We start from the raw sequence: 54,278 nt of genomic DNA on the forward strand, positions 1-54,278 counted from the left end.
CGTCGTACCCGGGTACGTGGGGCAGCGTGATCGGAATCGGCAGGAAACCGGCCCGCATGCCGCCGTCCGCCGCGCTGTACGCCGACGCCGCAACACGCAACCGCACCTCCCCCGCAGCCGGAACAGGCTGCTCGATCTCGAGGTACTGGAGGACCTCGGGTCCGCCGACTTCCTGGAACTGGATTGCCTTCATGGTCTTACCCTTCGACTGGTGATTCGACTAGTGCTTCGAGTTCGAAGCAGATACGAAGAGCCTACACCACTTCGACTTCGAAGCAACCCCTTATGATCGAGTGATGACTGAACAGCCAGCTGCCCTGACGCCGACGCAACTGAGCGCGTACTTCGCCTTCACGGAGGTCAGCAGCCTGCTGCGCCCCGCAGTCGAAAAGCAGCTCCGCGACGTCGGCGCCCTGAGCTACGTCCAGTTCCAGCTCCTGGCACGCCTGGGCGACGCCGCCGACGGCCACCTGCGCATGACCGACCTCGCCGATGGGGTGGTCTACAGCCGCAGCGGTCTGACCTATCAGGCCCAATCGCTCGAGGAACGTGGTCTGATCACCCGTTCTCCCTCACCCGACGATGAACGCAGCACCATCGTGACCATCACCGATGCCGGCAGGGACGTCCTCCAGGCGGTATTCCCCGGGCACATCGGCGCCGTCCGCAACCTCCTCTTCGCTCCTCTCAGCGACGACGACGCCGGCGATCTCGCGCGCATCCTCGGCCGCGTCAGCGCACACCTTCGAGCGGCCCCACCCCGCTCAGCCACCCGACGCCGAAAGGCATAGCTCCTTTGGAAGTAGGGCGGAGACATAACCAGGAGCAGCACAGCTGGCGTGCGTCGGAAACCTGAAGCCGACGCGACCTGACAGTAAGCCTGCTTGCTATCAGGTGTCGTTCGTGCCTAGGGTGGAGAGAAGCCCTCAGCGGCTTGGATAGTGAACGCCCGGCAACAGCGAAGGAGAGATCATGATCAGCAATGACAACCTCGACCAGCTCACCACGGGTAAGGGAACGGTTTACACCACCGACGGTGAGAAGCTCGGCTCCATCGGCGAACTCTACGTCGACGACACCACCGGTCAGCCCAGCTGGGTGACCGTGAACACCGGATTGTTCGGCACCAAGGAGACGTTCGTACCCCTTCAGGACGCCTCCATCGACGGTAACGACCTCCGCGTGCCGTACGACAAGGCCCTGGTGAAGGCAGCACCCTCCGTGGAGCGCGACGGCCACCTCAGTCCCACAGAGGAGGAAGAGCTGTACCGGCACTACAGCGTCCACGGCACCGCCACGGACACGGAGACGACCGGTCAGGCGACGACCGGCACAACTGCCGGTACTGCCGGCACTCGTGATGCTGTCGGTCATGACACCTCGGGCCCGACCACGGACGAGGCCATGACGCGGTCGAAGGAAGAACTGCGCGTCGGCACCGAGAAGCGTGAGGTCGGACGGGCGCGTCTGCGCAAGCATGTCGTGACGGAGAACGTGAGCACCACGGTTCCCGTCAGCCACGAGGAGGTCCGGGTGGAACGCGAACCCATCACGGACGCGAACCGCGACAACGCCTACGACGGTCCCGCGATCAGCGAGGAGGAACACGAAGTGGTCCTCACCGCAGAACGACCCGTCGTCGAGAAGGAAGCCGTCCCGGTCGAGCGTGTCCGCCTCGACAAGGAGACCGTCACCGAACAGCACACCGTCAACGAACAGGTCCGTGAGGAACGCATCGACACGGACACCGATGGAACCACCCGCTAACCGATTGGAACCTGGGGAGCGAACGCCCCAGCGTTAGCAGGAAGAGTAGAAGTAGCAGGCGCCCTGGACGGGGGCGCCTGCTACTTTTGCATCACGGCTCATATCCGCCCCGAGTGCACGAGGGCATGAGGGTGGCCGGTTTCGCCGACCCAGGGAATCGTAGAAGTGCTGCGTCGGCACCTTCTGTTCCCTGTCTGGCAGAGCGGCGGTGAGCGTCATTGATTCCGCTGGTTCAGCTGCTCCTGGATCGCAGGGAGCAGCACGGTCACAGCGGTGTCTATTACTTCGTCCACTTGATCTGGTGCGAGGCGGCCAGTGTGGGCCAGTGAGCTGATTCCCTCTAGCGTGCCGGCGAGGAGGAACGGGAGTGGGCCTGGCCTGCCACGGCCAGTCTCGCCGAGCATTTCGGCTCCCTGGATGAAGAATCTGCTGGCCGCCCGCGCTGCGGGCGAGTCTGCCAACCGCGGAGTGCCCGCGAACATCAGCTCCATCAGCGGCCCGTTTTCGAGGGCGAACCGAACATGAGCGTGCGCGTAGTCACTCAGCCGCTCCCGGAAATCCTCATGGTACTGCGCTGTACTGAGGGCAGTGGTGAGTTCATTGAACCCTTCGGCTGCAATGACGTCCAAGAGCGCATCCCGGTCTCTGAAATGGCGTAACGGTGCGCTGTGGCTGACCCCGGCCCGCTTGGCGAGCCCCCGTATCGTGATTGCTTGAGGCCCCTCCTCCATCAGCAGCTGCCGACCCTCAGCGATGAGGACCTCGCGGAGCGAACCATGGTGATAGGGAGTAGGCACCTCTCGAGCCTACCTAATGTAGACATTGACAACAATGTATACGGCGCCTACATTTGCGGTCATGACGAACCTACCTTCCGCCGGCGACCTGGCTGGCCGCACCATTCTCATCACTGGAGCGACGAGCGGCATCGGCAAGGCCACCGCGGTCGCAGTCGCTGCCCGAGGTGCCCGCGTAGTTCTTGCCGTCCGCAACACGGACAAGGGCCGCAGAGTAGCGGCGCATCTGCCCGGGGCAGCAGGCTTTCATGTCGTGCGGGAACTTGATCTGGCACATCTGGACTCGGTGCGCCGATTCGCTGACGAGTCGACGGAGCAGATCGATGTGCTGGTCAATAACGCCGGAGTGTCCGAGTCGGCGCTGCACCGCACGAGGGACGGGTTCGAAAGCCAGTTCGGCACCAACCACCTTGGACACTTCCTTTTGACAACTCTTCTTCTGCCCCAGATCACCTCGCGCGTGGTGACCGTGTCCTCGCAAGCGGAGCGGATGGGTCGCTTGAATCTGGAGGACCTCAACTGGCACAGCCGCGCGTACGCCGGTGGTCGCGCCTACGCGGACTCGAAGCTGGCGAACCTGATGTTCACCCTCGAGCTCGCGCGCCGTCTGTCGGAAGCAGGCTCGCCCGTCCGAGCTATCGCAGCGCACCCCGGGCTTGTGGTGACTCCGATCTACGACAGGCCCACCGGAGAGAAGCCAGGGCTGTGGGACCTTCTGCTCCCGGTCCTCGGCCAGAGCCCCGACCAGGGAGCCCTCCCGGTGCTCTACGCAATCACGGAGGACCTGCCGAGCGGCACGTTCACCGGACCGGAACACATGTTCCACATGCGCGGTGGTGCCCAGGTCATCAACAGCTCCGCTGCCGCGAAAGACACCACTCGCCTGGCCGACCTGTGGACGGCGTCCGAGAAATTGACCTGCATCGCGACCACACGGTGACTATGAATGCTCCCAGCGCCGGCACTGCTCCCGCCCGTATCCGCGTGTTGTTTCGAACCCCTACCGCGGAGGGACGTGCACTTCGGCATCCCCGTCGCGACCGCGTGCAAGGATGACGGCGGCCGGCCCCTGAAGAGTCGGGAACCGGCCGTCGTCGTACTACTCGTAGTGGGCGGGCTCAGGCTTCTGACACCTGCGCTGCAAGATTGGCCAGCGTCGACTCCAGGGCGTCCTGGGACACTTCGGGGAAACTCAGCTTCTTCAGGGTCTCCTTGTCGGTGACGCCGGACCAGTCGTACGTGACGGACACCTCGGTTGAACCGGGACCGGCCGTCTCGAACCGCCACACCCATTCCCAACCGGGAGGCTCCTCCCCCGCGGGCGCGGTCTTCCAGGCGATCAGCTTGTTCTCGTCATAACCCACTACGTGGTTGTCCGTCTGGTAGTCGCCGCCCATCTTGTCCCAGTTCTGGTTCATGGTGAACGTCTGGCCGACGCCGGTGATGCGGTCGGACTTGCTGTCCGACTGCACCATCCCGGAACCATCCAGGGCCGCGTGGTGGGCCGGGTTGGAAAGGAAGGTGAAGATGGCGTCGGCCGGTGCATCGATCGTGCGGCTGGCGGAAATGCTTGTGTCGTTCATCGAGCGTTCTCCTTCGGGTTATGGGCGACGGGTTTTACTTCGCGTCGTCCGGCGAAGATTCGTCAGGGACCGAGCCCGTACCCGACTCTAGGTCCTTGCCGTGTCGCGGGTGTACTGTTTCGCGCCCTGCCGTTGGTCCTGCCGGAAGCGGGCCTGTTCCACTCGACCCTGAACCCCGCCGATCACCGAGGCGTGGAAGGCTGGCCTGCTGGGATGTGAACAAGCAGGGTGCACACTGGGGGTACCTGGCTGTTATCGGACGCGGCACGTCAAATCTCACATGGGCACTGCAGCTACCCGGCATAGGAGTACCAGCATGAACACCACCAGCACCCCCGCAAAACCCATCATCGTAGGATACGACGGTTCGGAGGGATCCCAGCTGGCAGTGCGCTGGGCAGCCCGGCACGCATCAGTGACCGGACACCCCCTGATCGTCGTTCACTGCTCGGTGTGGCCGCTGCTCACGAACAACCTGGGCCCCGTAACAGGCGTCAAGGACAGCGGACTGCAACACCAGGCGGAAACAACTGCCACCGAAGGTCTCGAGCTCGCCCTCACCACAGCACCTGGCATCGAAGCCAGCAAACGCCTTCTCACCGGCTTCCCTGCAGAGACTCTGACCAGGCTTTCGGCAGACGCATCCCTGTTGGTCACCGGCACCCGCGGGCTCGGTGGTTTCGCAGGCCTCCTCGTAGGATCCGTCAGCCTGCACCTGGCGGCCAGCGCCTCCTGCGCCATCATGGTCGTCCGCAATGACCAGCCCACCCACGAGATCATCCTCGCCGCCGTGGATGGATCACCTGAAAGCGACCGCGCGGTCCTGGCAGCCGCACGCCTGGCTGCAACGCTTCACCAGCCCCTTCATCTCCTGCACGCACTCCCCCACCGACGACACATGCTCGACAGAGTCATCGAACCGGCAGTCCAGGACACTGACGACGCTGCCGCCTCGGCCGAGCGTGACCCCGTCATCCAACAGGCACTGAATCTGCTTCCAGCTGACACCGGCCTCACCATCGCCGACGCAACCATCACGGCCGTATCGGTACCAGGGGCGATCATCGATCATGCCCGTACCACGTCCTACGTCGTCCTCGGCGCCAAAGGCCGCAACACCATCGGTGCCCGCCTCGGATCCACCGTCCACGCCGTCCTTCACCACTCCCCAACAAACGTCCTCATCGTCCGCTGACACCTACCACCCCCAGTACCTGACCTACGCACGAGGATCTCGAGGACGTAAAGCTCGGGAACGATGGGCCCCCCAGAGTCGGGTAGATCCCACCGCACATCGATCAAGCCGGACCCTCACACACCGTTCATCGGACAGTCCCCGAGTAGACCTGAGAAGCCCCTTTTGAGGGCTGGCACTAGGGGCGGGGCCTTATGGGATGGGTGTGGCGGTACTTTGCGATGTGAAGAGAGAGTTTTCGTTCTGTCTCCTGGCGACGCTCACCCTGCCGCCACAGCCCCGTGCTTATGGGAACAATTCTTCCCTGACCGGGACCGTCCCGGCCGGTGCGCTCCTGTCGCGTCGCTGCTGATGCTGATGGAGGGTTAGTTGAACCGCGGAGGTGCGTTGCACTCATCATGATTCCTCTGGTTCAGAACACCGAGAAGCGGTGGCCTGTCTGCCCTCATACTCGCTGACATGACCGTCCTCGGCTAGGGTCTTCAGCCGTGACATCGTGAATGAAGCCAAGGGCGGACGCGCCGCCGACCGGATCCAGAGCTCTAACAGCGAAAGGGCCTCTCAACCCCTGCTCGGCCAAGATGCGGATATCCCAACCATCAAGCTTCTTGCAGACCGGTCCCTGCCCGGGACTATCGTTCATACCCTTTCGGCGATTGTCTTCACGCTCGCAACGAGAGCGTCCCACATGCCTTTCGCGTGCTGCGCTTCATCGGGGCTTGCGTTGTTGTCCTGCGATAGCGTCAGCTGCGTCATGCCTGTCGTGCCTTCCAGGGTCCACGTGAGCGTGTGGTAGTTCTCGGGCTTATCCTCCTGGCGGCTCAGCGGGCTGTAGTGGGTCATCACCAGCCGCCGTCCGTGTGCACACGCGAGAATCGTGCCTTTGTCCTCATATGGCGCGCCTTCCCACACGCCGCGCCAGAGGATCGGGCCTCCAACCTTCCACTCGGTGGCAACGTTCGTGCCGAACATGAACTCCTTGATAGCCTCAGGATCGGTCAACACCGCCCACACGCGGCTTGTCGACGCCTCGATCAAGACCGTCGACGTGGCGACATATCCTTCACTCATCCGTTTTCCCTCCTCCCGGTGATCAGCTTGCAATCGCAACACCTTCCACGAGGCTACGCCCCGAAAAAATGCACAGTGGAGACGCCCGTATCCGCACCCACCACTGGTGTGGTCAGCGTGACGCTGTCCTCATGCGGTTGGGGTGGCGCCCAGGAGACGACAAAGGTTGCCTGTAGCACTAAAGGAGCTGTCAGGTGTGGCGGCGTACCGTGGGCAGTGTCATTTCGCAGAGAGCGCTGAATTTCCCTTTTGACGGTCGCGTCCCGGGTTTTCCGAGCGTTGCTGGTTCTGCACGTTCGCACAGATCGGGGCTCTGATGAGCAACCCATCCCTGTCTTTCGCTGCATCCATCCACTCCCATGGGGCATCGGGACCAATCCTTCAGCTCATCGCGGCCAAGGAGTGGCATGGGGGAGAAAGTCGCATCTCCAAGCCCTCAACACTCGCGGCCCACTGCCTCCAACAATCCGTCCGACCGAGGGTCTCGCCAACTGCCCGCTGGAGAAGCCCCGGCTGAGGAACTGCCGCGTTCAGGGAGGTAGGCGGTGAGGTGCAGGCCAGGGGTGGAGTTGTTGGAGAAGACATCGTCAACACCCCGAGGAGAGGGATCCAGTACATCGTCTCCCTATGGAGGAGGCTCCAAGCGGGCATTCAAACTCATTGCAGCGCCAAAAAGGTCTGCGGCGCCCCACCATTCAACCGCCGCCCCGTCCCTGAACCGAACAAGGTGCATGGCGGTAAGGGCTACCGGCCTGCCGGTACCGGGTAGACCGAGGAACTCCCCTGTGTGCGTTCCGGTCCACAGCACCCGGCCGGCGATCTTGTCGCCTTCAACCACTGTGTCAGAGATGGTTCCCGTCATATCGGGAAAGGCAGCATGCATGCTGTGCATCCAGAAAATGAAGCCCTCACGCCCTTCGGGCTGACCGGGCACGGGCATGTGGTCGACCACATCAGCAGAGATCAAACCCTCCAGCGCAACGGCATCACCAGCGCCGACCGCAGAGATGATCCCTTCATATACTCCTCGCAAGCCTGAACCGTCTGGCATTGCGGCTCCTCATACTCTGCCCCGGGCTGCTTACCGGCCACCTCTTGCCAGTGTGAGGCGGTGACTATGGGTAGGCAAGTGTCCGCTTCCTCTCATCGAAGGATCCTTTAATGAGAGGAAGCTCGCGGCTGCAGCCGCACACACGAGGAAACCAACGCAGCCCGTATCCCACGCTGACGAGCCCGCGGGTGAGAGCGTGCCTGATGATGTCGATTGGCTCGTTCTCACTGATGGACAGGGCAACCGCAGGCTCGCTTTTCAGCAGGTTGATCATTTGAAGCGGACCACATGGCCCTTGCCTGATGTGCCGATGCAGATGCACCTCGATCTGACCGTTCCCGACCGGGAAACACTCGCGTATCACCATTCCCAGGCGCTGGCATTGGGGGCAGAGCTCCGCGTCGATCGTACGGATGACCCGAACGAGCCGTTATACGTCTACGCCGATCCGGCCGGTCATCCGTTCTGCATCTTCGTAGCCTGAAGCGACCATGACGTCCGCTCGTCCGTCGAAGGATCCTTCGGCGCGGCGCGGTGCGGCGCAATCGGCTTTCATCTACCGCCGCTTACCCCCTCTGCATCACCATCGCAATTGTCGTTGTTCGTCAGCGCCCAAGAGCAATGACTCTTGGCCTCGTCTGTTCGGGCTGTGCATGAAGCAACAGAGATACCGGACATGCGGGATGTATCGGGCGTGCTGGGGTCAGGTGGGATGCGGCCAGCGTCGAGGGTGATGATGTGGTCGGCTGCGGCGAGGGTTGTGTCGTCGTGTGACACGCAGACAACGGTTGCTCCTCGTGCCTGCTCCGCGATCAGAACGTCTGCCACGAGGGCCCGAGTGGTGGCATCCAGGCCGGTGGTGGGCTCATCGAGAAGGACGATGTCCGCGCGCTGCGCTAGTCCTTGAGCCAGGAAGGCACGTTGTCGCTGCCCTCCCGAGAGGGCATCAAGGGGCCGGCTCTGGTGACCGGCCAAACCGACGAGGTCGATGCACTCGTCGATGATGCGGCGATCCTCGGCGTGTAGGCGTCGAAGCATACCCGCTGTGGACCAGCGACCCATGGTCACGACGTCGCGAACGGTGAGCGGCATCCGGTCGGACACCTCGCTGCGCTGGACGACAAGAGCCCTGCGCGCGTTCCTGGGCGTCGATACCGCTCCACGGCGGGGTGCCAGCACCCCGGCCAGCACTGCCAGCAGCGTGGATTTCCCCGCCCCGTTAGGTCCGGCGATGACTGTGACGGCACCAGGTTGGATCGACACACTGACGCCGCACAGGACATCGACTCCATCGTGATCGAACCATACGTCCGTCAGCACCAGAGGCTCACTCCTACCTTCGCCCGAGTTGGATAGGGGCAGGCTGGATCTGCCGGAATGCTGCTGAGGCGGGAAGGAGACGCATCGAGCCGATAACATCCCTCGAAACTATCACGTTGAGAACGATACTCATTTAAGTTTAGGGTTGCCCGGTGCACCTGTTCCTGGATCCCTTCTCCACCGACTTCATGCTGCGAGCCCTCGTCGGCGGCTCGCTGTGTGCCGCTATCTGCGCCGTCGTCGGGACCTGGGTCGTGATCCGTGGGATGGCTTTCCTCGGGGAGGCGATGGCGCACGGCATGCTGCCCGGCGTCGCCCTCGCGACGCTTGCCGGCGTGCCCGTCATTGTGGGGGCAGCCTTCAGTGCCGTGCTGATGAGTCTCGGCGTCAGTTTCCTCGCTCGGCGGGGCCGCCTCTCCCATGACACGAGCATCGGTCTGTTCTTCGTCGGCATGCTCGCCGCGGGGGTCATCATCATCTCCCACTCCCGCAGCTTCGCCACGGACGCCACCGCCATCCTCTTCGGTGACGTCCTTTCCGTCGGGTCAGGTGAAGTCCAGCTCCTTGTGGGCGCACTGATCCTTACGGTGCTGATCGCCGCGGGTTTCCACCGTTCCTTCGTCGCCCTCGCCTTCGACCGCCGCGTCGCTCATGTCATGGGCCTGCGGCCACGCCTGGCCCAGGTGCTGCTTGTGGGCCTGGTGACCCTGGCCGTCGTCGCGTCCTATCAGGCGGTCGGTGCGCTGCTGGTCATCGGGCTGCTCCTGGCGCCCGCTGTTGCCGCCGCGGCATGGACCACCCGTATCCCGACGACCATGGGCCTCGCGACCCTCATCGGCGCCTTCTCGGTTCTCCTCGGGCTCCTGACCTCCTGGCACTACGGGACCGCGGCCGGCGCATCGATCGCCCTCGCCGCCATCACCTGCGCCGCCGTGTCGAACATCATCCGCGGCATGACCCGCCGTCGCACCACCTCAGCCAACAGATCCACTGTCAGCTCGTCCGACAGCCCCCTGGAGACCCTCGATCGTTCCGCCGGTCCGGAACCGGCACATCCACCACAGAAAGCCCTTCGTGCGAACGCCTAAAACCCTTCTGCTCTCCCTCCCCCTGCTTACCCTGACCCTCGCTTCCTGCTCCACGGCCAATCCGTCCGAGCCCGCCGCGGACACGGCGAGCGGCTCTTTCACCGCTTCCAGCTCTGCTCCGGCCGAGATCGGCGACGGTCACGGAAGACTCGAGGGCTCCACGGAAGTCGCCGAACCCCAGCTCCACCTGATGACCCTGGACATCGACGGACACATCGACCTCCTCAACCTGGCCGACGAGACGACCACCACTGTCGGCGACGTCCCGGACGTCAGTGCCACCTCGACCGACGGGAGGTACCTCTTCGCGTCCTCTGCGACCACGGGCACCATGACGATCGTCGACAGCGGCATGTGGACCTGGGACCACGAGGACCACTTCCACTACTACAACGGAGAACCCAGAATCATCGGCGCCGTCGAGGGCGAAGGCGAAGCCGTCGTCTCCTCCGGCTCCTCTGCCACGGCCGTCTACTTCCCGGACAGCGGCAAAGGCACCGTGCTGGACAACGACGCCCTCGCGAAGGGAGAGCTCGATGTCCGCGCTGAGCTGTCCGTCGAGCCTCACCCCGGGATGCTCGTCCCCCTCTCGGACCTCACTCTCCTGACCCGACCCGGCACCGAGGGAACGACGACGGCTTCGGTGCAGGCGTACGGCAGGGGCGGGGAACCGATCGACGGTGCGACCGCGGACTGCGTGGATGCCCGCGGCACGATCACCACATCCGTTGGCGCCGTGATCGGGTGCGATGACGGCGCCCTGCTCGCAACGCTCGACGGCGACACGGTCGTGTACGAGCGCATCCCCTACCCTGCAGCGGCGGACGCCCCGAAGGCTACGGAGTTCCGGGCCCGGGAGGGCCGCCCTACAGTCGCCGCCGTCGCGGGCGAGCAGGGCGCGTGGTTGCTGGACACCCGGGAACGCACCTGGCAGTTCATCCCGTCAGAGGTCCCGCTGCTCCAGGTTTCCGCGGTGGATGACCGGGAAGGACACGTCGTCGCCCTCGGTGCCGACGGCCGTGTGCTTGTCATGTCGGCCGAAACCGGCGGAACGATCACCGCCACCGAACCGCTCCTGCCGCAAACCCTCGCCGACCCCGGACTCCTGGCCGGGGTCGAGCTGACCCTCGACCAGCAACGGGCCTACCTCAACGCCCCTGCCGAGCAGACCCTGGTCGAGATCGACTTCGCCGACAATGCCCGGATCGCCCGCACCTTCGACACCGACACCATCCCCGCGCATCTGGCGGAGGTCGGTCGATGACCCGAACACGACGGCACGTCGCTTCGGCTCTGGCCGCGATGGCACTCATCAGTGCCCCCGGTTGCGCTGCAGCCGGGGGCGACGGACCGCTCATCGTCGTCACCACCAATATCCTCGGCGACGTCGTCGAGAACGTCGTCGGGGACGAGGCCGAGGTCCGCGTCCTCATGCAACCCGATGCCGACCCGCACTCCTTCGAGGTCTCCGCACAGGACGGCGCCATGATGCGCGAAGCCGACCTGATCGTCAGCAACGGCCTCGGCCTCGAGGAGGGACTTCAGCAGCACATCGACAGCGCCCAGTCAGAGGGTGTTCCCCTTCTCGTCGCCGGCGAGATCATCGAACCCCTCGCCTACACGGAAGGCGAATCCGAAGGCGCACTGGACCCGCACTTCTGGACCGACCCGGCACTGATGGCCGACGTCGTCGACGCTCTGCAGGAGCAGGTCTCAGGGATGGACGGTATCGACCCTGACGCCATCGAAGCCTCATCCTCCACCTTTGAGTCAGAGCTCACCGAGCTCGATGCGGCCATGACCGACGCCTTCGCGACGATCCCGGCGGACCGGCGGAACCTCGTCACCAACCACCATGTCTTCGGTTACCTCGCCGATCGATACGATTTCCGGATCATCGGAGCCGTCATCCCGGGCGGTACCACCCTAGCCTCCCCCAGCGCCTCAGACCTCCGCGACCTCGTCGCAGCCATCGAGGAGGCGCAGGTGACCACGATTTTCGCCGAGTCCTCCCAACCCGACCGGCTCGTCCAGGTCCTCGCCGACGGCGCGAACATCGACGTCGACGTCGTCGAACTGTTCACCGAATCCCTCACAGACCCCGGTGAAGGTGCAGACACGTACCTCACCATGATGCGCACCAACGCCGAACGCATCGCCACCGGGCTCTCGCCCTGAGACCCCGAACGAAGAAAAGGAAATCATGACAGCAAATCTGCCCACGAAACGCAGGCGCCACCTCGCTCTCGCGGCGACCGTGGCCACCTCCACCCTGCTGGTAACGGCGTGTGGCTCCGCTCCGGAGCCGGCGTCGAACGCCACAGCTGCACCGGAAACGACCACCTCGGCCGCAGCAGCTGCGTCCCCCACCCCCCGCGTCGCCCTCACCTACGACGGCGGCGTCATGGTCCTCGACGGCACCACGATGGAACTCGAGGGCGACATGCCCATCGACGGCTTCACGCGCCTGAACCCCGCGGGCGACGGACGCCACGCCCTCGTCACCGTCCCGGAGGGCTTCCAGGTCCTCGACCTCGGCACGTGGACGGATTCCTCGGGGTCCCACCAGGCGGCACCGAAGCTCACCAACCTCAGGTTCGAGGCCGACACGGCGGGCCACGTGGTGCAGCACGGCGACAAGACCATCCTCTATGCGGACGGCACGAGCGACACCACCATCTACACCACCGACGACCTCCTCGAGGACCCGGACAGCCTCCCGGTCACCGAGGTCATCGAAGGCGAGGAAGCCCACCACGGTGTCTCGATCGTCCTCGAGGACGGCACCTTCCTCACCACAGTCGGGAACTCCGAGAGCCGCTCCGGCATCAAGGTCCTCGACGCCGACGGCAACGAGGTCGCCACGAACGACCAGTGCCCCTCCGTCCACGGCGAGGGCACGGCCATGAACGAGGTTGTCGTGTTCGGCTGCAGCGACGGCGCACTCGTCTACGACAACGGCGAGATCACCAAGATCGACGCCCCGGACGAATTCGGCCGCATGGGCAACGCGTACGTCAGCGAAACCAGCCCCATCATCGCCGGCGACTACAAGGACGATCCCGACCTCGAGGGCTACCTCCTGCACCAGCTCACGCTCATCGACACCGAGACCAGAACCATGGAGGTCATCGACCTCCCGGATGGCGTCGAGTACACCTTCCGCGACGTGGCCCGCGGACCGGACGACGAGATCCTCATCATCGCTTCGGACGGGGCCCTGCACAGCATCGACCCCGAGACCGGCGAGATCACCGACTCCACCCCCGTGATCGATGCCTGGGAAGGCCCCGCCGAGTGGCAGGATCCCCACCCCGCCATCAAGGTCGTCGGAGGCACCGCGTACATCACCGACCCCGCGGCGAGGAAGCTCCACGCCGTCGACATCGCCACCGGCGAGATCACGTCCTCGGACGAACTCCCTGGCGTACCCAACGAGATCGCCGCGATCGAAGGCTGAACCTCGCACGACTGATGGTGGAGCTGGCACCTTGGGGATGCCAGCTCCACCATCAGTCAGGCAAGACCCCTAGCAGCCTTGGGCCTGCGGCTCACGGCCAACCGCTTCGCCCAAACAACAGTGCCCCTCATCCTCGGGGTGGCATCCGTTCCCTTGGGCATGCCCGGGATCTTCTGCCTCGGTTCCCTGCTCCTCCTGGGATCCGCCTGCGCCATCGACAGAACCACCGGAACCGGCGATGGGAGGAAACTCTGATGCGGCGAGTGAAACCGTACGCTCATCTCTACCCGATCAGTTCTTCCTACCGGGTAGGGCGGAAGAACTGGATGGAATTGCAGCCCCGAGATCCTGTCACAGTCCAGGACGGGAAGAACTTTTCATAGGAAGCCGTCGTCGACGTTCTAGCCGAGGACTGCACAGTTGTTTGGGTACTCCCGCTGGGACGAGGTGATCGTCGCGCTTTCCACTGCAGCGACAACGTCGACATCGTTCTTAAGCCTCGTGGATCAAGGAACCGCGAACCAGGGCGGACCAAACGCAATCGATGAGAAGTTAGGGTCCAGGTTCAAGGTCAGAGCCACACCATCGTGCACGGAAGACTACGCTCTCGAGCGCTTGTAGCAGCCCCGAAAACGAGAGCCGACGGCCCGCCATGCCAGACGGTCGTCCAGCCTCGTTCTCACTCATTGACCCACCTCTCGACTGGGTTTACGGTGATCGCATCCAGACACCGTCGTCCTTGCTACCGGGAGGCATCATGCGCAAGACGTTCGTGCTGTTACTCGCTCTTTGTGCGGTTGTTTTCGGGCCCGCGGCCCCTGCCTCCGCCATCACCGGCAATTACGTCGAGGACAACGAGCATCCCTTCGTTGGCCTCGTCGTGTTCTATGACGAGAGCGGTGAGTTCACTCATCGCTGTTCGGGATCACTGTTGACCCCGACCGTATTCCTGACCGCCGGGCACTGCACCGACGAAGACACCGGCGCCGTCACCGCACGCGTGTACTTCCAGCAGGACGCCGGCGTGAACTACGATCCGGCGAACGAGCTCGACCCAGTGAGCGGCTACCCGGAGTTCTGCGCCGAGGGCACCCTCGGTGAGCTGTGCGCCACCTCCGATGAGCTTTACGACTACGGCTTCGAGGACTTCGCCGGGTTCCCGAACACGCACGACGTCGGCATCGTGATTCTGGACCAGCCGATCGAACTCGAGGAGTACGGCGCACTTGCCGTTGCCGGTTCGCTCGACCACCTGGCAACGCAGCGCGGTCGCCAGGACATCACGTTCACGGCGAGTGGCTATGGCCTCAGCTACAGCAGCCCTGTGGAGGTCGTCTCGTTTCGCGAGCGGCTCATGGCCCAGTCGAAGCTGACCAACTTGAACAGCGCGCTTACGGGCGGATTCAACCTGCAGACCACCGGCAATGGACAAGGCAGGGGTGGCACCTGCTCGGGTGACTCCGGCGGCCCCGTCTTCTACGGCGGCTTCGAGTCCAACGTCATCGTTGCCGTCACGTCGTTCGGTCTGAACGCCTACTGCAGGGGCACTGACTTCGCGTACCGCACCGACCAGACCGAGGTGATTGCCTGGATCAAATCGGTCGTGGGCGAAGACGAGTTCTCGCAAATTCAGTTCGTGGAGCTGTGAGGCGTAGTCCCACCTCACCGACGACCATAGGGACGGCCGGCAAGCTGTATGGAGGGCGGCCTAGCGCTCACTAGATGCCACCTATCCGTGCAGCAGACCCCGGCTTAATGAAGTTCGGGCACCTACTCACCACGATCGTGAGTAGGTGCCCTCTTGTTGCGGGGACAGGATTTGAACCTGTGACCTCTGGGTTATGAGCCCAGCGAGCTACCGAACTGCTCCACCCCGCGGCGCATGGACGACATTACGCACCGCAGGGTAGATACGCCAATCGGGGGCACCCCAGGACCTGGAGTGTTCTGAACCGCATCACCCATCTCCCCCCGGCCGGACCCGGTTTCTGCCCGCACGAGGGTCAATCGCGAGTAATCCTCACGAGGGCTGGCGTAGCTAGCTATACGCTAGCGAGCTCCCAGGGGATGCGGCACACTGGCCGGAAGAGAGGAGACATCCATGTCGTTCCAGGCCTACCTCGATGCGGTCGAGAAGAAGACGGGGCTTACCCCGCGCCAGTTGATCGAGATCGCCCATCAGCGCGGTATCGGTCCTGAGACCAAGGCAGGACCCATTCTGACCTGGCTGTCGGAAGAATACGGCCTTGGGCGAGGGCACGGTATGGCCATGGTGCACGTCATCAGGAAGGGCGACAGCATCGGTGGCAGACACGTCGGCACGGGAAGCACCCACAGCGACCCGAAAGACCACCTGTGGCTGGACGGTATCGCCACCAAGCCAGAGGGCTACTGAGCTGCCGAACCACCCGCCGACGGGCACCGAGGTGTCCCCCAACATGGAAAAACCCCTTGGGTGAGGGGCTCTCAACGTGTAATCCAGTCATGAAATGGACTGGATCAGCAGTAGTTCGGAATCGGGCGCCAACGGGACATGCGCGGTCTAGGAAGCCGAAGGTGCCCAGTATCAGTAGTCGAAGTGTGTGTTCACAGGTGCTGGCTGTCCGACGGATGCCAGGATGCTCGCCGCGAGGTCCCGCAGCTTGATGTTCCGGGTCGAGGACGCTGAGCGGAGGATGTCCATAGCCCGTTCATGACTGCACCTGTTCTGCGCCATGATCGCACCGGCAGCCAGGTCAATCATGGTGCGCGAACTCATCGCCGCTTCGAGGTTCCTCGTGGTATCAGTTAACTTCGCGATTCGGACTGCCAGGCGCAGCGACCTCGAAGCGTCCCGGGCGATACGCTCCGCCACCAGAATGCCCTTCTCGTCGAACGCGTCCGGTTCCGTGGAGTAGAAGTCCAGGCCGGCACTTGCGCCTTCATCGAGCCGAACAGGGACCCCCAGCGCCGAACGGACACCGTAGGAGGCAATAGCGTGTCGGTACTCGGGGAACTCGGTCTCTGTGAGGAAATCCCGGATATGGACGGTGTAGTCCTCACGTGCGGCGCGTAAGCAGGGTCCGTCATCGAAGCCGTACTGGACCTCGTCCATCTGGCGTGCCCTCTCGCTGCTGCTCGCAACAGTCACTTTTGAATGGGGGCGAAGGAGGGTGACGCCGCAGAACACCTCACCGTGCGCCCCGGAGAACGCAGCGGCAGCGACTTCGGTCAATCCCGTCAGGAAATCCTTGACGTCCTCACTGTCGAGGACCACATCCTGCAACACGGCAGCAAGCGGTTCCTCCTCGGCTTCCCGGCCTAGCTCTCGTTCATCAGGCATAAACAGGGACCCTACAGCAGACGAGAACCCGGGCAGCTGTCGACGGGCCGACGACGACCGCTCGTCGGAACTCTCGTCTGCGCCGACTTCAGCTGCTCCTCCAATGGACGACGGGAGCCGCCCGCCAACGAGATCCACCCGGATCCCGCCGCCGTCGTCCGGCGCCGAGTGGACGAAATGCGCGAGCGGACAAAGAAATTCCTTCTCCGGGTGCTGCAGCAGTAACCGATGCAGTTGCGGACACAATGTGCATGCATCATCGTGAAGGGCTGGGTTGCTCATCATTCACCGAGAACGTTGGACATCGCCCAATTCGGTGACCCCGGTCCCCGACAAGGATCAAAATAAGAACCCGACGTGAACTACGACCGATATCCGCCGGTGACAGACTGCGCGCTACAGAATTGCGCGGTACAGTCATGCCCTGGGGGTTCATCGGTTCGGTTTGAATAACTCAGGAGTATGAAGAAAATGGCGCAGCGCGTACAGGTGCAGCTTGTTGATGACCTCAACGGTGAAGAAGCCCAGGAAACAGTCCGGTTCGGCATCGATGGCACCGATTACGAAATCGACCTCACCACCGACAACGCCCAGGCGCTGCGCACGGCACTGGCTGAATACGTCGGCAGAGCCCGGAAAGCCAAGACCGACCGCAGGAACCAGGGCGGGCAGCAGGCCTCCTCGAACTCCACGTCATCGAGCCGGGTCAAGCGCGAGAACACCCAGCAGATACGCCAGTGGGCCCAGGACAACGGCCACAACCCCAGCGCACGCGGCAGGATCACCCAGTCGATCATCGACGCCTACAACGAAGCCCACTGAACCCACCCCTCATCGGGTTCACGAAGAGCCGCCCTCTGAGGGTCCGTCGGTGAAATGATCCGCTGCGTTGCTACAGGTAATCTCCGACTCGTTCTCGGGCGATTTCCAGCAGGGTGGAGTGGAATGCGATTTCAGCCGGGGCATAGACCTTGTCTTGTCGTTGGGCCAGTAATACGCGCCGCAGAGGTGCACCGGAACCGAGGCTGATCCGGATTTCGTCGCGTCCGGCAAGCGGGTGCCCGCGGGATACCAAGAGGACGGTGCTTTCCTGAAAGACTTCCATTACGCGGATCGAGTCATCCTGAAAGTGATTCCACGGGTAATCCCACAACAGGGAGCCACGCTTGAGGCCTGCGCTCTGGTCCAGGCCGGACTGTGCTGCCCGCATCTGCCCACCACAGGGCGCAGCACCGGGTCTTGACACGTCACTTGCATTTTGCAAGTATGACCGCATGAGCCTCTTCATCACCTGCCCGGTCGAAAGCGTCGACCGTGCCACCACCTTCTACACCGCCCTCGGCTGGACCCTCAACGCCGAGATGTCCGACCACAATGTGTCGTGTTTCGCGATCGCGCCCGAGCAGTACGTCATGCTCGGCAGCCGCGAGATGTACGCGAGCGTCGGTGGGGCCGAAGAGCTGGTCGGCGGACCCGGCACACCCTCGAAGGTCACGGTCTCGTTCGATCTCGGCAGCCGCGAAGCGGTCGACGAGCTCGTTGAACGCGCAGGCGCCGCGGGTGGGCGGATCGGTGACACCGACGACTACCCCTTCATGTACCAGCGCCAGTTCGACGACCCCGACGGTTACCACTACTCGCCGTTCTGGATGAAGCCGGACACCGATCCGACCGCGTGAGCGACCTCGCCGCAGCCCTCGACATCGTCGGAGCGCGGTGGGCGCTGCTGATCGTGGAGCGGCTGCTCGACGGGCCGCAACGCTACGGCGACCTGCAACGCGACCTCGGAGTGCCGACGAACATGCTCGCCACCCGCCTGCGTGAGCTCGAAGCTGCCGGGGTGCTGTCCCGCCTGCCCCTGCGGCACAACACCAGGGCCTACGCGCTGACCGATCGTGGGCTTGCCCTACGCGAGGCGATCAGCGCGCTTGAACGCTGGGGCCGCGGTGGAGCACCGATGCCTGATGTCTAGACCCTCGGAGCTTTCTGTTGCAGAACCCGACCAAGGACCCTGGAGGTAGGCACTTCTCGGCGTCGGTCCTGCCGCTGCCGTGGAAGACTGCTGGCATGCAGGCCCCAGTGCGCGACCACGACCTCGTCCTCTTCGGTGCAACCGGCTTCGTCGGTGAACTGATCGCCGAATATCTTGCGGACAACGCTCCGCCGGACCTGCGCGTGGGACTCGCCGGGAGGTCCAGGGAGAAACTCGAGGCCGTACGCTCCAGGCTGCCCGCCGCCGCACACGACTGGGACCTCATCGAGGCCGACTCGGATCAGCCCGACTCGCTCGCTGCGCTGGCCGCGGGCACCAGGGTTCTCTTCACCACGGTGGGTCCCTACGCGAAGTACGGACTGCCCGTCGTCGAGGCGTGTGCCCGCGCCGGCACCCACTACGGGGACCTGACGGGCGAGGTGTCCTTCGTCGGGAAAGCCATCGACCGTTGCGACGCCGCAGCAAGAACCTCCGGTGCACGGATCGTCCATGCCTGCGGCTACGACTCCGTCCCGTCGGACCTCGCGGTGCTCCTGCTCCATCAGGCCGCGGAGGCCGACGGCGCGGGCGGACTGACCGAGGTGCAGCTCCTCGCCCGGGCCAAAGGAGGATTCAGCGGTGGCACCATCGAGTCGATGCGTGGGCAGCTCGACGGCATGCGGTCGGACCCTGTCCTGCGATCGCTCGCGAGCGATCCCTACTCCCTCAGTCCGGAGCGGACGGCGGAGCCCTCGACCCGGCAGCCGTCGGACCTGGGGTGGGTCGGCCGGTCGGAGGACGGCCTGTGGACCGCGCCCTTCATCATGGCGTCAGCGAACACGCGGATCGTGCGCCGCAGCAACGCCCTGCAGGGTTGGGCCTACGGCCGGTCCCTGCGGTACGGCGAGGTAATGGGGATGGGGCGGGGGCCCGCCGGCGCCGTCGTCGCCGGAGCGACGGCGCTCGGCCTACGGGTGTTCGGAGCCGCACTGGCCCTACCCCCCACGAGAAAGCTACTGGACCGCGTCCTTCCGTCGCCCGGTGCCGGCCGGAGCGAGGCCGCGCGGCGCTCGGGCTGGTTCCGTTCCCAGGTGACCGCTTCCACGGAGAGCGGCCGGCGGTACCGGGCCGTCGCAGCAGGGCCGGGCGATCCGGGATATGCCGCCACCGCCGTGATGGCCGGGGAGACGGCGCTCTCCCTGGCCCTCGACGGCGACCGCCTGCCGCCCACCGCGGGATCGCTGACTCCGGCAACTGCCCTCGGCAACGTCCTGGTGGAGCGGCTGCGCGCGGCAGGCCACACCTACGAGGTCATCTCCCTCACCTGACACAGGATGCGATGATGCACTGTCCTTCCGGACCTGAACGTGCCAGGCGGGCTCGCCGTCAGTGGTGACCGGCTTCTGTGGTGCCGAACATCAGGGTCCGTCGCTGCACGTCGTAGTACACCGTCTCGGCCGAGGAGAGCAGGTCCTGGAGGTTGTCGGCATCATCGGCGTCGATGGTGAGGACCTCCTCCCATGCACCCTGGTCAAGGACCAACTGCAGGGTCCACGAGCCAGGCTGGCCCGGCTCTCCCGCCACCCAGCTGAACTGGTAATGGCTGAGCTGCCGGACCTTGATGCTGTCATCGGTGATGGGCTGATTCAGGTTCTGTGCCATGGCGCTGTCTTCCTCCTTGTACAGCCCGCCGCTGGCGGGCTTTTGGACTGGATGGAGCAGGAACCGGGACACCCGTCGGCTTCGTATGATGTTGAGACGGGCCCGATGACCTCAACCTAGTTCCGCCTCCAGCCCCGGTAAACGTCCTCGTTACATTTGCAGATCCTTGACGGATCAATGACGGTGCCGCTTACCCACCTCGGTCCTGGAGTCGGACGGCTCGGAGTATCGGGACTTCGTGGTAGGCATGGGTCATGACATCAAGCACAGGCAGGTATCTGACGGAGCCGGATGATCTGCCGACGGTGGATCTTCTGCGACGGAGTTCCATCTACCTGGCGGGTGTCGAGAAAGACCTGGCCGAGAAGGCCGGCATGAATGTCACTGCCGCCCGGGCCCTGGCACTCATCGTTGAGGCCGATGCCGGCGTCGAGGCCTTCAGCCCCAAGGTCCTCGCGGACGTCCTGGACCTTTCCACTGCGAGCATGACCGCTGTGACGGATCGACTCGAGAACGCCGGGCTGGTCGAACGTCGACCGAATGTCGCGGACCGCCGGAAAATCTGCCTTCACCCCACGCCTACCGGTTCCAACGAGCACAGCCGCATTCAGAATGAGCTCGGGGAGACCGTCAACACTTCCCTTACGTCCCTTACCTCCCAGGAAATTGACGCTTTCCGCCGAGGGCTGCGAGCGCTCGCCCTCCTCTGAACACTCCCGTCAGCTCACCGCTCCGAGCCAGGGCCACCGTCCTACCTGTCGTAGGACGAATCGTGGTCGTAGCGGTCTCACGCTGCGGCGTTCACCGTGGCGAGCGCGATGGTGCGGTGGGCGAGGTCGGAGATGCGGGAGTTGTCGTAGCCGAAGACTGCTGAGCGGGTCCGGTCCTGGAGGGGTCCGACGAAGTGCTCCGGCAGGGCTGATGCGCCCAGGACGGTACCGGCGACGGCGCCTGCCGTGGCTCCGTTGGAGTCGGTGTCCCAGCCGCCCTGGACCGTGAGGCCGACCGTGGTGGTGTAGTCGCCGTCGCCCCAGAGGAGCCCGGCGGTGATGAGAGCCGCATTGTTGACGGTGTGGACCCAGCTGTAGTGCCCGTAGTGGTGCTGGATGGTGGAGAGCGCTTCGTCCCAGGTCGCGCCGCTGCGGTGGAGGTCCTGTACGCGGCGCAGGGCTTCGGCGAGCCGGGAGCGGGCCGGCACGTAGTGCAGCGATCGTTCGAACGCTTCGGTGACGGTCGCGGCGGTGGCGGCAGAGGACAGCAGCGCGGCGGCCCACATCTCCCCGTAGAGGCCGTTGGCACGGTGGGAGAGGCTCGCATCGTTGTACGCGGTGAGAATCGCCTGCTCCGGGCGCCCGGGCTGCGTCCAGCCGTGGGCGTCCCCGCGGATCAGGGCACCGATCCATTCGCGGTAGGGGTTGCGGGTGCTGGCGACCGCCCCGATGGGGACGTTGGTCAGGAGGTTGACGTAGGCGGCGCGTTCGGCGGTGAACACCCGCAGGTAGGGCACGTAGGCCAGCCACGTCGCGGCGACGTCGGCGGCTGCCAGATGCATCCCGTGGCGTTCGAGCAGGTGCAGGGCGAGGATGGTGTAGTCGATGTCGTCGTCCCGGTCCGATCCTGCGACCCGCCCGCGCGTGGTGTTCACCCAGTTCTCCTCCAGGCGGTAGCCCTCGGGCATCGGGTCCATCGCCGGGACGTAATCCCGCAGGGGGTAGGAGCCGGTCAGCTCGAGGTAGGAGCGGATCCGGTCGCTGGTCCAGTAGTCCCCGCTCTCGATCGGCCTGCCGAGGTTGCAGCCGGCGATGCGTCCGAGCCATCCCCCCAGGATGCGGTCGTGCAATCCAGGGCCAGGGGCGGGCGTGCCCGCCGGACGCGGCGGGGCCGGCATGCTGTCGAGGATGTCGGGCAGTGCGTCGGGTTCCTCGTACTCCCATGGGCCGGTCCGTGGAAGGTCCGCCAGCTCGGCGAGGAGGTTTTCCAGACCCTGCCGGTCGTGCCTCTCGGTATCGGCCAGGCGCCCGGACAGCTGGGTGACGTCATGGCCGGTCTCGCCGAGTTGCCGCAGTTCGTCCGAGACGAGGTCGTGAACGTCGAGCGGGTCATGCATGGAAGGACCTTTCATCGCGCTGCGGAGCGATCTTCCTGTACTGCGCCATCCGGCATCCTAACCCGCCCCGCTTGGGCAGGCCCGGGTCGGCGTGAGGCCATCCGGCGGGTACAACGAACAGGAGGCCCGGCTGTACCGGGGCCGAGACTATGGCTGCCGCGCTAGCGGCGAGGGTGTCTAGCGGCCGGTCAGCAGTGAGAAGCCGAGATGCGGCACGTCGATCGGGATCAGCTCCTTGTCGCCCGGGACGGTGCGAATCCGCTCCCCCACCAGGTACGCCCCGGAATTCCCGACGACCACACGGCCGCTCCCGTTGAGCAGTGCGGCGTCGCCGGGGATGGCCCGCAGGACGGGCATGAAGATCTCTTCGAGCTTCCGGATTCGTATGTCGCAGCCGGCCACTCCCGCGAACTTCCCGTCGAGCTGGATGGGCGCCGAGTGCGTGAGGATGTACTCGTCGAACCCCAGGTAATCGACATACGGACCCCACGCCGTCTGCTCACCCGTGCGGCTCGCCGAGGCGAAGAAGGGCATGTTCTGGTAGTCGTAGAACCGTTCCCCTCCCGGTGTCAGGTCGAATTCCAGCTTCTCGACGCTGTGCTCGCGCTTGATCCACCACTCGAGGCCGCCCTCACTGCTCCGGATAGCTTCCGTGGCGAAGATGACGCCCGCTCCGACGACGAACCCATGCGTCTCGAGGAACTCCCGGGCCAGGCCCTCGAGCTTCCCGATGTCCCCGGGGGTGATGCTCAGGGGACGGGGGCGGTCCGCCCACAGCGTCGACATCCGCGCCGCAAGGGCGTGGACATCGGCGCCGAGTGCGTTCATCCAGGCAGCGATCTCGGTTGCGGCCTGGGCAGCAAGGGCATTCGTCATTGCTGCTCCTGCTCGTCCGCGGGATACCCGAGGGACAGTTTGGTATCCACCAGATGATGGACGTCGTGGCGGATGTGCTCCAGCACCAGTCGCTGGGCGTCCTCGGCTGCATCGTCAGCGATGGCGCGCGCCAGTGCGAGATGTTCGGCCGCCACCCGTTCCGGATCGCGGGTCACGGGCAGGGGCGCCCAGAGCGCCTGGACGATCTCCGCCTGCAGCCGTATCTCCGCATTCGTCAGTCTCGGGGACTGCGCCAGGACCGCCAGCTCGATGTGGAATCGGCTGTCGGCACGGGCGCGCGCTTCCGGCTTGTCGGACATGACGAGGCCCCGGGCCAGCTCGAGGAGCCTGCCGACCTCGTGGGGTTCCGCACGTTCGCAGGCGAGCCTCACCGTGGCGGCAGCGATCGCGGCATGCTCGTCGCCGACGTCACGGATCTCGGCGATGGAGGTGTCCCGAAACCACTTCTTCATCACGTCGGCCGAGGTGAAGGGTTGCTTGAGGATGAACGTCCCTCCGCTGCGTCCCCGCCGTGTGGCGACGATGCCCTGGTCCCGGAGCTCGGACAGGGCTTCCCGGAGGGTGGACGGTGCGACGCCGAACATCTCCGACAGGGCCGTCTCCGAGGGAAGCCGCTCACCGACCTTCAGCAGGCCCAGCGAGATCGCCTTGGAGATCCTGTTCACGATGGCCTCGGAGCGCTCGGTCTCCGGCAGCGATCGGTAGACATGCGCTTGAAAAGCGGTGGTGGGTGCCAAGAACAGACTCCATGCGTGGAAGGACAGCACTAACTGTAGCCGGGGCATCGACGATCGCTCCCTCTTTCCCTGAAGCGTACCGGACGATGCGCGAAATCCGACGGAAACATAGGTTATGCCACCCTTGTCCCTAACCAGCAGCGGACAGGACGGGCGAGGGACGCAGTTTTAGCCCCGCGTTGCGGTTTTAAACATTTGAAACTACAGTTTTTACGACGTGGTCCAGCTCACATGAGCCCCCGGGGACCCGAGAGAAGGAATCCGATGCGTGTAGATAGTGCGGAACCGGCCAAGCAGTCCGTGGCCGACGAGGACGCTGAGCATCTCGCCAGCCTCGGCTACTCCTACGAGAGGCAGTTCAAGCGGGAGATGACGTTCTGGGGGAACGTCTCCCTCGGCTTCACCTACCTGTCGCCGGTCGTAGCCGTCTATTCACTGTTCGCGGCGTCGTTGGGCGTCGCCGGACCCCCGATGTTCTGGTCCCTCGTGATCGTCGGCCTCGGTCAGCTCCTCGTGGCCACGGTCTTCGGGGAAGTCGTCGCGGCGTACCCGGTGGCCGGAGGGGTCTATCCCTGGTCCCGCAGGCTCTGGGGCCGCAAATGGGGCTGGATGAATGGCTGGGTCTACCTCGTGGCGCTCCTGACCACCATCGCCAGCGTTGCCTACGGGGCCGGACCCTTCCTGAGCACCCTTGTCGGCATGGAGAACACCGTCGACTCCATCATCATCTCGGGCCTTGTGGTCATAGCGCTCGCGACAGTTCTGAACCTCGGCGGGACAAAGGTGCTGAACACCGTGGCGATGATCGGCCTCCTGGCGGAACTCGGCGGTGCACTGGCGGTCGGAAGCTGGCTGCTGCTGACCGCCCGGCAGCACGACCTCGGCGTCCTGTTCCAGGCATTCGGCGCAGGGGAAGGCAGCAACTACTTCGTGGCGTTCGCCGCGGCCGGCCTGATCGGCATCTTCCAGTACTACGGCTTCGAAGCCTGCGGCGATGTGGCCGAGGAGGTCCCGAACCCGGGCCGCACCATCCCCAAGGCCATGAGGATGACCATCTACATCGGTGGCTTCGCAGCGATGTTCGTCTGCCTGTCCCTGATCCTCGCCGTTCCCGATTTCGCCGCGGTGATCTCCGGCACCGACACGGACCCCGTCGGCAACATCCTCCTCGCTGCCTTCGGCCCGATCGGCTTCAAGGTGGTTCTCGCCGTCGTCATGGTCTCGTTCCTCTCCTGCGTGCTGAGCCTGCAGGCGGCCACCTCGCGCCTCGCCTACTCGATGGCCCGTGACGGCATCCTCCCGGGCAGCAAACTCCTGAGCACCTTCAGCGAATCGCGCCACGTACCCCCGTACGCCCTGCTCCTTGCAGGACTCGTACCGGCCCTCATCGTGATCGGATCGAAGGTCTCCAGCGACGCCCTGACGGTGATCATCTCCTTCGCGGCGATGGGCATGTACATGGGCTTCCAGATGGTCGTCCTTGCCTCGCTCCGGGCGCGCATCCTCGGCTGGAAGCCCAACGGGGCCTTCCAGCTGGGCGCCTGGGGCATCCCGGTGAACATCGCGGCCCTGGTGTGGGGCGTGCTCGGCATGGTCAACATGGCCTGGCCCCGGACACCGGAGGACGGCTGGTTCGCCAACTACGTCGTCCTGATCTCCGCGGTCTCCGTCGTCGTGATCGGCCTGATCTACATGGCCTGGAAGAAGCCGCACCTCAAGGGCGACGCCCCGGCAGCCGATGCCGTTCCGGCCGGCGCGAAGGTTGAGAGGTAACACGCTCATGCTGATCACCGGCATCAAGAGCCGTCCCGTCTATGACGAGCTCGCACCCATGGCGGACGGCCTCGTCCACATCGCTGCCGCACAGGGCAGTGGCGGAGGGCCGCTCCTGCGCCTCCTCGGAGACATGACTCCGGAACAGCTGGCCGCGACCACCGTCCTGTACTCGACCGAGTCGTTCACCGGCCACAACCATCTGGCTGCGCTGCAGGCCTTCGATGTCTTCGACCTCATCGAATTCCCGAGCAACGCCGCTGCCGTGAGCGGCCTCGACGCGCTTCTCGCGACGGCGAGGATGGGAACCCGCCTGTACCTTGCCGGGTCGGAGGGATTTATCGGAACCTCCATGCAGGTTGCGACCTCCTACGGCATGAACCGGGATGAAGTACTGCGTGAACATGCGGGGTCCTTCGTTCGGCGGGTGTGGTGCGCGCACTGCAGCCACTACTCCGAGAACGTGACGAAGCGGATTTTCCAGTGCCCCGGGTGCGAACGCCACCTGATCGTCCGGGACCACTACTCCGGACGGCTCGCTGCGTTCCAGGGAGTCAAGGCGGACGGCGAAGTACCCGGCGAACTGCCGGACAACGAGGAGTTGGACACATGAGCGAGGCACACCACGGCGCCCTGCAACTCAGGGTGAAGCGTGTCGAGGCGGTAACGCCCGAGATCAACCGGTACACCTTCACCGCGGCCGACGGATCGTGGCTTCCCCCCTTCTCGGGGGGCAGCCACATCGCGGTCCTGATCCCGTGCGAGGGAGGGACCCGGCGCAACGCGTACTCCCTCATGAGTTCGCCCTACGACACCAGCGAGTACCAGATCGCTGTCCGCAGGGTGGACGGAGGGAACCGCGGGTCGATCGCGATGCACGAGAACGTGCGCGAGGGTGACCTTCTCGGTGCCACCATCCCGGCGAACCTCTTCCCCATCTCCAAGCACGCCCGCCATCACCTCTTAATCGCTGGCGGCGTCGGTGTCACTCCGATCTTTTCGCAACTGGACGAACTGAGCCTCAAGGGAAGCTCGTTCGAACTCCACCTGGCTGTTCGCGGCCCGGAGCATGCGGCACTCGGCCGTGAGCTCCAGCACCGCTACGGCGAGGCGGTGACGGTGTATGGGGACGGCGACGGTTCGCGGCTGGTCGCGTCCGACATCCTGGCCGGACGGCCACTCGGAACGCATACCTATGTCTGCGGACCCGCACGGATGGTCGACGACGTCATCGACGCCGCCCACACCCTCGGGTGGTCGGACTCGAACATCCACTTCGAACGGTTCGAGGACCTGGGATCGACGGGAGATCCATTCTCCGTCACCCTGGCGCGGTCCGGAGCAGTCATCGAGGTGTCCCCTGAACAGTCGCTGCTGGAGGCCGCCGAGGAGGCGGGCCACAAGCTGCCCTACCTCTGCCGGGGAGGCGCCTGCGGCGAGTGCGAGATCGAAGTCCTGGAACTCGAAGGCACCATCGACCACCGGGATGACTGGCTGACCGAGTCGGAGCGGTGCACCAACAAGCTCATCATGCCCTGTGTCTCGCGGGCCACCTGTACGAAACTCGTCATCAATGCCTAAGGAGACCTCCATGACCGCGACCCCCGAGTCAGTCGAATCCACGCCGATCGAGACCTACACACCGGAGGGCGAGTACCTCTTCCGGAACTCCCGCGAGGCCGTGCGACGCCTTCCCTTCCCGTTCCCGGACGACGAGTACATGTACTCGATGAACCTCGAACCCCACGTCCCGGCAGGTGACGGTGCCCTGATGGCTGCCTTCGACATCGATGAGCACTACGTGTCGGAGTGTGCGCACCGCGCCCAGATGCTCAGGGAGATGCCGGGAGTCCACTACATCGCGCTCCCGCACATGATGGAAGCACAATGGGACCTCCTGGAACTCATCTTCGAGTCGTACGCCAGGGACTTCCCGGAACACTTCACGCTCACCAAGAACGGGAACGAGTGGCGGTGGCAGAACCGGCCGCTCGGCATCGACGACGTGTTCACCTTCGGCGATCCGACCACCCTGCCGATGGACCCCATGGAGTACGCGACGCGACAGGCGCAGGGCGAGTTCGTCGTCCTCGAGGAGAAGGACAACACGCTGGTCATCGGTGCCGGTATGACGACCCAGCGCGCGGACTACTCCCTCCAATTCAACATGGGCATGAACTTCGCCGAGTTCCATGGTCCCGTGCCGAAACTGCACGAGATGGGGATCCTGGACAGGGCGCTGAAGTTCCTGCTCCGCATGAAGCCCGGTCATCCCGTCCGGCGGGTCAACTGGTCCCTCACCGTCCACCCGCGACTCGAGACCTCGGTGGAGACACTCCCGGAGTGGGCGCCGGACCGGGCGACGGTCACCCCGGAGAACGCAGGAGAGATGGTGTACCTACGCATCGAGCTGCAGCCCCTGCATCGCCTTCCCCGCTCCAACGGCATGGTGTTCCCGGTCCGCACGTACCTCGTCAGCCTGGCCGAGCTGGTGGACCATGCTCCCGACTGGGCCAAACGACTGCATCGGGCCCTCGCATCCCTCGACCCCGAACTCGCCGACTACAAGGGATTCCACCGCTACCACGCTGCCGCTGTCGCATGGCTCTCCCAGCACGACGACGGCGCCCCCCTGGCGACGGGCTACCCCTGGATCGAGGATGGGATCCAGCCCGGCGGCAACTAGTCCTGTGACAGGGAGCGCCAGGCCGGCCGACCCGCCATCGATCAAGGGCGGTGGGACGACCGGTTCGAGCCCCCGTCGACATCCCCTCGACCCGGATCTCCATGGAGGTCCGGGTCGAGGGTGTTGGCGCCCGCGAGCTGGGCGAGCAGGTGTCCGAGCTGGGCAGACTGCTCGCCGGTGAGTGGAGCGACGAATTCGGCCTCGTGCGCTTCGGCGATCTCGCGCAGCCGGCGCAGCACCTTGCCACCCTCCGGAGTCAGGCGGAGTTCGTAATTGCGGCGATCGGCCCTGCTGCGTTCCCGCTCGACCAGACCGCGGGCCTGCAGCGAGTCGATGAGCGACACCACACGGCTGGGAACAGCCCCCAGCCGGTCGGCCAGGACCCGCTGGCTCAGCCCCGGCGAGCGACCGACCAGACGAAGCACGCCCGCCTCCGTCGGCGTGAGGCCGATCTCCCGCGTGCGCTCGGCGAAGCGCGACGATGCCACGGCCCCGAGCTGTGAGAGCAGGAAAGCAGTGCGTTTCGGCTGCGGGCCGGCGGAGTCCATGGACCCAGATTACTCCTTGACAGAACGATTCAACCAGCGAATCATTCGTCTTGTTATACAACTCTTTCGAGGAGTCATCATGACCGACACCGCGCTTCCTCGCACCAGCCGCACTGTCCGTTCCGGCGGACCCCCGCTGGGCATCCTGGCGGTCGTGAGCCTCGGCCTCACCCTCGGGGGCCTGGTGATGAGCACGATCCTCACCGGAGGCCATCCGTTCGTCTCCCCGTTCTCCCCGTCGGCGCAGGTCGCCGCGTACTTCCAGGAGAACCCCGGAGCCGTGCGGCTCGCCAGCATGATGCAGTTCGGATCAGCCGTTCCGCTGGGTATCTACGCGGCCACCGTCTACGCCCGGCAGCTACGCCTCGGCGTCCGGGTCGCCGGACCGGGCATAGGACTGTTCGGCGGCATCACGGCAGCCGGTTTCCTCATGCTCTCGGCATTCGTGAGCTGGGTGCTCAGCCGTCCGGAGATCACCACCGATGTCCCCCTCACCCATGCGCTGTCGTTGCTCGCGTTCATCTCCGGCGGGGTGGGGTATGTGGTCGGCCTGGGGCTCCTCGTCGCGGGCATTGCCGTTCCGGCACTCGTCCTCGGCTTCCTGCCGCGGTGGCTCGCATGGACGGGCCTCGTGATCGCTGCGCTGTCCGAACTGAGCTTCCTCTCGATGACCATCGAGCCGGTCCAGTTCCTGCTTCCCCTCGGGCGGTTCGGCGGGCTCCTCTGGCTGGTGGCGGCCGGCTTCCTCCTGCCGGTCAGCAGGTCCGCCGCCAACCGCACACGATGAACAACGCGGACGGCCCGCCCGGATGACCGAGCGGGCCGGCGGATGGTCCCGCCATCGCGTCGACCATCCGGCGTCGGCCGTTCGAGGCCGGATCCGAACGGGCTAGCGGCGGAGCACCTTGCGCGCCAGGACGTTGCCGAGCAGTTGGACGGCCTGGACGAGCAGGATGATCACGATGACCGCCGCCCAGGTGACGACGGGGTTGAACTGCCGGTAGCCGTACTGGATCGCGAAGTTACCCAGACCGCCGCCGCCGACATATCCGGCCACGGCCGACATGTCGACGAGGGCCACGAAGATGAAGGTGAATCCGAGGATCAGCGGGCCGAGAGCCTCGGGGATGAGGATCGTCAGGATGATGCGCAGTCGTCCTGCGCCGACCGAGCGCGCAGCCTCGATGACCCCGGGCTGGACGGTCAGCAGGTTCTGCTCGACGATGCGGCTGATGCCGAATGCTGCCGCGAGGGACAGGGTGAAGATGATGGCACTGTTGCCGATGCCGGTTCCCGTGACGGCGCGGGCGAGAGGTTGCGCTGCGGCGAGGAAGATGATGAACGGGATCGGCCGGAAGATGTTCACGATGATGTTCAGGGTGCCGAACACGGCCCGGTTACCGAGGATGCTGCCGGCCCTGGTGGTGTAGAGACCGATGCCCAGCAGGAGCCCTCCGAGACCTCCGAAGAGGAGACTGAGGCCCACGATGTACAGGGTCTCGTAGGTGGCTTCCCACAGTTGGGGCGTCAGGGGAATGAGGTCTTCCATCAGGCGAGTTCCTTCACGGTGATACGGCCGGCCATGTGGTGCAGGGTCGCGTCGATGACGCTGTCCGCTCCGGTGAGCGCGAGGGTGAGATGCCCGAAGGCGCGGCCCCGGATGTCGTTGATGCCGCCGTAGATCAGTTCGAATTCGATGCCGGCAGCGGCCAGTTCGAGGAACACGGATGCCTGCGAGGAGTCGCCGTCGCGGAAGGAGAAGGTGACGATCCGCCCTCGGTGCCTCTCCCGTAGTGCTGCCAGTTCATCAGGTGCGGGGATGCCGCGGACCACGGTGGAGACGAACCGTTGCGACGATGCTTCACGGGGGTTGGAGAACACGTCGAAGACGTCGCCCTGCTCCACGATCCGCCCACTGTCCATCACCGCTACTTTGGTGGCGAGTGTCTGGATGACGTCCATCTCATGCGTGATGACCACGATGGTGATGCCGAGTTCCTCATTGACCCGGCGCAGGAGGCGGAGTACCTCATGGGTGGTCTCGGGATCGAGGGCCGAGGTGGCCTCGTCCGCGAGGAGGATCTTGGGTGAGGTCGCCAGGGCGCGGGCGATGCCGACGCGCTGCTTCTGGCCGCCGGAGAGCTGCTCCGGGTAGTTCGACGCCTTGTCCGCGAGTCCCACGAAGTCGAGGAGTTCGGTCACGCGGGCCTGGATCTCGTCCCTGGTCCTGCCGGCGACCCGCAGGGGGTAGGCCACGTTGTTCCAGACCGTCTTGGCGCTGAAGAGGTTGAACTGCTGGAAGATCATGCCGATGTCCAGGCGCAGTGTGCGTAGCTGGCGGTCCGGGACGTTCGTGACCTGGTGCCCGTCGACGATGATGTCGCCGCTGGACGCCTTCTCGAGGGCGTTGATCAGACGGACGAGGGTGCTTTTGCCCGCCCCGGAGTACCCGATGATGCCGTAGATCTCCCCCGCCTCGATGTCGAGGCTGACGTTGTCGATGGCATGGACGAGCGGTTCGCCGCGGCGCCCCGGGGGGAAGCTCTTCGTGACGTTCCGCAGTGAGATGAGTGGCATCGTGTTCCTAGCTGAGGGGATGCGTGTGGCCGGTCAGGATCACCGACCGGCCACACGCGGGAGAGACGGCTGATCAGCCCTGGGCGCGGGTGTCTTCCTCGACGGTGTCGAGCGACGTCTTCAGCTCGTCCACCGGCACCTTCAGGAACTCAGCGGTTCCGCCCGAGGTCTCCTGCACGGCGTCGAGGACCTCCTGGTTCTCCTGGTAGATGCTCACCAGCTTCTGGTAGGTCTCGTTGTTCTCCTCACCGGCGCGTGAGGCGAAGATGTTGACGTAGGCAGCGGCGGCCGGATCGGTCGGGTCATCCTTGGCTATGGCGTCGTCGAAGTTCAGGCCGGCGTCCTGCACGAAGTCGTTGTTGATGATCGCAGCGGCGACGTCCGGAAGGGAGGTCGGCGTCAGTGATGCCTCGAGGGTCGTGACGGTCACCTTGGATTCCGCCTCGTCGACGTCATCGATGGTGGAGAAGGCGCTGCCGCCGTCCTTGAGGGTGACCAGGCCGGCCGACTGGAGGACGAGCAGGCCGCGCGCGAGGTTGCTCTCATCGTTCGGCACGGCGACGGTGGACCCCTCGGGGATCTCCTCCACCGACTTGTACTTCGTGGAGTAGAGACCCAGCGGGTAGATGGCGGTCGATCCTACGGGGGTGAGGTCCTCGCCGCTGGAGACGTTGTAGCGGGCGAGGTAGACGAGGTGCTGGAACTGGTTGAGGTCCAGCTCGCCTTCCGTCAGCGCAGGGTTGGGCTGCGTGTATTCGGCGAAGTCGACGACCTCGAGGTCGATGCCTTCCTCGGCGGCCGCGTCGGTCAGCACAGCCCACTCCGGGTCGCTTGCACCCACGACTCCCAGGCGGACGGTCTCATTGCCTCCCTCGGAGGCCTCCGAGGAGCCACAGGCAACGGTGAAGGCGAGGAACGGGACGACGGCGGCTGCCAGGAGCTTGCGGGAGTTGATCATATTTTCTTTCCTTCGGACGGGTACCTGCTGAGCGGACGGCTCAGCGACAGGGGAATCGGGACGGAAGCAGACAGCAGTCACGCAGCGGTACTGACGGACAGCTCAGGCTGCTCGGACGTGTTTCTACTGGACTGACATGCTCGCTCACTGGATGCTGCGGGCGTTCTCCGGCAGGGCTTCGGAGAAGCACCGCGGGAATCGCCGTACTTGCCGTCCGGAGTATCCCGGCGGCCGAATCTTCACCTGGAGCACCCCACTACGGGAGAGGGTTGCTGTCCAACCGGCCAGGGCCTATGGCTGGAACTCTTGATTCTTCTGGGAACGCTAGGCGACAGGATCGAACAGGGTCAAAACGACCGTGACCCGGCGCGTCATATTCGACGACCCGCTCCCGTACCGGAGGGCGCGTCGCCCCGGCGAAGACCGTCAGGTCGGGCTCGACCCGAACCAGACCCGCACGGTGAGCCCACCCCCGGGAGTCTGGTCGAAGGCGAGGCGCCCGCCGTGCGCCTGGGCGATGCGCACGCACGTCGCCAGCCCTATCCCGGTACCGGACGGATCGCCCTCACGCCCGAGCCGCACCAGCGGCTCGAGCACGCGGTCGTACTCCTCGGGTGGGATGCCTTTCCCATTGTCGGCGACGTCGAGGCGCCAGAACTCCGCGATGCCGGTGCCCGTGATGTGCACTTCCGGCGGGACGCCCGGACGCGCGTAGGCCACGGCGTTGGCCACCAGGTTCTGGATGAGGACTCGGAGCTGCTCGCGGTCGGCGTGGCCGTGGAAGTCCCCGACCGTGATCTGTACGCCGTCGACGTGGTGTCCCAAATCGTCGACGGCGGCCACGACGGCTTCGGCGAGGGAGACGGCCTCGAGGTGCGCCGCGCCGCCCACGCGCGAGTAGCCGAGCAGGTTCTCGACCATGGAGGACATCCGGAGGGCGCTCGCTCCGATGCGCTTGAAGTACGTGCCCGCCGGACCCTCCTGGAGCGCCGGCTCGTCCTCGGCGAGCTCCGCGAGGCCGACGACGTTGGTCAGCGGTCCCCGGAGGTCATGGCTGATCCGGCCGGCGAATTCGCCCAGCAGTTCGTTGCTGCGCTGCAGCTCGGACACCGTGGCGTCCAGCTGACGGGTGCGCAGCTGGAGGTCGAGGACGTCGACGACCTGCGCGGCCAGCGTCTCGAGCCCCGCGGCCTGCTGGTCTGTGAGGTTCCCGGGCTTCTCGTCGAAGATGCAGAGGGTGCCGAGCGGCACGCCGTCCTTCGTCAGGAGCGGGGTGGTGGCGTAGAAACGGACGGCGCCGAAGCGGCCGTCGACGAAGGGATTCGCACGGAAGCGAGGGTCCTCGGTGCAGTCCGCGACCACCACGGTGTGGCCGTACTTGAGGACCTGCCCGCACAGCGAATCCTCCCGGGCGCACATGAGGGGTTCGAGTCCCTGGGCGGCGATCTGGTGGAACTCGTCCTCCGTGATCACGTTGATGGCGCCGTACCGGGCGTTGCAGAGCTGGACGGCCAGGGCCACGAGGTTCTGCAGGGCGGCGGGGGCGTTCGCGGGAGCGGCAGGCCGCGGCATGGACCCGACGGAGCCCGCTTCGCCCAGGGCCATGCCCAGCCCGTACTGCGAGAGCAGTTCGGCGTGCTCCGAGCCCCGCGCCGTCCGTCGTCCGGATGCCTGATCGGTCATGACTCCACGTCCTCCCAGTAGCCGTGTGCAGTGATCTGCCTCCTAGGGTAGACCCCGGGCCCCACGCGCACAGCGAACACCGGGCCCGCCCGCGAGGTGCCGCTCCGGGATCGGGGACAATGGAGGTGTGGTCCTGTCAACCGAATCCCCCGTCCTCGACGCCGACGCCGTCCGCCGCGAGGCCGGACGCCGTCGTACCTTCGCCGTCATCTCCCACCCTGACGCCGGGAAGTCCACCCTCACGGAAGCCCTGGCCCTCCTCGCCCGCGCCATCCAGGACGCCGGTGTCACCCACGGCAAGTCGAGCCGCCATGCCACCGTGTCCGACTGGATGGGCATCGAGCAGGAGCGCGGCATCTCGATCAGCTCGGCCGCACTCCAGCTGACCTATCGCGACACCATCCTCAACGTCGTCGACACCCCGGGCCACGCCGACTTCTCCGAGGACACCTACCGTGTCCTCGCCGCCGTCGATTCCGCCGTCATGCTGATCGATGCAGCGAAGGGGTTCGAGCCCCAGACCGTGAAACTGCTGGCCGTCTGCAAGCAGCGCAACATCCCCATCATCACGGTGATCAACAAGTGGGACCGGCCGGGCCTGGACGCCCTCGGCCTGATCGACGACGTCGGCGAGCGCACCGGAATGACACCGGTCCCGTTGACCTGGCCGGCCGGGATCGCAGGTGACTTCCAGGGCCTGCTGGACCTGCGGGCGCGGCGGGCCATCGCGCTCGAGGCCGTCGAGGCGGGAGCGCATGCCGCCGAGGAGACGGAGGTCGACATCGATGCCCTCGACTCTCGTGACGCCGGCGCCTGGCTGGACGCGCGCGAGGAAGCCGGCCTCGTGGAGTCCTCGAACGGCTCGTTCGACCGGGAGGAATTCGAGGCGGCACGCCAGACGCCGGTCCTCTTCGCGGCTGCGGCAAAGAACTTCGGCGTCTCGCAGCTCCTCGACATCCTCGTGGATGTTGCTCCCTCCCCGAGCCCGCGCCCCTCGAAGGAGGACGAGCCGAGGCCCATCGACGCGCCGATGTCCGGCTTCGTGTTCAAGGTGCAGGCCGGCCAGGACAGCGCGCACCGCGATCACATCGCCTACCTCCGCATCTGCTCGGGTACGTTCGAGCGCGGCATGGTCATCACCAACCAGCGCACCGGCAAGCCGTTCGCCACGAAGTACGCGCACCGTGTCCTCGGCCGCAGCCGCGAAGTGGTGGACACCGCCTGGCCGGGCGACGTCGTCGGCCTCGTCAACGCGACGAGCCTCCGCGTGGGTGACAGCCTGTTCGCCGAGCAGCCCGTGCAGTTCCCGGACATCCCGCGCTTCTCACCCGAGCTGTTCGCCGTCGCACGCGCCAAGGATCCCGGACGGTACAAGCAGTTCCGCCGTGGCATCGAGCAGCTCGAGCACGAGGGCGTGGTGCAGGTGCTGCGCTCGGACCTCCGAGGTGACCAGGCGCCCGTGCTCGCCGCCGTCGGAGCCCTGCAGTTCGAGGTCGCTGCCGAGCGGCTCGGCACCGAGTTCAACGCGCCGACGTCGCTCGACAACCTGTCCTACACGCTCGCGATGCGGGTGGCGCCCGAGAGCCAGGGCGTGCCCCAGACCTTCCGCGGTGGCGAGATCATGTTCCGGTCCGACGGCGAGATCGTGGCCGTCTTCGGTGACAAGTGGAAGGTGGGGCACTTCAAGAAGGACTTCCCCGACGTCATCCTCGAGCCGATCGGCGCCGCCGTCGACCAGTAGGGACCAGGCGCGTCGGGCGGTTCGGCCTTACAGCCGCCGCCATCTCGTCCGGCTGATCCGTGCTCTTCCACCGGTCCTGGGGTGACCGGAGCCAGTTCGCGCCGGCGCAGGCAGCGGTAGTGTGGCGCCATGGCGATCGAAGTCCGTCCCGCAACGATGTTCGCTGACATCGCGGTGATACTGGGGCCGAAGCGGCCTGATGCAAATGTGTGCTGGTGCCTCAGCTACCGCATCCCGTCGAAGCTGAACCTCACCCTGCGCGGGCCGGAGCGCGGGGCTCTCGTGCGGGAGCTGGCCGCGCAGTCCCCTCCGCCGGGGGTGCTCGCGTACGACGGTGACGAGGTTGTGGGGTGGGCAGGAGTGCATCCGCGCGCCGACACCAGCTTCGCCCGGAACCGGAAGATCCCGCAGGTGGACGACCGTGACGTGTGGTCGGTCTGGTGCATCAGGGTACGGCCGGGCCACCGCGGCAAGGGTGTCTCCCACCACTTGCTCGCCGGCGCTGTTCAATTTGCGCGCGATCATGGGGCACCGGTGATCGAGGGCTACCCGGTCGACAACCACGGCGAGAAGGTGGACCTCACCATGGCTTACGTGGGCACTCGTGCGCTGTTCGAGCGGGGCGGGTTCACCAGAGTCGCCATGACCGACTCGGTTCTCAACGGGTTCCCGCGAGTACTCATGCGGCGTGAGCTGTGACGAGAACGTTCTGACGTCTGCCAGATACCCCTCGGCACATCGATCACCTTTCGGACTGGCTACTAGAGCCTTTTCCTCATCCTCACACTGGTGACCTCGTAGCCCAGGGATTCATACAGCCCTCGAGCGGTGGTGTTGAACCCGAAGACGTTGAGCCCAAGGGAGCGGGCTCCCTGTGATCGTGCGTACTCTTCTGCAAGCAGCATCGCTGCCCGGCCGATGCCTTTGCCTTGATGCCCTAACTCGATCGCTACATCCCACACCCACCATGACGCCTCGTCATCCGGCTCGCCCTGGGCGATCCAGAGATAACCGACCGCTGTCCCGGCGTTGTCGACGACGTCGAACACGGCATTGGCGGCGGTCGGACCAGCAGGGAAGACGCCGTCCAGTGCGTCCAGGGCCTGGCGATGGGCAGCTTCCGGTGATTCACCGGTGGCGACGAGATCTGCTATGAATTCGGTCCGGCTCCGGTCGAGCCATTCCGGGAACCGTTCCGCGGTCATCGGTACAAGTCGGATACTCATGCACCCAGTGTGACAAGGGGACCGCCAGTAAGCGCCCTCGCACTGAGCAGGGTCATTCCGCCTTTCTGCCGTCCGGTTCGCCACCGGAGGCAGTCCCAGGAGCTGGTCGTGCGACCGCGCTTCGGCGCGGGGTTGTAGGCTGCAAATGCCGGTCCTGGTGATCGGTGTCTCAATCCTTGCCTGCGGAGCACCGCGGCGCTTCGCTTCCATTGACGCGCCGCGGTTGTGCCCTGCGCCGGCGGGGTGTCATCTGGGGGAAGGGTCTTGGCTTGGAGCGCCGAACGTTCATCAGTGCAATCGTGGCCGGCGGCGTCGTATTTGGGCTTGCCGGTTGCAGACAGCCCGCCCGTATCGCCACAGAGGCTTTACGCACGGCAGCGCCCACCGGTTCCCCGGTTCCTACGTCAGTCCCTCCCCCGGCACCGCCGGCAGCGACACCGGTTCCATCACCCGTGCCACCTGCTGTGCAGAAGGTTCCGCTACCGGCTGGTGTCATCACGGGTCTGCCCACGTCCGAGCAGCTTCTTGCGTGGACAGTCGACGACGGATCCGACAGCGAGGTCGTCCGGCGCTATCTCGACTTCGCTCGCACAAGCGGTACCCGGCTGACCTTCTTCCTCAACGGCTCCTACCCCGGGTGGTCCGAGCACGCAGAACTGCTCGCACCGCTTGTAGCCTCCGGCCAGGTCCAGCTCGGCAACCACACGTGGTCCCACGCCGACCTCACCGCCCTCAGCGACGCGGAGATCATCGCCGAGTTGCAACGGAACCACGACTTCATCGTCTCCACGTTCGGCACTGATCCCCGCCCGTACTACCGGCCCCCGTACGGATACAGGGACGAACGGACCGATGCGGCGGCGGCCTCGATCGGCTACACCTCCCCCGTCATGTGGTACGGGTCCCTGGCCGATTCGGCACTTCGGACCGACCAGGAAATCCTCGACCTCGCCCACCAATGGTTCCTGCCCGCCCACATCGTGATCGGACACGTGAACTTCCTCCCGGTCACACGGGTATTCCCCCAACTCGAACAACTCATCACAGACCGCGGGCTGACCACGGTCACGCTGAACGACATCTTCGACACCTGAACCTATCGACACCAGGGGCACTGAGGGCTTGGCCTACGGGCAGGTACTTCAGGGTGCTATTTTGGGCGCAGTGACATTCTTCCTTTCTCTGTGATCCAGAGTCGATGCAGCGGTTCCCGCGCGCTTCCCTCGGAAGCGGTGATCCCGTGTGCCGTCCGGGGAACTCCCTCGCGAGTTCCCCGCTCCCGGCCTCCCACCGAACCGACCCAGAGAAGATCCCATGCCCTCCACCTCGAAGAACGTCACCGCGCCCTCCGTCCCTGCTCTGAACAGGGAGTGGTTGCGCCCTGACTGCAGCAACTGCTTCGCGCTCTGCTGCACGGCCCTCGGCTTCTCCCGCACAATCGACTTCGCCGTCGACAAACCGGCGGGGACTCCCTGCCAGAACCTGGCGCCCGACTTCTCCTGCACCATCCATGACAGCTTGCGGCCGCGAGGCTTTCGAGGATGCACCGTCTTCGACTGCTTAGGAGCCGGGCAGAACGTCTCCCAGAACCTCTTCGGAGGAATCAGCTGGAAAGCGAGCCCAGAGACAGCGCAACAGATGTTCCCGGTGTTCGAGATCGTCCGGCAGCTCCACGAGATGCTCTGGTACCTGGTAGAAGCCGACACCAGGACCTTCGACCCGGACACCTCGTACCAGATCGACCAGCTCAGACGAACCATCGACCGTGCGATGACCGACACGCAGCAGGTCCTCTCCCTGGACCTCGGCGATCTGCACGCCCGAGTTCGGTCCGTGCTGATGGACGTCAGCGAAGAAGTGAGAGCGTCCTATCTCGCCACCGGGGACGACCATCTGGAGGTGGCGTTCACTCCCGGGGCCGACCTCATGGGCAAGAAGTTACGGTCCCGCTCACTGTGCGGGGCGAACCTTCGAGGTGCCTACCTCATCGCCGCCGATCTCCGGGGCTCCGACCTATCGGGTGCAGACCTCCTCGGCGCCGACCTCAGAGATGCACGTTTCGAAGGGGCCGACCTGTCCAGAGCCCTCTATCTGACCCAGGCCCAACTCAACGCCGCCCGAGGCAACACGAGCACACGCCTGCCCCCCGACCTCGACAGTCCTTCTCACTGGTCGGACAGCAGCCAGGAGCGCACCTGACGGACGATCGACTAAGCGCTAGAACTCACCGGAGTTTCATCCCGGAAACGGACGTACCATCGGGCATGGCTCGTTTCGGGATGAAAATGGCGTGCACGTTCCTGGCCCTTCTGGGACTGACGGTGACAGGAATGGCTCCGGTGGCAGCGGCCCCGTCACCCAGTACCACGGACGTGGTGGGAAACGACGTTTCCTGGCCCCAGTGCGGCAAGACCCTTCCCAGTTCGACAGGGTTCGCGATCGTGGGCGTGAACGGCGGACTGGCCAACAACACCAACCCCTGCCTGGGGGATCAACTCAAGTGGGCCCTTAGCTCTACCGGGGCACAGTCCAAGATCGCGTTGTACGTGAACACGGCCAACCCAGGCCATGCGGGCTCCTGGTGGCCGTCGTCCAACACCTATGAGGGCGTGGTGGTTTCCAATCCCTATGGGACATGCGCACGTGCCGTCGACCGCGCATGCTCTTACATGTACGGATACGTCAGGGCCTATCAGGACGCTAAAGATCGAGGCGTAGTGAGCCCCGGCTCGTATTTCTGGTGGCTGGACGTGGAGACGGGCAATAGCTGGCAGACCGACACAGCCCTGAACCGGGCGGACCTTGAAGGGATGGTCGCCTACTTCAAGAGCATCACCGCCATATCCATGGGCGCCGGTGTCGGGATCTACTCGACCGGCTATCAGTGGGGAGTTATCGCCGGGACAGTGCCAGCCACCAGCCCCCTCATGGGGCTGCCGAGCTGGCTTGCAGGTGCCAGGACCCTGCGCGGAGCGAAGTCGGACTGCTCTCTGCCTGGCCTGACGCCCACCAGCACGGTAACAGTGACGCAGTATGTGTCGGCCGGACTCGATTACGACTACCGCTGTCCCCAGTAGCACGGACCGCCCCCGAGCCGCTCGCTGATGGGGACGACCCCTAGGGCGTCGGCCCGACTCCTCCGCTCCCCTCTGGTGAGGAGCGCCATTCTGTCTGCCGTGGGAAGTACCGCCAGAGGCCCTCTGTGAGGACGTCCACCGCATCATCGATCACGCTGATCGCGGTCTGGTCGTCGATGGCGTAGGACGGGTGGCGTATACCGGCGGCCCACTTCTCTGCTGCAGCGAGGGAGTTACCCGGTGCGCCCTCGGGCGTGAGGTGCGGGCAGATCGAGAAGGAGACCACTCCCAGTGCACTGTCATCACCCGTCGGAGGCTTCCAGCCGACGAACTCTCGACCGATCTGCGGAGTCATCACCATGCTGCCCGCGCTCATCCCGACCCATACAGTCCGTGTCAGCGACGGGAACATATCGGCCAGCCCCGACTGCTGCATCCAGTGGTTGAGGTAGAGGGCGTCCCCGCCCGCCGCCAGCAGCACATCGGTTTCGAGCACGAGTGGCTTCCACCGCTCTTCATCGATGCTCGGCAGCGCGGTCAGTTCCAGCACGCCGACGGATTTCCATCCCAGGTCGACCATGGGGTTCTCGGATCTTCCACTGATGAATTCCCACGCCCCGATGCCGGGGCCGATCCAGGGGTGACCGTATTGGGCGGTGGGGATGCACAGTGCGGTGGACGCGCTGATCCGCTTGCCGAGAAGGTCTTCGAGCGCCCTGAGGATCGTCGGATTGGTGACGCCTGCCGAGGTAAGAAGAAGCTTCACGGCGCGATCCTAACGGCCCTAGCTGTTCCGGCCCCGTGCCGCGACGGCCCAGCGCTCCTCTACGACGCCGCCGCGCACCGCGTGCACCTCGTCCACGAGGTTGATCGTCAGGCACACGTGGTTGGGCACGACCCGCAGCCGCGCGCCCAGCGGTGGCAGGTCCTGCCCCGACGGCCACTCGACGGTGGCGTGGTGCTCGGAGAGCGCCACGATGCGCGCGTCCGGGTGGTCCAGGAGCCGCCCGTACCCTGTGGCCCACGCCGCGCGGTCGGTGCCCAGGACCTTGCTGCCGGCGTCCACGATGAAACGGGGCTCACCCGCCGCTCCGTGCCGACGGCTGACGACCGTGCTCTCGACGGTCAGCGCGATGTCCTCCGGCCTGCAGTGGCCGAGTTCCCACTGCTGGGCGTCCCCGAACACGTAGACGCCCGGGCGCAGTTCGGTCAGGGTACCGGCCGAGGAGGACAGGGCCGACGGCGTCGAACCCCCACTGATCTCGAGCTCGGTGAAGCCGGCGTCCTGCAGGGAAGCAGCGGCCGCAGACAGGGCCGCGTTCTCGTCAGCAACGGCGGGCGCTGCCGCCCCCGGTCCGTAGCTGTGGCCCGGGAACGTGAACACCCCGGTGACGGACAGGCCCGCTGACGCCGCGGCCCGGGCGACGCCGGCAGCCTGGAGCGGCAGCACGCCGCTACGGTGGTGGCCGCTGTCGATCTCGACCCGCACCGCGATGCGTGAAGCTGCAGCTCCGAGGCTGCGGGCCACCTGCTGCGCACCCTCGGCGGAATCGACGCCCACCGTCACCCGCGCGACGTCGGCGAGCGCGAGGAGCCGCCCGGCCGCCCGCTCGTCGACCCACAGCGGGTATCCGATGAAGATGTCCGTGATCCCGTGGGCGGCGAAGACCTCCGCCTCACCGATCGTCGCGACCGTCAGTCCGACGGCGCCGGCCGCCACCTGCCGGTGCGCGATCCCGGGGATCTTGTGGGTCTTGGCATGCGGCCGTAGGGAGAGTCCCCGGACCTGCGCGAACGAGGCCATGGCGTTGATATTGCGCTCCAGGACATCGACGTCCACGACGACGACAGGCGTCGCTGCAGGGGTGACCGCGTCGGTCGAAGCGCTGATCATCTGGCCGATCACGCGTCGAAGTGGGTTTCGGGAAGCTCCTGGCCGATCGACGTGACGACCGCTGCGGCGATGTCCGCGAGCTTGATGTTCCGCCCGCTGGACGCAGCCTTGAGGATCGTCATCGCGGTGTCGTGACTGCACCGGTTCTGCCCCATGATGATGCCGGCCGCGACGTCGATCGTGGTGCGCGAGTTCATCGCGGACCGGAGCTGTTCCCCGGTGTCGGCGAGATGGGCGACCCGCACGGCCATGCGCAGGGATTTCGAAGCTTCCCGGGCAAGGTCCACTGCGGCAGCGATGACCGCCTCATCGAAGGCATTCGGCTGCGTCGAATACAGATTCAGACCGGCTGCGGCGAGCCCGTCGAGTGGAATCGGGACACCGAGCGCCGAGCGGATCCCGTGCTCGGCGATGGCCCTCGTGTAGTCCCCGAAACGGGATTCGCTGCGGAAGTCGGCCACGACGTAGACCTGGCCCTCGCGGGCTGCGCGGAGGCACGGGCCGTCGTCGAACTGGTACTGGACCTCGTCCATCGACTGCGCCTGCTCACTGCTGCTCGCCACGCTTCCCTTGGCGCGCGGCCGCAGGAGGGTGACCCCGCAGAACACCTCGCTGCCCTCGGACGACAGGGCATCCGCGGCGAGCTTCGCCAGCCCGTCGAGGAACTCGTTCACATCAGAGCTCTCCAGCACCATGTCCTGCAGCATCCCGGGCAGGGAGACTTCACCGAGTATCTGGTCGTCAGCCACTGCTATCCACCTTCTGCTGGTGTCGGGGCCGCCGGCACGTGGCCCGTTGTTTGCCACGCTACCCGTATGCCGGGCCCGCGGGAAAGAAACATCCTGAGCCCCCGTCCGGTAGCCGGATCGGACCGAGTCCGGACCGAACGACGACGGCGCAGGCGCCTGCGGGCGCGCTGCGGCCGCGCGCGTGCCGGAGAACTAGGAGGCGCGTCCTGCAGGAGTCAGGCCGCCGGAGCAGGCAGCGCCGGGCTCGCGCGTCTGCTCGCCCTGGATGTACTTGTCGAGGAAGGTGGCGAGCCGCGCGTCGTCGGCGGACTCCACCTTCAGCTGCAGGCCCCAGGCGCTGGCAGCGACCGGCGAGTCGAGGTCCGGGTACGGGCTGAGCAGCACGTAGGCGCGTTTCCCCACGAGCTCGGTCAGCTTGTCGATCTCTCCCTGGCCGATGTCCGGGTTGTAGGTGATCCAGACGGCACCGTGCTCCATGGAGTGGACGGAGTTCTCGTTGGGCAGGGCCTCGGTGTAGACGCCGCAGTTGGTCCAGATAGGAGCATGATCCCCTCCGACGGGAGGCGACTGCTCGTACTTCACAGGTGTGTCGACGTGGTCGAACGTCACATCGGGGTACTCCTGGACGCCCTCGATCGGCTGGGCCGCGGCGTCCTCCCGCTCGCGGTTGGCCTGGACCTGGTTCACGATCACCAGGGTCACCGCGATAATGATCGCCAGGATGACCGCGCCGATGCCACCGAAGATCAGGGCGTTGCGCTTCCGCTCGCCCGCCCGCTGCTGGGCTTGGATGGCGGCCAGGCGCGCTTGGCGGTCCTGGTTCTCCTGAGACCGTTTCTTGTTCAACGAGGTGTCCTTCGGTGCTGGGGTGACTGGGGCGGTCACCGTGGATCGGATAGCGCCGGAACCCAATGTACCGGCGAGGCCTGCCGGTCCCTTAACCGGCGCGGGCTGGGAGCGCCCTACAGGGCGTCGAGCATGGTCTGCATGAGGGTGATCTCGGCCTGCTGGCCCGACTGGATCTTCGTGGCCAGCGAGCGCACCTGGTCGGTCTCCGCCAGTTCCGCGCCGGCCTCGGCCATCTCCACGCCCGCCGTGTGGTGTCGGATCATGAGGGTGAGGTAGAGCCGCTCCGCGTCATCGCCGCGGGCCGCGCGGAGTTCGTCGAGCTGCTCCTCCGTGGCCATGCCGGGCATGAGCCCGTCGGGACCGAGCATCGAGGCGGCGCCGTCGTTCCCGGATCCCATGTCCATTCCGGCATGGTCGCCGGAACCGGCCATCCACTCCATGCGCGGCTGGGAACTGCTCTGGCTGAGGTTCCATTCCTCGAGCCAGGCATACATCTGCCCGGCCTGCTGCTGCTGCGTGAGGGCGATGTCGTAGGCGATCGAGCGGAGCGTCTCATCGGTCACGTTGTCGCGCACGATCATGGACATCTCGACGGCCTGGTTGTGGTGCACCTGCATGTCGCGGGCGAACCCCGCGTCCGCACTGGTGGTACTGGGAGAGGAGGGACCTGCGGAGACGCGCCCAGCCGTGAAGGCCAGCGCGAAGAGGGCGAGTACGGCGATTCCGGCGAGGAGCAGGAGGACTCGCTTCTGCCAGCCCGACAGCGAGAGGGTCATGGACGTCCTTGGGTCGGAGATGTTCCGGTCAGCCACGGTACGGGACTCCGCTGGGCGTTTCCTCGACGCGGGGAGCGCAGGGAATAGTATCGGGGGCTGGCCAGTTATACCCCCTAAGGGTATATTGAAGACGATACGAGGAGCGAATTCATGACCACCGGCACCCAGAACCCGACACCGCACGGCTACACCGCGGACAAGGACGCATACCTCAAGAGGTTGCGCCGTATCGAAGGCCAGGTGCGTGGCATCGCGCGCATGGTCGATGAGGACCAGTACTGCATCGACATCCTCACGCAGGTAGCGGCCGTCAACAAGGCTCTCCACGCCGTGTCGATGGGCCTGCTCGAGGAGCACATCTCGCACTGTGTCGTCGGAGCGGCTCAGGAAGCCCAGGACTCCGGCAGCAGCGACGCCGTGCAGGAGAAGGTCCAGGAGGCGACGGCGGCGATCGGCCGGCTCCTGCGCTAGCAGAACCCATCCAGTTACACCCCTATCCGATCCCCCAGGAGGACACCATGAGCACCACCACGATCAGCATCACCGGAATGACCTGCGGCCACTGCGTCAGCGCCGTGAAGAATGAACTGTCGGAGCTCCCCGGCGTCGAGAACGTCGACGTCGACCTCGTCAACGGCGGCACCTCCACGGCCACCATCTCGTCCTCCGCTCCGCTGGACGCCGCGTCGATCGACGAAGCCGTCGCCGAGGCCGGCTACAGCGTGGTGCCCGCCGGTTCCTGACATGGCGACCCAGCAGATTCCGGTGCAGGGCACGGAGCAGGAGCAGCGCGTCGTCGAGCTCTCCATCCAGGGCATGACGTGCGCCTCCTGCGTGGCACGCGTCGAGCGGAAGCTCGGCAAGCTCGACGGCGTGGAGGCGAGCGTCAACCTCCCGCTGGAGAGCGCCGTCGTCCGGGTCCCCGCGTCCGTGAGTGACCAGGACCTGATCGACACCGTCGTGGCGACCGGCTACGGCGCCTCCGTGGTGCATCCGGACTCCGCGGGAATGGCCGATCACGAGGTCACGCCGTCGCTCCTCGGAGCCCGCCTGGTCCTGGCCGCCATCCTGTCCGTGCCGGTGCTGCTGATCTCCATGGTTCCCGCCCTCCAGTTCCCGGACTGGGGCTGGGTGGTCTTCGCGCTGTCGCTGCCGGTGGTGACCTGGTCGGCCTGGCCGTTCCACCGGGCCGCCGCCATCAACGCGCGCCACCTGTCCTCCACCATGGATACCCTCGTCTCGATCGGGGTCACGGCGGCCTTCCTCTTCTCGGCCTGGCAGCTCTTCGCGGATCCGGCCATGACCCGGCACGCGGGCATGGCCGGCATGGACATGACAGAGCACTCCCTCTACTTCGAGGTGGCCTCCGTCGTCGTGACGTTCCTGCTGCTCGGCCGCTTCCTCGAGGCGTCCGCCAAGCACCGCGCCGGGGATGCCCTGAAGTCGCTCCTGGACCTCGGCGCCAAGGAGGCCCACGTGCTGCGCACCGTCGACGGCGAGCGCACGGAGGTCACACTTCCCGCCACTGCGCTGATCCCCGGCGACGAGTTCGTCGTCCGCCCGGGCGAGAAGATCGCGACCGACGGCGTCGTCACCGAGGGCGCGAGCGCCGTCGACACCGCCCTGCTGACGGGTGAGAGCATCCCGGTCGAGGTGACTCCGGGAGACGTCGTCACGGGCGCCACGATCAACACGTCCGGCAGGCTCGTGGTGAGGGCCACCCGCGTCGGCGCCGATACGGTCCTGTCCTCCATGGGCCGCCTCGTCAGCCAGGCGCAGAGCGGCAAGGCGCGGATCGCACGGCTCGCGGACCGCATCAGTGCGGTCTTCGTCCCGGTGGTCCTCGTTCTCGCTATGGTGACCTTCGTCCTGTGGCTCGTGCTCACCGGCGACCTCGACGCGGCCTTCACCTCATCCGTCACCGTCCTGGTGATCGCCTGCCCGTGCGCCCTCGGCCTCGCGACACCGACAGCGCTGCTGACGGGTACCGGCCGCGGCGCCCAGCTCGGCATCCTCATCCGCGGGCCCCAGGTCCTCGAGGACACCCGGACCGTGGACACCATCGTGCTGGACAAGACCGGTACGGTCACCACCGGCACCATGGCCGTCGACGACGTCGTCGTCCTGTCCTCGACCTCGGTCACCGACCTCCTGCGCCTCGCCGGAGCCGTCGAGGCCGCGAGCGAGCACCCGATCGCCCAGGCCATCGCCCGGCACGCCGCCGGGAACGGCAGACTCCCGGAAGTCCACGACTTCTCGAGCGCCCCCGGAGGCGGCGTCCGCGCGACCGTCGGGGATGTCGTCGTCACGGCCGGGCGGACCGGCTGGCTCGACCGGAACGGCATCCGTCCCACGGAGACGCAGGCAGCCGCCCTCGGCGCCGCGGAAGACGCGGGCACGACGGCGGTATGGGTCGCCGTCGATGACGACGTCGCGGGATTCATCACGCTGTCCGATACCGTCAAGGACGGTTCGGCCGCCGCCATCGGCCGCCTGCGCCGCCTCGGCCTGCGGCCCGTCCTGCTCACGGGCGACAACCTTGCGGTCGCCCTGCAGGTGGCAGCGACCGTCGGGATCGACGCCGCGGACGTCCGCGCAGGCGTCACCCCGGCGGGCAAGGTCGACGCCATCCGGGAGCTGCAGGCCGCCGGGGCGACCGTGGCCATGGCGGGTGACGGCGTCAATGACGCCGCGGCCCTGGCTCAGGCGGACCTCGGCATCGCGATGGGCTCGGGCACCGACGTCGCCATCGAGGCGGCCGATCTCACCGTGATGGGCAACAGCCTGGAGCAGGTGGCCCAGGCCATCGAGCTCTCGCGCCGCACGCTGGGCACCATCAAGGGCAACCTGTTCTGGGCATTCTTCTACAACGCCGTCGGCATCCCCGTCGCGGCACTGGGCCTGCTCAACCCGATGCTGGCCGGGGCGGCCATGGCGGCGAGCTCCGTGCTCGTCGTCGCCAACTCACTGCGGCTGCGCAGCTTCGGCAAGTAGGTCCGGAAGCCGCCGCCGCAGGTTCACACCGCGGAGGCGCCCCCGGCCGGCCCGCCTGCGTCGAGGTCGAGGTCGATGGGGAGCGACGGGGCGAGCCGGCGCAGCGACGTGAAGGTGGGCACGAGGGCGTCATACAGCTCGGCGAAGACCGGCAGCAGCGACGCGTACACCGCCGCCGCGGCCGGTTGCGGCCGCACGGTCTCCTCGATCTCGATCATGTCGGCGACGACATCGATCGATTCGATGAGGCCGAGGGCCTCCATCCCGAGCAGGGCCGCACCGAATCCCGAGCCCTCCTGCCCGTGGGCGAAGTCGATCGGCATCCCGAACGTGTCAGCGAGGATCTGGCGCCAGAGTGGGCTGCGCATGACGCCCCCGGTGGCCCGGATGCTGTTGACCTCGAGTCCGGCGGACCGCATGGAATGCAGCACCAGGGCCAACTGCAGGCTGACTCCCTCGAGTGCAGCCCGTACCAGATGCTCCCGGCGGTGGGCACGAGTGAGGCCGACGTAGGCGCCGCGCGGCAGCGAGCTCCAGTGGGGAGCCCGCTCGCTGAGGAGGTACGGCAGCATCAGCAGTCCTCCCGATCCGGGGGCCACTCGCGCTGCCAGGGCCAGCAGTTCTTCCTCGGGGGGCTCGGCCAGGTCCGGGGCGAGTGCATCGCCCGCCCACCCGAGCACCACTCCGCCGTTGTTGATCGCGCCACCGACCACCCAGCGGGTGGAGGTGAGCGCGTAGCAGAACACCCCGCCGAGCGGGTCGACCGCCGGGCGCTCGACCGCCACGCGTAGGGCCCCGCTGGTGCCGATCGAGCACGCCGCGACGCCGGGGCGCACCGCGCCGACCCCCAGGTTGGCGAGGGGACCATCCGCCGCACCGACGACCACGGGCGTCGCCGGGGGCAGGCCGACTGCGGCGGCGGTATCGTCGGTCAGCGCGGGCAGCACTGCGGTGGTGGGGACGATCTCCGGCAACTGCTCGGGCAGGATGCCGGCGATCGCGAGGGCCTCCTCGTCCCACGACAGCGTGCCCATGTTCATCAGGCCGGTCGCTGAAGCGATGGAGTGGTCCACGACCAGCGCGCCGCACATGTTCAGGAGCACGAATTCCTTGATGCCGACCCAGAACCCGACGCCCTCGCACAGCTTCGGCTCCTGCTCGCGGAACCACACGAGCTTGGGCAGGGGCGACATCGGGTGCACGGGTGTCCCCGTACGCCGGTGCAGGGCTAGCCCGCCGACCGAGGCGCGCAGCCGCTCGGCCTGGACGCGGGACCGCGTGTCGGCCCAGGTGATGACCTCGGTCAGGGGTTTCCCGGTCGGGGACAGCCCGATGACGCTGTGCATCGCCGAGCTGAAGGAGAGCCCGGCGACGCGGTGGGCGCCCACCTGGTGCACGACCTCACGCACCGACTCGATCGCCGCGGCCAGGATGAGCAGCGGGTCCTGGACAGCATGCCCCGGGTGGGGCTCCTCCAGGGGGTAGCCCACCGAATGGGACGCCTCGAGTGTGCCGTCCGTGCGGAAGGCCACCGCCTTGGTATTGGTCGTACCGAGGTCGACGCCGATCACGACCGGCGCGGTACCCGTGCGGGAGCTGCCGGGTGCAGGAGTGGTCATCGATCGCCGGTCCACAGGGAGATGACGACCTTGCCGGAGGCCTCGGAGTCCTTGGCGACGGCGAAGGCCTCGAGCGCCTGGTCGGCCGGCAGCTCATGGGTGATGACGTCCTCGATACCCGGTGTGTCGAGGAGCAGTTCGATGGCGTGGTCGATCTCGTCGTCGAACCGGAAGGCCCCGCGGAGCTGGAGCTCCTTGGAGATCAGCGGGGCGAGGTTGATGCCCCGGGGTTCGTTGGGGACCATCCCCACCTGGACGACGACGGCCGCCCGGCGCGCGGCCACCAGGGCAGCGCTGACGGCTGCGGGAACGCCGGAGCACTCGAGCACGACGTCGAACGCCAGGGCCGGCAGTTCATCGGTGCCGATTCGGACGGTGGAATGGGCTCCGAGCCGTCGGGCGCGTTCCAGGGGTCCGGGCAGCACATCGGTGGCCGTGACCTCGGCCGCGCCCTCCGCGATGCAGGCGGCCGTGGCGAGGAGACCGATCGGCCCCGATCCCGAGACCAGCACCCGCTTGCCCCGGACTCCTCCGGCGACCGTGATCCCGTGCAGTGCCACGGCGAGCGGTTCGGCGAGGGCCGCCCGCCGCAGCGACAGGCCGGCGGGGAGGGGGCGCACCATGTCCTTGTCGACGAGAAGGAATTCGCTCATCCCACCCTGCGTGTGCGGCCAGGTGGACGCGCTGCCGAGGTAGGCGCCCCCGGGCCACAGGTGGCGGCGGTCCTCGATGCCGGGCTCGGGATGTCCGAAGGTGGCGGGGTGCACGGTCACCGGGGTGCCCGGAGCGAGGTCGCCGGAAGGGTCCAGGTCCACGGTGCCGGACACTTCGTGACCCGGAACGAGCGGTTCGCGGACGACGTACTCTCCGTTGGCGCCCTCGTTGTAGTAGTGGAGGTCGGACCCGCAGACGCCGCCGAAGGCCATCCGGAGCCGGACCTGCCCTGGACCGGGCTCCGGCGTCGGAAGCTCGGTCTCGACGAGATCGAGCTTCCCGTTGATGACGAGCGCTTTCATGTAATGCCTTCCCTTTCAGTCGCCTGGCGACCGCGGCCGCCGGCGATGGCGTCAGACGACGGAGGTCATCCCGCCGTCGACGAAGATGTTCTGGCCGGACACGAACGTCGATGCGTCGGAGGCCAGGTAGATGAGGGTCCCGATGAGCTCCTCGAACTTCCCCCACCGCTGGGCGGGGGTGCGGTTGATGACCCAGGTGTTGAAGGCCTCGTCCTCGACCAGCGCCCGGTTCATCTCGGTCGCGAAGTACCCCGGAGAGATCGCGTTGACCTGGATGTTGAACCGGGCGAGGTCGGCCGCCATGCCCTTGGTCAGCATGATTACGCCGCCCTTGGTCGCGGAGTACGGCGCGATGGTCTGCCGGGCAAGCATCGACTGGACCGAGCCGATGTTGATGACCTTGCCCGAACCCCGCTCCGCCATCCGCCGGGTGACCTGCCGGGAGACGTAGAAGACGCTCGACAGGTTCGTCGTGACCATGTCGTCCCAGTCGGCCGGGTCGAAGTCGTTGAACGGCGCGCGCCGCTGGATACCGGCATTGTTGACGAGGATGTCCGGCACCCCGTGGTCCGCGACGAGCGCCGCGATACCCTCAGCGGCCGCGTCGGCATCCGTGACGTCGAACGTCGTGGTGGCCGGGACCGTGCCGGTCGCGTCACCGATGCCGGCGGCGGCCTTCGCCACAGCCTCCGCGTCGCGCCCGTGCACCACCACGCGGGCGCCGGCCTGGGCCAGACCCATGGCGAGGGCGTACCCCAGGCCTCGGGAGGAGCCGGTGACCAGTGCCAGCCGGCCCGTGATGTCGAATGTGCCGGGCGCCATCAGCCGAGCCAGAAGACGAGGAGCGTCAGCCCGAATCCGGCCACGGATTCGAGCGACTGCTGGACGGTCCAGGTCTTCAGCGTGGTCTTCACGTCCATGCCCATCAGCCGGCCGACGAGCCAGAAGCCGGAGTCGTTGACGTGGCTGGCGAACACGGACCCGGCCGCGCTGGCGAGCGTAATGGCGACGATCTCGAGGGGGCTGAACCCGCCGGCGACCACGGCGGGGGCCATGAGTCCGGCGGTGGTGACGAGTGCCACGGTTGCCGAGCCCTGCGCGACACGGAGGATGACGGCGATGATGTACGCGGCCAGGATGATCGGCAGGCCGATGGAGGCGAGGGAGTCCGAGAGCGCGTCGCCGATACCGGAAGCACGCAGGACGCCGCCGAACATGCCGCCGGCACCGGTGATGAGGATGACGGAGCAGACCGGGCCCAGCGCGGAGTCGAGCACCTTCTCCAGGGCCGTGCCGTTCTCACCGCGCCGGTGACCCAGGACAGCGGTCGCGACGAGCACGGAGATGAGCAGTGCCACAGGCGATGAGCCGATGACGGTCAGGACCTGCACCCAGGTCTGCTGCTCGGCGTCGACGACGCCCGCGGCGTCGAGGAAGTCCAGGCCGGTGTTCATGAAGATGAGCACGAGCGGCAGCAGCAGCATCCCGACGACGGTGGAGAACTTGGGCGGGTTGAGCGGCTGGTCCTCATCGATTGCACCGAACAGTGCCGGCACCGGAAGGATGTACTTGGTGGCGACGAACTTGCCCCACAGGTAACCCGTGACGTACCAGACCGGGAAGGCGATCAGCAGGCCGACCAGGAGCACCAGTCCGAGGTTCGCGCCGTAGAGCTCGGTCGCGGCAACTGGACCGGGGTGCGGCGGCACGAAGACGTGCATGACCGAGAAGGCGGTGGCGGCGGGGATGCCGTACAGCAGCACGTTGGTGCCACCCATGCGCCGGGCGACGGCGAAGATGATGGGCAGCATGACGATCAAGCCGGCATCGAAGAAGATCGGGAAGCCCATGATCAACGATGCGAGGCCGAGTGCGAACGGCGCACGCCGTTCGCCGAAGACGTCGACGAGCTTGTCCGCGAGGACTCTAGCCCCGCCGCTGTGCTCGATCATCTTCCCGAGCATCGCCCCGAGCCCGATCAGCAGTGCGACGGAACCGAGGGTGGTGCCGAAGCTGGTCACCAGCGTGGTGACGATCCCGCTGGCGGGGATGCCCGCTGCGAACGCGGTCACGAGCGAGACGAGGACCAGCGTGAGGAACGCGTGCACCTTGAATCTAATGACCAGGACGAGGATCAGGGCGATCGCGCCCGCCGCGATGCCCAGCAGGGGTCCAGCCCCCAGTGTTTGGGTCCAATCTTCCACAGAACTCTCCGTTGATGTTCAGCCCCCCGTGGGGCGGTTTTGCGCTTGGAGCGATAGTGTGTCACAAAGATCACACTTACAGCAAGAAAGATAACACCTTTGAGTCGCAGCATGCCCAACTTGTCGCCCGCTCCGGTGCTGCACAATTCCATCCTCGAACGTCTCGGCACGGAGATCGTCCAGGGCGTCCGACCGCCCGGCAGCGTGATCACGCTCGCCCGGCTGGAGGACGAGGCCGGGGTCTCCCGGACGGTGATCCGCGAGGTCGTCCGGATTCTCGAATCGATGGGCATGGTCGAGTCACGGCGGCGCGTCGGTGTGACCGTGCTCCCCGCCACGTCGTGGAGCGTCCTGGATCCCCAGCTGATTCGCTGGCGGTTGACGGGAGCGGAACGGCACGCCCAGCTCCACCGGCTGACCGAGATGCGGCTCGCCCTCGAACCGACGGCCGCCCGCCTCGCCGCGCGCCGGGCGACGGCGGAAGTAGGAATAGAGCTGCTCGAACTCGCCAGTCGCCTGCGCGTCCTCGGAGAGGCGGGCCGGGGCCATGAGCCGCCCTATCTGGAGGCCGACATCGCGTTCCACGCCTTGCTGCTCGCAGCAAGCGGCAATGACATGATCGCGTCCCTGCACGGAATCGTCACGGAGGTGCTGGCGGGCCGGACCGACCTCGGCCTGAGTCCGGCAGACCCGGTCCCCGATGCGTTCGACAACCATGAGGCCATCGCCCGCGCCATTCTGGACCGCGACGAAGACCGTGCGGAGCAGTACGCCAAGGCCGTCGTCCTGGAGGTGTGGCAGGAACTGGGCAACCTCTGAGCGACCGGGCGGTTCCCGTTCCGGCGGCCCGCACTCCGGCGGATCAGCCAGGCAGGCCGGCCGCGTGGACCAGTCCCCGGAGTGTTTCCGCGTTCCGCACGGCGTGGCCGCCGCCGTCGTTGTTGAAATACACGTAGACGTCCTGGCCGGAACGGTGCCACTCCAGGATCCGCTCCGCCCACCAGCGCAGGTCCGCATCGGAGTACGAGCCCGCGTACAGATGCTCGTGGTCCGGCCCGTGCAGCCGCACGTACACGAAGGGCGCCGTCGTCCTCAGGATGCACGGCAGGCCGGCGCCGCTCATCACGCAGTATGCAGCCTGGTGTCGCCCGAGCAGCTCGTAGACGGCGTCGTCGTCCCAGCTCCGATGGCGGAACTCGACGGCCACCCGGATCCACCACGGCACACGGGACAGGAAGTAGTCCAGGCGGGCGTCGTCGCGCTCCAGAGTCGGCGGGAGTTGGACGAGCAGGACGGCTCGCCGGTCGCCCAGCTCATGCCAGCAGCGGGCGATCCGCTCGATCCAGACCTCCGGCGCGTACAGCTTCTTGCCGTGCGTCAGCCCGCGCGGCGCCTTCACGGACAGCGCGAACCCGGGGGGAAGACGACGGTGCCAGCCGGCGAAGGTCGTATCGCGCGGCCAGCGGTAAAAACTGGCGTTCAGCTCCACGGTGTCGAATCGGGCCGCATAGTGGTCCAACCGCTTCGCTGACGGCGTGCCCTGCGGATAGCAGATGCCGTTCCAGTGGTCGTAACTCCATCCGGAGGTACCGATGCGGATTTCGCTCACCGTCGCCACACTACCCAGCGCCGTCCGCTCCCGTTCTTTCGTCGTCGGTCTTGAGCGCAGGGTTCGGGCACCGTACGGTGTTCGAACGGCAAGCACATCAGGAGATGACATGTCCCTCGTCCGCGTGCACAACTTCTCGGTCTCCCTCGACGGCTTCGGCACCGGCGAGGGCCAGCAACTCGACGCCCCCTTCGGCCACGCGGGCTCGCGGCTGATGGAGTGGGCTTTCGGGACGCGCACCTTCCGCGAGATGGGCATCCCCGGGGAGTC

59 protein-coding genes, 1 tRNA gene and 1 riboswitch (2 of these 61 only partly in view) are annotated in these 54,278 nt (G+C 66.3%); of the genes, 31 read left to right on the forward strand and 29 right to left on the reverse strand.

What is annotated here, in order from left to right; genetic code table 11:
• Positions 1-193, reverse strand: the beginning of a protein-coding gene (locus tag ACX80J_RS05070) for an NADP-dependent oxidoreductase (protein WP_459347078.1). It extends 740 nt beyond the left edge of the window; only the first 193 of its 933 coding nucleotides appear in the window; the start codon lies at positions 191-193; the stop codon falls past the left edge of the window.
• A gap of 103 nt (positions 194-296) precedes the next feature.
• On the opposite strand from ACX80J_RS05070, the gene ACX80J_RS05075 reads away from it, so the two are divergent.
• A complete protein-coding gene (locus ACX80J_RS05075; protein ID WP_459347079.1) occupies positions 297-791 on the forward strand; it encodes a MarR family winged helix-turn-helix transcriptional regulator in 495 nt (164 codons plus the stop codon).
• 181 nt (positions 792-972) lie between these two features.
• Complete coding sequence (locus ACX80J_RS05080; RefSeq protein ID WP_459343975.1) at positions 973-1,767, forward strand: DUF2382 domain-containing protein; 795 nt, start codon at positions 973-975, stop codon at positions 1,765-1,767.
• Between the two features lie 215 nt (positions 1,768-1,982).
• Here ACX80J_RS05080 and ACX80J_RS05085 read toward each other — a convergent pair whose 3' ends face one another.
• Positions 1,983-2,564, reverse strand: coding sequence for a TetR/AcrR family transcriptional regulator (locus ACX80J_RS05085; protein WP_459347080.1), 582 nt, complete (start codon positions 2,562-2,564; stop codon positions 1,983-1,985).
• A 61-nt stretch (positions 2,565-2,625) separates the two neighbouring features.
• Here ACX80J_RS05085 and ACX80J_RS05090 point away from each other — a divergent pair, with 61 nt between their 5' ends.
• The gene (locus ACX80J_RS05090; protein WP_459343977.1) at positions 2,626-3,504 is read left to right on the forward strand and encodes an oxidoreductase; all 879 of its coding nucleotides are present in this window, start codon (positions 2,626-2,628) and stop codon (positions 3,502-3,504) included.
• Positions 3,505-3,682: 178 nt separating this feature from the next.
• On the opposite strand, the gene ACX80J_RS05095 is transcribed toward ACX80J_RS05090, so the two are convergent.
• Positions 3,683-4,147, reverse strand: coding sequence for an SRPBCC family protein (locus ACX80J_RS05095; RefSeq protein WP_459343978.1), 465 nt, complete (start codon positions 4,145-4,147; stop codon positions 3,683-3,685).
• A 316-nt stretch (positions 4,148-4,463) separates the two neighbouring features.
• Here ACX80J_RS05095 and ACX80J_RS05100 point away from each other — a divergent pair, with 316 nt between their 5' ends.
• Entirely contained in the window at positions 4,464-5,342 is an 879-nt protein-coding gene (locus ACX80J_RS05100) for a universal stress protein (protein ID WP_459347081.1), read from the forward strand.
• Between the two features lie 639 nt (positions 5,343-5,981).
• Here the strand turns inward: ACX80J_RS05100 and ACX80J_RS05105 are convergent.
• A complete protein-coding gene (locus ACX80J_RS05105; RefSeq protein WP_459347082.1) occupies positions 5,982-6,413 on the reverse strand; it encodes an SRPBCC domain-containing protein in 432 nt (143 codons plus the stop codon).
• 625 nt (positions 6,414-7,038) lie between these two features.
• Positions 7,039-7,464: an ester cyclase gene (locus tag ACX80J_RS05110; RefSeq protein WP_459347083.1), complete on the reverse strand. Its 426-nt coding sequence runs from the start codon at positions 7,462-7,464 to the stop codon at positions 7,039-7,041.
• A 196-nt stretch (positions 7,465-7,660) separates the two neighbouring features.
• On the opposite strand from ACX80J_RS05110, the gene ACX80J_RS05115 reads away from it, so the two are divergent.
• A complete protein-coding gene (locus ACX80J_RS05115; protein WP_459347084.1) occupies positions 7,661-7,948 on the forward strand; it encodes a VOC family protein in 288 nt (95 codons plus the stop codon).
• A 68-nt stretch (positions 7,949-8,016) separates the two neighbouring features.
• On the opposite strand, the gene aztA is transcribed toward ACX80J_RS05115, so the two are convergent.
• A complete protein-coding gene (gene aztA / locus ACX80J_RS05120; RefSeq protein WP_459347085.1) occupies positions 8,017-8,784 on the reverse strand; it encodes a zinc ABC transporter ATP-binding protein AztA in 768 nt (255 codons plus the stop codon).
• A gap of 152 nt (positions 8,785-8,936) precedes the next feature.
• Between aztA and aztB the strand changes: the two genes are divergently transcribed.
• The 5 genes from aztB (at position 8,937) to ACX80J_RS05145 (ending at position 14,980) form a co-directional block, all read left to right on the forward strand.
• Positions 8,937-9,872: a zinc ABC transporter permease AztB gene (gene aztB, locus ACX80J_RS05125; RefSeq protein WP_459347086.1), complete on the forward strand. Its 936-nt coding sequence runs from the start codon at positions 8,937-8,939 to the stop codon at positions 9,870-9,872.
• Positions 9,859-11,136 (forward strand): ABC transporter, encoded by a 1,278-nt coding sequence (locus ACX80J_RS05130; RefSeq protein ID WP_459347087.1) that lies wholly within the window; start codon positions 9,859-9,861, stop codon positions 11,134-11,136. The genes aztB and ACX80J_RS05130 overlap by 14 nt, the downstream gene beginning before the upstream one ends.
• On the forward strand, positions 11,133-12,050 hold the full coding sequence (gene aztC, locus ACX80J_RS05135) for a zinc ABC transporter substrate-binding protein AztC (RefSeq protein ID WP_459343985.1): 918 nt from the start codon (positions 11,133-11,135) through the stop codon (positions 12,048-12,050). The genes ACX80J_RS05130 and aztC overlap by 4 nt, the downstream gene beginning before the upstream one ends.
• A gap of 25 nt (positions 12,051-12,075) precedes the next feature.
• Entirely contained in the window at positions 12,076-13,332 is a 1,257-nt protein-coding gene (gene aztD / locus ACX80J_RS05140) for a zinc metallochaperone AztD (RefSeq protein WP_459343986.1), read from the forward strand.
• A 757-nt stretch (positions 13,333-14,089) separates the two neighbouring features.
• Positions 14,090-14,980, forward strand: coding sequence for a S1 family peptidase (locus ACX80J_RS05145; RefSeq protein ID WP_459347088.1), 891 nt, complete (start codon positions 14,090-14,092; stop codon positions 14,978-14,980).
• Positions 14,981-15,136: 156 nt separating this feature from the next.
• On the opposite strand, the gene ACX80J_RS05150 is transcribed toward ACX80J_RS05145, so the two are convergent.
• Positions 15,137-15,210 (reverse strand) — tRNA-Met (locus ACX80J_RS05150).
• A gap of 223 nt (positions 15,211-15,433) precedes the next feature.
• Here ACX80J_RS05150 and ACX80J_RS05155 point away from each other — a divergent pair.
• On the forward strand, positions 15,434-15,727 hold the full coding sequence (locus ACX80J_RS05155; protein WP_459343988.1) for a DUF4287 domain-containing protein: 294 nt from the start codon (positions 15,434-15,436) through the stop codon (positions 15,725-15,727).
• Between the two features lie 171 nt (positions 15,728-15,898).
• On the opposite strand, the gene ACX80J_RS05160 is transcribed toward ACX80J_RS05155, so the two are convergent.
• Complete coding sequence (locus tag ACX80J_RS05160; RefSeq protein ID WP_459347089.1) at positions 15,899-16,939, reverse strand: ANTAR domain-containing protein; 1,041 nt, start codon at positions 16,937-16,939, stop codon at positions 15,899-15,901.
• A 186-nt stretch (positions 16,940-17,125) separates the two neighbouring features.
• On the opposite strand from ACX80J_RS05160, the gene ACX80J_RS05165 reads away from it, so the two are divergent.
• Positions 17,126-17,476 carry a histone-like nucleoid-structuring protein Lsr2 gene (locus ACX80J_RS05165; RefSeq protein ID WP_459343990.1) on the forward strand — a complete coding sequence of 117 codons (351 nt, stop codon included), beginning with the start codon at positions 17,126-17,128 and terminating at the stop codon, positions 17,474-17,476.
• 70 nt (positions 17,477-17,546) lie between these two features.
• Here ACX80J_RS05165 and ACX80J_RS05170 read toward each other — a convergent pair whose 3' ends face one another.
• A complete protein-coding gene (locus tag ACX80J_RS05170) occupies positions 17,547-17,864 on the reverse strand; it encodes a hypothetical protein (RefSeq protein ID WP_459343991.1) in 318 nt (105 codons plus the stop codon).
• A gap of 64 nt (positions 17,865-17,928) precedes the next feature.
• Here ACX80J_RS05170 and ACX80J_RS05175 point away from each other — a divergent pair, with 64 nt between their 5' ends.
• The 3 genes from ACX80J_RS05175 (at position 17,929) to ACX80J_RS05185 (ending at position 19,954) form a co-directional block, all read left to right on the forward strand.
• Positions 17,929-18,333, forward strand: coding sequence for a VOC family protein (locus tag ACX80J_RS05175; protein ID WP_459343992.1), 405 nt, complete (start codon positions 17,929-17,931; stop codon positions 18,331-18,333).
• Positions 18,330-18,626 carry a winged helix-turn-helix transcriptional regulator gene (locus ACX80J_RS05180; RefSeq protein ID WP_459343993.1) on the forward strand — a complete coding sequence of 99 codons (297 nt, stop codon included), beginning with the start codon at positions 18,330-18,332 and terminating at the stop codon, positions 18,624-18,626. The genes ACX80J_RS05175 and ACX80J_RS05180 overlap by 4 nt, the downstream gene beginning before the upstream one ends.
• Positions 18,627-18,721: 95 nt before the next feature.
• Complete coding sequence (locus tag ACX80J_RS05185) at positions 18,722-19,954, forward strand: saccharopine dehydrogenase family protein (protein WP_459347090.1); 1,233 nt, start codon at positions 18,722-18,724, stop codon at positions 19,952-19,954.
• 58 nt (positions 19,955-20,012) lie between these two features.
• Here ACX80J_RS05185 and ACX80J_RS05190 read toward each other — a convergent pair whose 3' ends face one another.
• Complete coding sequence (locus ACX80J_RS05190; RefSeq protein ID WP_087075677.1) at positions 20,013-20,288, reverse strand: hypothetical protein; 276 nt, start codon at positions 20,286-20,288, stop codon at positions 20,013-20,015.
• Positions 20,289-20,542: 254 nt separating this feature from the next.
• Here ACX80J_RS05190 and ACX80J_RS05195 point away from each other — a divergent pair, with 254 nt between their 5' ends.
• On the forward strand, positions 20,543-20,998 hold the full coding sequence (locus ACX80J_RS05195; RefSeq protein WP_459347091.1) for a MarR family winged helix-turn-helix transcriptional regulator: 456 nt from the start codon (positions 20,543-20,545) through the stop codon (positions 20,996-20,998).
• A 77-nt stretch (positions 20,999-21,075) separates the two neighbouring features.
• Here the strand turns inward: ACX80J_RS05195 and ACX80J_RS05200 are convergent, their stop codons facing one another.
• The 3 genes from ACX80J_RS05200 to ACX80J_RS05210 form a co-directional block, all read right to left on the reverse strand.
• Positions 21,076-22,395, reverse strand: coding sequence for an ADP-ribosylglycohydrolase family protein (locus tag ACX80J_RS05200; protein WP_459347092.1), 1,320 nt, complete (start codon positions 22,393-22,395; stop codon positions 21,076-21,078).
• A gap of 177 nt (positions 22,396-22,572) precedes the next feature.
• Positions 22,573-23,271 (reverse strand): cache domain-containing protein, encoded by a 699-nt coding sequence (locus ACX80J_RS05205; protein ID WP_459347093.1) that lies wholly within the window; start codon positions 23,269-23,271, stop codon positions 22,573-22,575.
• Positions 23,268-24,029 (reverse strand): FadR/GntR family transcriptional regulator, encoded by a 762-nt coding sequence (locus ACX80J_RS05210; protein WP_459344010.1) that lies wholly within the window; start codon positions 24,027-24,029, stop codon positions 23,268-23,270. Before ACX80J_RS05210 ends, ACX80J_RS05205 begins: the two co-directional genes overlap by 4 nt.
• A gap of 264 nt (positions 24,030-24,293) precedes the next feature.
• Between ACX80J_RS05210 and ACX80J_RS05215 the strand changes: the two genes are divergently transcribed.
• From ACX80J_RS05215 to ACX80J_RS05230, 4 genes are read left to right on the forward strand one after another with little or no spacing between them, the layout of a single operon-like run.
• Positions 24,294-25,802, forward strand: coding sequence for an APC family permease (locus ACX80J_RS05215; protein ID WP_459344011.1), 1,509 nt, complete (start codon positions 24,294-24,296; stop codon positions 25,800-25,802).
• 7 nt (positions 25,803-25,809) lie between these two features.
• Positions 25,810-26,415: a dimethylamine monooxygenase subunit DmmA family protein gene (locus ACX80J_RS05220; RefSeq protein ID WP_459344012.1), complete on the forward strand. Its 606-nt coding sequence runs from the start codon at positions 25,810-25,812 to the stop codon at positions 26,413-26,415.
• A complete protein-coding gene (locus ACX80J_RS05225) occupies positions 26,412-27,383 on the forward strand; it encodes a PDR/VanB family oxidoreductase (RefSeq protein ID WP_459347094.1) in 972 nt (323 codons plus the stop codon). Before ACX80J_RS05220 ends, ACX80J_RS05225 begins: the two co-directional genes overlap by 4 nt.
• A gap of 10 nt (positions 27,384-27,393) precedes the next feature.
• Positions 27,394-28,488: a heme-dependent oxidative N-demethylase family protein gene (locus ACX80J_RS05230; RefSeq protein ID WP_459347095.1), complete on the forward strand. Its 1,095-nt coding sequence runs from the start codon at positions 27,394-27,396 to the stop codon at positions 28,486-28,488.
• A gap of 41 nt (positions 28,489-28,529) precedes the next feature.
• On the opposite strand, the gene ACX80J_RS05235 is transcribed toward ACX80J_RS05230, so the two are convergent.
• On the reverse strand, positions 28,530-29,036 hold the full coding sequence (locus ACX80J_RS05235; protein WP_459344015.1) for a MarR family winged helix-turn-helix transcriptional regulator: 507 nt from the start codon (positions 29,034-29,036) through the stop codon (positions 28,530-28,532).
• A 79-nt stretch (positions 29,037-29,115) separates the two neighbouring features.
• Between ACX80J_RS05235 and ACX80J_RS05240 the strand changes: the two genes are divergently transcribed.
• A complete protein-coding gene (locus ACX80J_RS05240) occupies positions 29,116-29,823 on the forward strand; it encodes a hypothetical protein (RefSeq protein WP_459347096.1) in 708 nt (235 codons plus the stop codon).
• Between the two features lie 102 nt (positions 29,824-29,925).
• Here ACX80J_RS05240 and ACX80J_RS05245 read toward each other — a convergent pair whose 3' ends face one another.
• The 4 genes from ACX80J_RS05245 to ACX80J_RS05260 all read right to left on the reverse strand — a co-directional run bounded on the left by ACX80J_RS05245 (position 29,926) and on the right by ACX80J_RS05260 (position 34,254).
• Entirely contained in the window at positions 29,926-30,585 is a 660-nt protein-coding gene (locus ACX80J_RS05245) for a methionine ABC transporter permease (RefSeq protein ID WP_087071641.1), read from the reverse strand.
• The gene (locus ACX80J_RS05250) at positions 30,585-31,613 is read right to left on the reverse strand and encodes a methionine ABC transporter ATP-binding protein (protein WP_459347097.1); all 1,029 of its coding nucleotides are present in this window, start codon (positions 31,611-31,613) and stop codon (positions 30,585-30,587) included. The genes ACX80J_RS05245 and ACX80J_RS05250 overlap by 1 nt, the downstream gene beginning before the upstream one ends.
• Positions 31,614-31,686: 73 nt before the next feature.
• Positions 31,687-32,571, reverse strand: a complete 885-nt coding sequence (locus tag ACX80J_RS05255) for a MetQ/NlpA family ABC transporter substrate-binding protein (RefSeq protein WP_459344018.1) — start codon at positions 32,569-32,571, stop codon at positions 31,687-31,689.
• Between the two features lie 198 nt (positions 32,572-32,769).
• Positions 32,770-32,883: riboswitch (SAM riboswitch) on the reverse strand.
• A gap of 114 nt (positions 32,884-32,997) precedes the next feature.
• Positions 32,998-34,254: a GAF domain-containing sensor histidine kinase gene (locus tag ACX80J_RS05260; RefSeq protein WP_459347098.1), complete on the reverse strand. Its 1,257-nt coding sequence runs from the start codon at positions 34,252-34,254 to the stop codon at positions 32,998-33,000.
• Positions 34,255-34,381: 127 nt separating this feature from the next.
• On the opposite strand from ACX80J_RS05260, the gene ACX80J_RS05265 reads away from it, so the two are divergent.
• Positions 34,382-35,995, forward strand: a complete 1,614-nt coding sequence (locus ACX80J_RS05265) for a peptide chain release factor 3 (protein WP_459344020.1) — start codon at positions 34,382-34,384, stop codon at positions 35,993-35,995.
• Positions 35,996-36,124: 129 nt separating this feature from the next.
• Entirely contained in the window at positions 36,125-36,694 is a 570-nt protein-coding gene (locus ACX80J_RS05270) for a GNAT family N-acetyltransferase (protein WP_459347099.1), read from the forward strand.
• Between the two features lie 62 nt (positions 36,695-36,756).
• Here ACX80J_RS05270 and ACX80J_RS05275 read toward each other — a convergent pair whose 3' ends face one another.
• Positions 36,757-37,221 carry a GNAT family N-acetyltransferase gene (locus ACX80J_RS05275; RefSeq protein WP_459347100.1) on the reverse strand — a complete coding sequence of 155 codons (465 nt, stop codon included), beginning with the start codon at positions 37,219-37,221 and terminating at the stop codon, positions 36,757-36,759.
• A gap of 464 nt (positions 37,222-37,685) precedes the next feature.
• Here ACX80J_RS05275 and ACX80J_RS05280 point away from each other — a divergent pair, with 464 nt between their 5' ends.
• The 3 genes from ACX80J_RS05280 (at position 37,686) to ACX80J_RS05290 (ending at position 40,298) form a co-directional block, all read left to right on the forward strand.
• On the forward strand, positions 37,686-38,315 hold the full coding sequence (locus ACX80J_RS05280) for a polysaccharide deacetylase family protein (protein ID WP_459344023.1): 630 nt from the start codon (positions 37,686-37,688) through the stop codon (positions 38,313-38,315).
• Between the two features lie 220 nt (positions 38,316-38,535).
• Positions 38,536-39,420 carry a pentapeptide repeat-containing protein gene (locus tag ACX80J_RS05285; protein ID WP_459344024.1) on the forward strand — a complete coding sequence of 295 codons (885 nt, stop codon included), beginning with the start codon at positions 38,536-38,538 and terminating at the stop codon, positions 39,418-39,420.
• A 65-nt stretch (positions 39,421-39,485) separates the two neighbouring features.
• Positions 39,486-40,298 carry a hypothetical protein gene (locus tag ACX80J_RS05290; RefSeq protein ID WP_459347101.1) on the forward strand — a complete coding sequence of 271 codons (813 nt, stop codon included), beginning with the start codon at positions 39,486-39,488 and terminating at the stop codon, positions 40,296-40,298.
• A 40-nt stretch (positions 40,299-40,338) separates the two neighbouring features.
• On the opposite strand, the gene ACX80J_RS05295 is transcribed toward ACX80J_RS05290, so the two are convergent.
• From ACX80J_RS05295 to ACX80J_RS05315, 5 genes are all read right to left on the reverse strand, one after another.
• Positions 40,339-41,064, reverse strand: a complete 726-nt coding sequence (locus ACX80J_RS05295; RefSeq protein WP_459347102.1) for a Type 1 glutamine amidotransferase-like domain-containing protein — start codon at positions 41,062-41,064, stop codon at positions 40,339-40,341.
• A gap of 18 nt (positions 41,065-41,082) precedes the next feature.
• Positions 41,083-42,192 (reverse strand): alanine racemase, encoded by a 1,110-nt coding sequence (locus tag ACX80J_RS05300; protein WP_459347103.1) that lies wholly within the window; start codon positions 42,190-42,192, stop codon positions 41,083-41,085.
• 8 nt (positions 42,193-42,200) lie between these two features.
• Positions 42,201-42,941 carry an ANTAR domain-containing protein gene (locus ACX80J_RS05305; RefSeq protein WP_459344027.1) on the reverse strand — a complete coding sequence of 247 codons (741 nt, stop codon included), beginning with the start codon at positions 42,939-42,941 and terminating at the stop codon, positions 42,201-42,203.
• A 192-nt stretch (positions 42,942-43,133) separates the two neighbouring features.
• Positions 43,134-43,787, reverse strand: coding sequence for a DUF3105 domain-containing protein (locus ACX80J_RS05310; protein WP_459347104.1), 654 nt, complete (start codon positions 43,785-43,787; stop codon positions 43,134-43,136).
• 116 nt (positions 43,788-43,903) lie between these two features.
• Positions 43,904-44,566 (reverse strand): DUF305 domain-containing protein, encoded by a 663-nt coding sequence (locus tag ACX80J_RS05315; protein ID WP_459347105.1) that lies wholly within the window; start codon positions 44,564-44,566, stop codon positions 43,904-43,906.
• Positions 44,567-44,716: 150 nt separating this feature from the next.
• Between ACX80J_RS05315 and ACX80J_RS05320 the strand changes: the two genes are divergently transcribed.
• The 3 genes from ACX80J_RS05320 to ACX80J_RS05330 are packed head-to-tail and all read left to right on the forward strand — an operon-like array spanning position 44,717 to position 47,560.
• A complete protein-coding gene (locus tag ACX80J_RS05320) occupies positions 44,717-45,037 on the forward strand; it encodes a metal-sensitive transcriptional regulator (protein WP_459344030.1) in 321 nt (106 codons plus the stop codon).
• A 47-nt stretch (positions 45,038-45,084) separates the two neighbouring features.
• Complete coding sequence (locus ACX80J_RS05325) at positions 45,085-45,309, forward strand: heavy-metal-associated domain-containing protein (RefSeq protein WP_301224859.1); 225 nt, start codon at positions 45,085-45,087, stop codon at positions 45,307-45,309.
• Position 45,310: 1 nt separating this feature from the next.
• Positions 45,311-47,560 (forward strand): heavy metal translocating P-type ATPase, encoded by a 2,250-nt coding sequence (locus tag ACX80J_RS05330; protein ID WP_459347106.1) that lies wholly within the window; start codon positions 45,311-45,313, stop codon positions 47,558-47,560.
• A 23-nt stretch (positions 47,561-47,583) separates the two neighbouring features.
• Here the strand turns inward: ACX80J_RS05330 and ACX80J_RS05335 are convergent, their stop codons facing one another.
• The 4 genes from ACX80J_RS05335 to ACX80J_RS05350 are packed head-to-tail and all read right to left on the reverse strand — an operon-like array spanning position 47,584 to position 52,399.
• Positions 47,584-49,179 (reverse strand): gluconokinase, encoded by a 1,596-nt coding sequence (locus ACX80J_RS05335; RefSeq protein ID WP_459347107.1) that lies wholly within the window; start codon positions 49,177-49,179, stop codon positions 47,584-47,586.
• Positions 49,176-50,195, reverse strand: a complete 1,020-nt coding sequence (locus tag ACX80J_RS05340; RefSeq protein ID WP_459344033.1) for an L-idonate 5-dehydrogenase — start codon at positions 50,193-50,195, stop codon at positions 49,176-49,178. The genes ACX80J_RS05335 and ACX80J_RS05340 overlap by 4 nt, the downstream gene beginning before the upstream one ends.
• Positions 50,196-50,246: 51 nt before the next feature.
• On the reverse strand, positions 50,247-51,017 hold the full coding sequence (locus ACX80J_RS05345) for an SDR family oxidoreductase (protein WP_459344034.1): 771 nt from the start codon (positions 51,015-51,017) through the stop codon (positions 50,247-50,249).
• Positions 51,017-52,399, reverse strand: a complete 1,383-nt coding sequence (locus ACX80J_RS05350; protein WP_459344035.1) for a GntP family permease — start codon at positions 52,397-52,399, stop codon at positions 51,017-51,019. Before ACX80J_RS05350 ends, ACX80J_RS05345 begins: the two co-directional genes overlap by 1 nt.
• A 111-nt stretch (positions 52,400-52,510) precedes the next feature.
• Between ACX80J_RS05350 and ACX80J_RS05355 the strand changes: the two genes are divergently transcribed.
• Complete coding sequence (locus ACX80J_RS05355; RefSeq protein WP_459347108.1) at positions 52,511-53,218, forward strand: FadR/GntR family transcriptional regulator; 708 nt, start codon at positions 52,511-52,513, stop codon at positions 53,216-53,218.
• A 43-nt stretch (positions 53,219-53,261) separates the two neighbouring features.
• On the opposite strand, the gene ACX80J_RS05360 is transcribed toward ACX80J_RS05355, so the two are convergent.
• Positions 53,262-54,008: a DUF72 domain-containing protein gene (locus ACX80J_RS05360; RefSeq protein ID WP_459344037.1), complete on the reverse strand. Its 747-nt coding sequence runs from the start codon at positions 54,006-54,008 to the stop codon at positions 53,262-53,264.
• A 109-nt stretch (positions 54,009-54,117) separates the two neighbouring features.
• On the opposite strand from ACX80J_RS05360, the gene ACX80J_RS05365 reads away from it, so the two are divergent.
• A protein-coding gene (locus ACX80J_RS05365) for a dihydrofolate reductase family protein (protein ID WP_459344038.1) crosses the window boundary here: on the forward strand, positions 54,118-54,278 show its 5' end (the start). It continues 496 nt past the right edge of the window; only the first 161 of its 657 coding nucleotides appear in the window; the start codon lies at positions 54,118-54,120; the stop codon falls past the right edge of the window.

It is taken from the genome of Arthrobacter rhamnosi (genome assembly GCF_054510975.1).

What these genes read in the sequence shown, in the direction of transcription:
- ACX80J_RS05075 (WP_459347079.1), top strand. Translation starts at nt 297, where the DNA reads ATGACTGAACAGCCAGCTGCCCTGACGCCGACGCAACTGAGCGCGTAC.
- ACX80J_RS05080 (WP_459343975.1), top strand. Translation starts at nt 973, where the DNA reads ATGATCAGCAATGACAACCTCGACCAGCTCACCACGGGTAAGGGAACG.
- ACX80J_RS05090 (WP_459343977.1), top strand. Translation starts at nt 2,626, where the DNA reads ATGACGAACCTACCTTCCGCCGGCGACCTGGCTGGCCGCACCATTCTC.
- ACX80J_RS05095 (WP_459343978.1), bottom strand. Translation starts at nt 4,147, where the DNA reads ATGAACGACACAAGCATTTCCGCCAGCCGCACGATCGATGCACCGGCC.
- ACX80J_RS05100 (WP_459347081.1), top strand. Translation starts at nt 4,464, where the DNA reads ATGAACACCACCAGCACCCCCGCAAAACCCATCATCGTAGGATACGAC.
- ACX80J_RS05105 (WP_459347082.1), bottom strand. Translation starts at nt 6,413, where the DNA reads ATGAGTGAAGGATATGTCGCCACGTCGACGGTCTTGATCGAGGCGTCG.
- ACX80J_RS05110 (WP_459347083.1), bottom strand. Translation starts at nt 7,464, where the DNA reads ATGCCAGACGGTTCAGGCTTGCGAGGAGTATATGAAGGGATCATCTCT.
- aztC (WP_459343985.1), top strand. Translation starts at nt 11,133, where the DNA reads ATGACCCGAACACGACGGCACGTCGCTTCGGCTCTGGCCGCGATGGCA.
- aztD (WP_459343986.1), top strand. Translation starts at nt 12,076, where the DNA reads ATGACAGCAAATCTGCCCACGAAACGCAGGCGCCACCTCGCTCTCGCG.
- ACX80J_RS05145 (WP_459347088.1), top strand. Translation starts at nt 14,090, where the DNA reads ATGCGCAAGACGTTCGTGCTGTTACTCGCTCTTTGTGCGGTTGTTTTC.
- ACX80J_RS05155 (WP_459343988.1), top strand. Translation starts at nt 15,434, where the DNA reads ATGTCGTTCCAGGCCTACCTCGATGCGGTCGAGAAGAAGACGGGGCTT.
- ACX80J_RS05160 (WP_459347089.1), bottom strand. Translation starts at nt 16,939, where the DNA reads ATGATGAGCAACCCAGCCCTTCACGATGATGCATGCACATTGTGTCCG.
- ACX80J_RS05165 (WP_459343990.1), top strand. Translation starts at nt 17,126, where the DNA reads ATGGCGCAGCGCGTACAGGTGCAGCTTGTTGATGACCTCAACGGTGAA.
- ACX80J_RS05170 (WP_459343991.1), bottom strand. Translation starts at nt 17,864, where the DNA reads ATGCGGGCAGCACAGTCCGGCCTGGACCAGAGCGCAGGCCTCAAGCGT.
- ACX80J_RS05175 (WP_459343992.1), top strand. Translation starts at nt 17,929, where the DNA reads ATGAGCCTCTTCATCACCTGCCCGGTCGAAAGCGTCGACCGTGCCACC.
- ACX80J_RS05185 (WP_459347090.1), top strand. Translation starts at nt 18,722, where the DNA reads ATGCAGGCCCCAGTGCGCGACCACGACCTCGTCCTCTTCGGTGCAACC.
- ACX80J_RS05190 (WP_087075677.1), bottom strand. Translation starts at nt 20,288, where the DNA reads ATGGCACAGAACCTGAATCAGCCCATCACCGATGACAGCATCAAGGTC.
- ACX80J_RS05195 (WP_459347091.1), top strand. Translation starts at nt 20,543, where the DNA reads ATGACATCAAGCACAGGCAGGTATCTGACGGAGCCGGATGATCTGCCG.
- ACX80J_RS05200 (WP_459347092.1), bottom strand. Translation starts at nt 22,395, where the DNA reads ATGCATGACCCGCTCGACGTTCACGACCTCGTCTCGGACGAACTGCGG.
- ACX80J_RS05205 (WP_459347093.1), bottom strand. Translation starts at nt 23,271, where the DNA reads ATGACGAATGCCCTTGCTGCCCAGGCCGCAACCGAGATCGCTGCCTGG.
- ACX80J_RS05215 (WP_459344011.1), top strand. Translation starts at nt 24,294, where the DNA reads ATGCGTGTAGATAGTGCGGAACCGGCCAAGCAGTCCGTGGCCGACGAG.
- ACX80J_RS05220 (WP_459344012.1), top strand. Translation starts at nt 25,810, where the DNA reads ATGCTGATCACCGGCATCAAGAGCCGTCCCGTCTATGACGAGCTCGCA.
- ACX80J_RS05225 (WP_459347094.1), top strand. Translation starts at nt 26,412, where the DNA reads ATGAGCGAGGCACACCACGGCGCCCTGCAACTCAGGGTGAAGCGTGTC.
- ACX80J_RS05230 (WP_459347095.1), top strand. Translation starts at nt 27,394, where the DNA reads ATGACCGCGACCCCCGAGTCAGTCGAATCCACGCCGATCGAGACCTAC.
- ACX80J_RS05235 (WP_459344015.1), bottom strand. Translation starts at nt 29,036, where the DNA reads ATGGACTCCGCCGGCCCGCAGCCGAAACGCACTGCTTTCCTGCTCTCA.
- ACX80J_RS05240 (WP_459347096.1), top strand. Translation starts at nt 29,116, where the DNA reads ATGACCGACACCGCGCTTCCTCGCACCAGCCGCACTGTCCGTTCCGGC.
- ACX80J_RS05245 (WP_087071641.1), bottom strand. Translation starts at nt 30,585, where the DNA reads ATGGAAGACCTCATTCCCCTGACGCCCCAACTGTGGGAAGCCACCTAC.
- ACX80J_RS05250 (WP_459347097.1), bottom strand. Translation starts at nt 31,613, where the DNA reads ATGCCACTCATCTCACTGCGGAACGTCACGAAGAGCTTCCCCCCGGGG.
- ACX80J_RS05255 (WP_459344018.1), bottom strand. Translation starts at nt 32,571, where the DNA reads ATGATCAACTCCCGCAAGCTCCTGGCAGCCGCCGTCGTCCCGTTCCTC.
- ACX80J_RS05260 (WP_459347098.1), bottom strand. Translation starts at nt 34,254, where the DNA reads ATGACCGATCAGGCATCCGGACGACGGACGGCGCGGGGCTCGGAGCAC.
- ACX80J_RS05270 (WP_459347099.1), top strand. Translation starts at nt 36,125, where the DNA reads ATGGCGATCGAAGTCCGTCCCGCAACGATGTTCGCTGACATCGCGGTG.
- ACX80J_RS05275 (WP_459347100.1), bottom strand. Translation starts at nt 37,221, where the DNA reads ATGAGTATCCGACTTGTACCGATGACCGCGGAACGGTTCCCGGAATGG.
- ACX80J_RS05285 (WP_459344024.1), top strand. Translation starts at nt 38,536, where the DNA reads ATGCCCTCCACCTCGAAGAACGTCACCGCGCCCTCCGTCCCTGCTCTG.
- ACX80J_RS05290 (WP_459347101.1), top strand. Translation starts at nt 39,486, where the DNA reads ATGGCTCGTTTCGGGATGAAAATGGCGTGCACGTTCCTGGCCCTTCTG.
- ACX80J_RS05300 (WP_459347103.1), bottom strand. Translation starts at nt 42,192, where the DNA reads ATGATCAGCGCTTCGACCGACGCGGTCACCCCTGCAGCGACGCCTGTC.
- ACX80J_RS05315 (WP_459347105.1), bottom strand. Translation starts at nt 44,566, where the DNA reads ATGACCCTCTCGCTGTCGGGCTGGCAGAAGCGAGTCCTCCTGCTCCTC.
- ACX80J_RS05320 (WP_459344030.1), top strand. Translation starts at nt 44,717, where the DNA reads ATGACCACCGGCACCCAGAACCCGACACCGCACGGCTACACCGCGGAC.
- ACX80J_RS05325 (WP_301224859.1), top strand. Translation starts at nt 45,085, where the DNA reads ATGAGCACCACCACGATCAGCATCACCGGAATGACCTGCGGCCACTGC.
- ACX80J_RS05330 (WP_459347106.1), top strand. Translation starts at nt 45,311, where the DNA reads ATGGCGACCCAGCAGATTCCGGTGCAGGGCACGGAGCAGGAGCAGCGC.
- ACX80J_RS05335 (WP_459347107.1), bottom strand. Translation starts at nt 49,179, where the DNA reads ATGACCACTCCTGCACCCGGCAGCTCCCGCACGGGTACCGCGCCGGTC.
- ACX80J_RS05340 (WP_459344033.1), bottom strand. Translation starts at nt 50,195, where the DNA reads ATGAAAGCGCTCGTCATCAACGGGAAGCTCGATCTCGTCGAGACCGAG.
- ACX80J_RS05345 (WP_459344034.1), bottom strand. Translation starts at nt 51,017, where the DNA reads ATGGCGCCCGGCACATTCGACATCACGGGCCGGCTGGCACTGGTCACC.
- ACX80J_RS05355 (WP_459347108.1), top strand. Translation starts at nt 52,511, where the DNA reads ATGCCCAACTTGTCGCCCGCTCCGGTGCTGCACAATTCCATCCTCGAA.